General features: G+C 70.7%; 47 protein-coding genes and 3 pseudogenes (1 of these 50 running past the window's edge). 24 read left to right on the top strand and 26 right to left on the bottom strand.

Annotated features, from left to right (window positions below; translation table 11 throughout):
* From P1P70_RS02560 to P1P70_RS02550, 3 genes are all read right to left on the bottom strand, one after another.
* Positions 1-567, bottom strand: the 5' portion of a protein-coding gene (locus tag P1P70_RS02560) for an iron ABC transporter permease (RefSeq protein ID WP_319234168.1). Its footprint begins 468 nt before the window's first position; 567 of the gene's 1035 nt are visible here — the first part of the coding sequence; the start codon lies at positions 565-567; its stop codon lies off the left edge, out of view.
* The gene (locus P1P70_RS02555) at positions 564-1694 is read right to left on the bottom strand and encodes a FecCD family ABC transporter permease (RefSeq protein WP_413471407.1); all 1131 of its coding nucleotides are present in this window, start codon (positions 1692-1694) and stop codon (positions 564-566) included. The genes P1P70_RS02560 and P1P70_RS02555 overlap by 4 nt, the downstream gene beginning before the upstream one ends.
* Before the next feature lie 167 nt (positions 1695-1861).
* Complete coding sequence (locus tag P1P70_RS02550) at positions 1862-2851, bottom strand: ABC transporter substrate-binding protein (RefSeq protein ID WP_319234166.1); 990 nt, start codon at positions 2849-2851, stop codon at positions 1862-1864.
* 97 nt (positions 2852-2948) lie between these two features.
* On the opposite strand from P1P70_RS02550, the gene P1P70_RS02545 reads away from it, so the two are divergent.
* Positions 2949-4145 carry a hypothetical protein gene (locus P1P70_RS02545; protein WP_319234164.1) on the top strand — a complete coding sequence of 399 codons (1197 nt, stop codon included), beginning with the start codon at positions 2949-2951 and terminating at the stop codon, positions 4143-4145.
* 233 nt (positions 4146-4378) lie between these two features.
* On the opposite strand, the gene P1P70_RS02540 is transcribed toward P1P70_RS02545, so the two are convergent.
* A complete protein-coding gene (locus P1P70_RS02540; protein WP_319234162.1) occupies positions 4379-4558 on the bottom strand; it encodes a hypothetical protein in 180 nt (59 codons plus the stop codon).
* A gap of 212 nt (positions 4559-4770) precedes the next feature.
* Positions 4771-5679, bottom strand: a complete 909-nt coding sequence (locus P1P70_RS02535; protein ID WP_319234160.1) for a LysR family transcriptional regulator — start codon at positions 5677-5679, stop codon at positions 4771-4773.
* A gap of 72 nt (positions 5680-5751) precedes the next feature.
* Between P1P70_RS02535 and P1P70_RS02530 the strand changes: the two genes are divergently transcribed.
* The 6 genes and pseudogenes from P1P70_RS02530 to P1P70_RS02505 form a co-directional block, all read left to right on the top strand.
* Positions 5752-6141 carry a RidA family protein gene (locus P1P70_RS02530; RefSeq protein ID WP_319234159.1) on the top strand — a complete coding sequence of 130 codons (390 nt, stop codon included), beginning with the start codon at positions 5752-5754 and terminating at the stop codon, positions 6139-6141.
* Positions 6142-6163: 22 nt separating this feature from the next.
* Positions 6164-6492, top strand: a pseudogene (locus P1P70_RS02525) (antibiotic biosynthesis monooxygenase family protein).
* 62 nt (positions 6493-6554) lie between these two features.
* On the top strand, positions 6555-8564 hold the full coding sequence (locus P1P70_RS02520) for a S9 family peptidase (RefSeq protein WP_319234157.1): 2010 nt from the start codon (positions 6555-6557) through the stop codon (positions 8562-8564).
* A gap of 604 nt (positions 8565-9168) precedes the next feature.
* The gene (locus P1P70_RS02515; protein WP_319234155.1) at positions 9169-11787 is read left to right on the top strand and encodes a DUF6185 family protein; all 2619 of its coding nucleotides are present in this window, start codon (positions 9169-9171) and stop codon (positions 11785-11787) included.
* 99 nt (positions 11788-11886) lie between these two features.
* Entirely contained in the window at positions 11887-12369 is a 483-nt protein-coding gene (locus P1P70_RS02510) for a hypothetical protein (RefSeq protein WP_319234153.1), read from the top strand.
* Positions 12370-12454: 85 nt separating this feature from the next.
* Positions 12455-12766: pseudogene (locus P1P70_RS02505) on the top strand (NAD(P)/FAD-dependent oxidoreductase); the annotation flags it as partial.
* A gap of 221 nt (positions 12767-12987) precedes the next feature.
* Here P1P70_RS02505 and P1P70_RS02500 read toward each other — a convergent pair.
* The 3 genes from P1P70_RS02500 to P1P70_RS02490 all read right to left on the bottom strand — a co-directional run bounded on the left by P1P70_RS02500 (position 12988) and on the right by P1P70_RS02490 (position 16188).
* On the bottom strand, positions 12988-13851 hold the full coding sequence (locus tag P1P70_RS02500) for an LLM class flavin-dependent oxidoreductase (RefSeq protein WP_319234151.1): 864 nt from the start codon (positions 13849-13851) through the stop codon (positions 12988-12990).
* A 205-nt stretch (positions 13852-14056) separates the two neighbouring features.
* Positions 14057-14539, bottom strand: a complete 483-nt coding sequence (locus P1P70_RS02495) for a hypothetical protein (RefSeq protein WP_319234150.1) — start codon at positions 14537-14539, stop codon at positions 14057-14059.
* A 56-nt stretch (positions 14540-14595) separates the two neighbouring features.
* Positions 14596-16188, bottom strand: a complete 1593-nt coding sequence (locus P1P70_RS02490; RefSeq protein ID WP_319234148.1) for a DUF4157 domain-containing protein — start codon at positions 16186-16188, stop codon at positions 14596-14598.
* A 237-nt stretch (positions 16189-16425) separates the two neighbouring features.
* Here P1P70_RS02490 and P1P70_RS02485 point away from each other — a divergent pair, with 237 nt between their 5' ends.
* The 6 genes from P1P70_RS02485 to P1P70_RS02460 all read left to right on the top strand — a co-directional run bounded on the left by P1P70_RS02485 (position 16426) and on the right by P1P70_RS02460 (position 21687).
* Positions 16426-16815, top strand: a complete 390-nt coding sequence (locus P1P70_RS02485) for a hypothetical protein (RefSeq protein ID WP_319234144.1) — start codon at positions 16426-16428, stop codon at positions 16813-16815.
* A gap of 59 nt (positions 16816-16874) precedes the next feature.
* On the top strand, positions 16875-17000 hold the full coding sequence (locus tag P1P70_RS02480) for a hypothetical protein (protein WP_413471406.1): 126 nt from the start codon (positions 16875-16877) through the stop codon (positions 16998-17000).
* Between the two features lie 46 nt (positions 17001-17046).
* Positions 17047-18132 (top strand): MerR family transcriptional regulator, encoded by a 1086-nt coding sequence (locus P1P70_RS02475; protein ID WP_319234142.1) that lies wholly within the window; start codon positions 17047-17049, stop codon positions 18130-18132.
* 617 nt (positions 18133-18749) lie between these two features.
* A complete protein-coding gene (locus P1P70_RS02470) occupies positions 18750-19436 on the top strand; it encodes a DUF485 domain-containing protein (RefSeq protein ID WP_319234140.1) in 687 nt (228 codons plus the stop codon).
* Positions 19433-21091: a cation acetate symporter gene (locus P1P70_RS02465; protein WP_319234138.1), complete on the top strand. Its 1659-nt coding sequence runs from the start codon at positions 19433-19435 to the stop codon at positions 21089-21091. The genes P1P70_RS02470 and P1P70_RS02465 overlap by 4 nt, the downstream gene beginning before the upstream one ends.
* A 59-nt stretch (positions 21092-21150) precedes the next feature.
* Positions 21151-21687 (top strand): phosphoribosyltransferase family protein, encoded by a 537-nt coding sequence (locus P1P70_RS02460; protein WP_319234136.1) that lies wholly within the window; start codon positions 21151-21153, stop codon positions 21685-21687.
* 63 nt (positions 21688-21750) lie between these two features.
* On the opposite strand, the gene P1P70_RS02455 is transcribed toward P1P70_RS02460, so the two are convergent.
* The 4 genes from P1P70_RS02455 to P1P70_RS02440 form a co-directional block, all read right to left on the bottom strand.
* Complete coding sequence (locus P1P70_RS02455) at positions 21751-22005, bottom strand: hypothetical protein (RefSeq protein WP_319234134.1); 255 nt, start codon at positions 22003-22005, stop codon at positions 21751-21753.
* A 215-nt stretch (positions 22006-22220) separates the two neighbouring features.
* Positions 22221-25010 carry a hypothetical protein gene (locus P1P70_RS02450; protein WP_319234133.1) on the bottom strand — a complete coding sequence of 930 codons (2790 nt, stop codon included), beginning with the start codon at positions 25008-25010 and terminating at the stop codon, positions 22221-22223.
* Between the two features lie 482 nt (positions 25011-25492).
* Positions 25493-26032 carry a GNAT family N-acetyltransferase gene (locus tag P1P70_RS02445; protein WP_319234131.1) on the bottom strand — a complete coding sequence of 180 codons (540 nt, stop codon included), beginning with the start codon at positions 26030-26032 and terminating at the stop codon, positions 25493-25495.
* Positions 26033-26182: 150 nt separating this feature from the next.
* Positions 26183-26455, bottom strand: coding sequence for a hypothetical protein (locus P1P70_RS02440; RefSeq protein WP_319234129.1), 273 nt, complete (start codon positions 26453-26455; stop codon positions 26183-26185).
* A gap of 186 nt (positions 26456-26641) precedes the next feature.
* Here P1P70_RS02440 and P1P70_RS02435 point away from each other — a divergent pair, with 186 nt between their 5' ends.
* Together P1P70_RS02435 and P1P70_RS02430 are read left to right on the top strand one after the other, a co-directional pair.
* The gene (locus tag P1P70_RS02435) at positions 26642-28108 is read left to right on the top strand and encodes a VWA domain-containing protein (protein WP_319234128.1); all 1467 of its coding nucleotides are present in this window, start codon (positions 26642-26644) and stop codon (positions 28106-28108) included.
* A 53-nt stretch (positions 28109-28161) separates the two neighbouring features.
* Positions 28162-28695, top strand: a complete 534-nt coding sequence (locus tag P1P70_RS02430; RefSeq protein WP_319234127.1) for a DinB family protein — start codon at positions 28162-28164, stop codon at positions 28693-28695.
* Between the two features lie 288 nt (positions 28696-28983).
* Here P1P70_RS02430 and P1P70_RS02425 read toward each other — a convergent pair whose 3' ends face one another.
* The 5 genes from P1P70_RS02425 to kdpF all read right to left on the bottom strand — a co-directional run bounded on the left by P1P70_RS02425 (position 28984) and on the right by kdpF (position 34668).
* Positions 28984-29949: an ankyrin repeat domain-containing protein gene (locus P1P70_RS02425; RefSeq protein WP_319234126.1), complete on the bottom strand. Its 966-nt coding sequence runs from the start codon at positions 29947-29949 to the stop codon at positions 28984-28986.
* A gap of 114 nt (positions 29950-30063) precedes the next feature.
* Entirely contained in the window at positions 30064-30732 is a 669-nt protein-coding gene (locus P1P70_RS02420) for a potassium-transporting ATPase subunit C (protein ID WP_319234124.1), read from the bottom strand.
* A gap of 24 nt (positions 30733-30756) precedes the next feature.
* Entirely contained in the window at positions 30757-32910 is a 2154-nt protein-coding gene (gene kdpB, locus P1P70_RS02415; protein ID WP_319234122.1) for a potassium-transporting ATPase subunit KdpB, read from the bottom strand.
* Positions 32907-34571 (bottom strand): potassium-transporting ATPase subunit KdpA, encoded by a 1665-nt coding sequence (kdpA, locus tag P1P70_RS02410; protein WP_319234120.1) that lies wholly within the window; start codon positions 34569-34571, stop codon positions 32907-32909. The genes kdpB and kdpA overlap by 4 nt, the downstream gene beginning before the upstream one ends.
* 7 nt (positions 34572-34578) lie before the next feature.
* Positions 34579-34668, bottom strand: a complete 90-nt coding sequence (gene kdpF, locus P1P70_RS02405) for a K(+)-transporting ATPase subunit F (protein WP_033530374.1) — start codon at positions 34666-34668, stop codon at positions 34579-34581.
* A 462-nt stretch (positions 34669-35130) separates the two neighbouring features.
* On the opposite strand from kdpF, the gene P1P70_RS02400 reads away from it, so the two are divergent.
* Positions 35131-35895 carry a MerR family transcriptional regulator gene (locus P1P70_RS02400; RefSeq protein ID WP_319234118.1) on the top strand — a complete coding sequence of 255 codons (765 nt, stop codon included), beginning with the start codon at positions 35131-35133 and terminating at the stop codon, positions 35893-35895.
* Positions 35896-36312: 417 nt separating this feature from the next.
* On the opposite strand, the gene P1P70_RS02395 is transcribed toward P1P70_RS02400, so the two are convergent.
* Positions 36313-36582, bottom strand: coding sequence for a hypothetical protein (locus P1P70_RS02395; protein ID WP_413471405.1), 270 nt, complete (start codon positions 36580-36582; stop codon positions 36313-36315).
* 54 nt (positions 36583-36636) lie between these two features.
* On the opposite strand from P1P70_RS02395, the gene P1P70_RS02390 reads away from it, so the two are divergent.
* Positions 36637-36852 carry a hypothetical protein gene (locus tag P1P70_RS02390; protein WP_319234116.1) on the top strand — a complete coding sequence of 72 codons (216 nt, stop codon included), beginning with the start codon at positions 36637-36639 and terminating at the stop codon, positions 36850-36852.
* Between the two features lie 125 nt (positions 36853-36977).
* A complete protein-coding gene (locus P1P70_RS02385; RefSeq protein WP_319234114.1) occupies positions 36978-38033 on the top strand; it encodes a PP2C family protein-serine/threonine phosphatase in 1056 nt (351 codons plus the stop codon).
* A gap of 50 nt (positions 38034-38083) precedes the next feature.
* Here the strand turns inward: P1P70_RS02385 and P1P70_RS02380 are convergent, their stop codons facing one another.
* From P1P70_RS02380 to P1P70_RS02360, 5 genes and pseudogenes are all read right to left on the bottom strand, one after another.
* Positions 38084-38833: a class I SAM-dependent methyltransferase gene (locus P1P70_RS02380; RefSeq protein WP_319234112.1), complete on the bottom strand. Its 750-nt coding sequence runs from the start codon at positions 38831-38833 to the stop codon at positions 38084-38086.
* 164 nt (positions 38834-38997) lie between these two features.
* Positions 38998-39393 (bottom strand): GNAT family N-acetyltransferase, encoded by a 396-nt coding sequence (locus P1P70_RS02375; RefSeq protein ID WP_319234110.1) that lies wholly within the window; start codon positions 39391-39393, stop codon positions 38998-39000.
* Positions 39394-39514: 121 nt separating this feature from the next.
* Positions 39515-39954 (bottom strand): annotated as a pseudogene (locus tag P1P70_RS02370) (VOC family protein).
* Between the two features lie 153 nt (positions 39955-40107).
* Positions 40108-40794: a hypothetical protein gene (locus P1P70_RS02365; RefSeq protein WP_319234109.1), complete on the bottom strand. Its 687-nt coding sequence runs from the start codon at positions 40792-40794 to the stop codon at positions 40108-40110.
* A 91-nt stretch (positions 40795-40885) separates the two neighbouring features.
* Positions 40886-41737 (bottom strand): chromosome condensation regulator, encoded by an 852-nt coding sequence (locus P1P70_RS02360; RefSeq protein ID WP_319234108.1) that lies wholly within the window; start codon positions 41735-41737, stop codon positions 40886-40888.
* Between the two features lie 163 nt (positions 41738-41900).
* Here P1P70_RS02360 and P1P70_RS02355 point away from each other — a divergent pair, with 163 nt between their 5' ends.
* The 3 genes from P1P70_RS02355 to fxsT all read left to right on the top strand — a co-directional run bounded on the left by P1P70_RS02355 (position 41901) and on the right by fxsT (position 46180).
* Entirely contained in the window at positions 41901-42371 is a 471-nt protein-coding gene (locus P1P70_RS02355; RefSeq protein ID WP_319234106.1) for a hypothetical protein, read from the top strand.
* A 118-nt stretch (positions 42372-42489) separates the two neighbouring features.
* Complete coding sequence (locus P1P70_RS02350; protein ID WP_319234104.1) at positions 42490-42705, top strand: hypothetical protein; 216 nt, start codon at positions 42490-42492, stop codon at positions 42703-42705.
* Complete coding sequence (fxsT, locus tag P1P70_RS02345; RefSeq protein WP_319234102.1) at positions 42698-46180, top strand: FxSxx-COOH system tetratricopeptide repeat protein; 3483 nt, start codon at positions 42698-42700, stop codon at positions 46178-46180. The genes P1P70_RS02350 and fxsT overlap by 8 nt, the downstream gene beginning before the upstream one ends.
* A gap of 40 nt (positions 46181-46220) precedes the next feature.
* On the opposite strand, the gene P1P70_RS02340 is transcribed toward fxsT, so the two are convergent.
* Together P1P70_RS02340 and P1P70_RS02335 are read right to left on the bottom strand one after the other, a co-directional pair.
* Entirely contained in the window at positions 46221-49991 is a 3771-nt protein-coding gene (locus tag P1P70_RS02340) for a tetratricopeptide repeat protein (RefSeq protein ID WP_319234100.1), read from the bottom strand.
* Entirely contained in the window at positions 49988-53575 is a 3588-nt protein-coding gene (locus P1P70_RS02335; RefSeq protein WP_319234099.1) for a tetratricopeptide repeat protein, read from the bottom strand. Before P1P70_RS02335 ends, P1P70_RS02340 begins: the two co-directional genes overlap by 4 nt.
* Positions 53576-53768: 193 nt before the next feature.
* Here P1P70_RS02335 and P1P70_RS02330 point away from each other — a divergent pair, with 193 nt between their 5' ends.
* The 3 genes from P1P70_RS02330 (at position 53769) to P1P70_RS02320 (ending at position 56549) form a co-directional block, all read left to right on the top strand.
* On the top strand, positions 53769-55109 hold the full coding sequence (locus tag P1P70_RS02330) for a radical SAM protein (RefSeq protein ID WP_319234098.1): 1341 nt from the start codon (positions 53769-53771) through the stop codon (positions 55107-55109).
* Positions 55106-56128, top strand: a complete 1023-nt coding sequence (locus P1P70_RS02325) for an aminotransferase class I/II-fold pyridoxal phosphate-dependent enzyme (protein ID WP_319234096.1) — start codon at positions 55106-55108, stop codon at positions 56126-56128. The genes P1P70_RS02330 and P1P70_RS02325 overlap by 4 nt, the downstream gene beginning before the upstream one ends.
* Before the next feature lie 235 nt (positions 56129-56363).
* Positions 56364-56549: a hypothetical protein gene (locus tag P1P70_RS02320; protein ID WP_319234095.1), complete on the top strand. Its 186-nt coding sequence runs from the start codon at positions 56364-56366 to the stop codon at positions 56547-56549.
* 208 nt (positions 56550-56757) lie between these two features.
* On the opposite strand, the gene P1P70_RS02315 is transcribed toward P1P70_RS02320, so the two are convergent.
* Positions 56758-57150 carry a hypothetical protein gene (locus P1P70_RS02315; protein ID WP_319234093.1) on the bottom strand — a complete coding sequence of 131 codons (393 nt, stop codon included), beginning with the start codon at positions 57148-57150 and terminating at the stop codon, positions 56758-56760.
* Between the last annotated feature and the right edge of the window lie 521 nt (positions 57151-57671).

Raw genomic sequence — 57671 nt, 5'->3', positions numbered from 1 at the left:
CTCCGTCGTGCCGACGAGCCACTGGACGACACTGCCCAGCTCCCCCGGCGCGACCAGCAGCACCATGGCGGTGAGCCCGCCGAGCACCGCCGACACGAGCACCCCGTAGACGGCGGTCTGCGCGGGATCGCCCCCGCCACGCCCGGCGAGCAGCCACAGGAACGCGGCTCCGACGAAGCCACCCACACACGCGGCGACGACGACCGCGAGCGGCGACTCCCAGCCCGCCAGTCCGAGACCGGTCGCGGTGACCGCCCCGAGCACCGCGCCCGGAGTCACGCCGGTGACCTCGGGCCCGGCGAGCGGGTTGCGCAGAGCGGACTGCAGCACCAGGCCCGCCACACCGAGACACGCCCCCGCGCCGAGGGCCACCAGCAGCCGGGGCAGCCGGAGTTGGAGCAGGATGTGCCGCTCCGTGGCGTCACCGCCGCCGCCGAGGACGTCCCATACCGCGGCCGGGGACATGCCGCGCCCGGCCAGCAGCTCCGCGCAGGCGCATGCGAGGAGGAGCAGGGCGAGAGCCCAGAATCTGCGACGCACCTGGTCTCTCCAGACTCTCCGACTCATCTGGTCTCCTCCGATGCGGTCGCCCCACGGGTCGGGAGACGGGTGTCGGAGGGACCGTTGCCCTCGGACAGCTCCGCATGACCGCGTGTCCCTGGCTCAGGGGAGTTGAGTTCCGTCCCGGACGGCTCGACAAGTCCCGCTGCGGAACCCGTCCTCGGCTCCTCCGATCGCTCAGCCTCGGATGCCGACGCCGGCTGCGAGACCCTCGGCCTCCGCTTTCCCCACCGAAGCAGGGCGACGCCGACGGGCACCCCGAACAGGGAGGTCCAGGCGCCGACAGGTGTCTCCACGGGGGCCAGCGCCAGCCGGGCCGGCACATCGGCGACGACCACCACGACGGCCCCCCACGCGGCCGACCAGGGCAGCCAACGTACCGCGTCCGCACCGGGGTTGAGCCGCCGCGCCAGATGCGGGGCGAGAAAGCCGACCCACGCCACCGGCCCGCACACGGCCGTCACGGGCGCGATCAGCAGGACGGCGATGGCCAGTGCGGCGAACCGGGCACGGTGCACCCGGACGCCCAACGCCTCCGCGTCCTCGTCCCCCAGCCGCAGCACCGAGAGCACCGGCGCGCACAGCACGAGCGCGGGCACCGCGACGAGCAGCCAGGGCCACAACCCGGTGACGTCGTCCCAGGTACGGGCGGAGAGCGATCCGAGCAGGTACCGGTAGATCAGCTGGAGGTCCAACTGATCGGCCATGACCATGAGGACGAGCAGCGCGGCCTGCAGGGCGGCGGCGACCGCGGCACCGGTGAGCAGGACGGCGGACGGGCTGCGTCCCAGCCCGGCGGCGAGCAGCGTGAGCGCACCGCCGAGCGTCGCACCGCCGATGGCCAGCAGCGGCTGAACGGCGGCGGGGATGGAGACCGCCAACACCAGGGGCGCGGCGACCCCGAGCGCGGCCCCGGAGGACACCCCCAGCATCTCGGGGACGGCCAGCGGGTTGCGCAACGCCTCCTGCAGTACGAGCCCCGCGGCGCCCAGACAGGCCCCGGCGATCAGCCCCAGCACCAGCCGGGGCACGCGCAGTTCGTTGACGACGACGCCGGCGAGCGTGCTGTCCCCCTCCAGCAACGCGGCGGGCAGGAGGTGCGGGGGGACGTGGGGCGTGCCCAGGCTCAGCATGCAGACGGACGACGCGAACAACAGCGAGGCCACCGCCAGGAGTTGCCATCGACTGCCGGGGCGCGGGGACCGTACGGATCGTCGCCCACCGGGGCGCGGGAACCATACGGACCGCCGCCTGCCGGAGGTGGCGTCACCGGCCGCCGTCTCTGACGCGGTCGGTGCGGTCACCGCAGGGCGGCCGTGGCCTCGTCGAGGACGATGCCCAGTGAGCGGGTGCCCCGCCCCTTGGCCCACACCTCGGAGTTCACCTCGTGAACGTCCCCGTTCCGCACGGCCGGGATCTTCCCCCACAGCGGGTTCTTCGCCAGCTTCTCGGACAGCTTGCCGTCCGGCGCGCCGAAGCTGATCGTCTCGACGAACAGCACGTCCACATCACGCGCGAGGATCTCTTCGAGGCTGTAACTGCCCTCCACGCCACGGGACTTCCACGGGTAGTCCGCCAGCTTGGGGAACAGGCCGGCCGCCACGTCCGTCCCCGGGGTGGCGACGCCGAAGTTCTCGTCACTGCCGTAGATGATGAGCGCGGTCTTGTCGCTCTTGTTCCGCTCCGCGTCGGCGAGCTTGGTACGGAAGGTCTTCTCGGCCTTCTCGCCCTCGGCGGTGCGCCCGGTGAGGGCGGCGACGTCGCGCAGGTAACCGACGCTGTCCTGCCACTCCTCGGGCTGCATGGGCCAGAACGTGGTGGCGCCCTTCAAGGACGGGGCGAGCTTGCCGTGGGTGTCCTCGAGACCGATCACGAGGTCGGGCTTGTGGGAGAGGATCGCCTCCACCTCGGGCGCGATGAAGCCACCGGGGATGACGTCGACCTTCTTCGCCTTCTCCGCCCCGAGGAACCCCGGCTGCGCCAGGAGGGCGTTGTTCGAAGCCGTGGGCACGATGCCCAGCTCGGTCAGGATGTCGTCGCAGAGCGCGAACAGGCAGACGATGCGCTTCGGTTCCTGCTTCAGGGAGATCTCGACGCCGTTGGCGTCGGTCAACCGACGCGTGGCCTTGATGGGTTCCACAGTGACGTCGGTCTTCGCGTCCGTCTTCGCGTCGGCCACCGCGTCCCCGTCGTTCGCGGGTTCGGTGGACGTCCCGCACCCGACCAGGACGGAACCCACTATCGCCGCGGTGACCCAGGTGCGGACGAATCTCGACGGTGAGCCCAGCATCGATGCCCTCGCTTCTTCTCTTCTCATGGTCCCGGAACGCATCGAAGATACATGATGATAATCGTTTTCATCAGATGGTCTCTCAGGGAGGTTCCCGATGAACGCCGGCCCACTGCTGCTGGTCTCCGATCACATAGGCGGATCCGTCCACGTGCTGACCGTCCCGGACGGCGTGGAGACCCACCGCCTCACCGGTCGCCACCTCTCCGAACACGCCGGCTTCCTGGCGCTGCCGGGCGGCAGAGCGGCCTGCGTCGACGACCGCAGGGGCGAGCTGCTGGTGCTCGACCCGTTCGGCGCCGAGTTGGTGGAGGCCGCCGTACCGGTCGCGGTGCCGGGCGAGCACCTCGCGTGCGACCCGTCCGGCCGGTGGGTGGCCGTCACCACCGGCCTGGGGATGGACGACAGTCCATGGTCAGACCTGCTGACCGTCGTCGACCTGGCCACAGGCGACGCCACACGGGTGCGTACCCGCGTGGGCGAGCCGGGTGTGACGGTCATGGGCGACGGCGAACCGCTGGTCGTCCTGCGGCACCGGGAACCCGGCGCACTCGCCGTCCACCGGTTCGCCGACCTGCTCGGCGCAGAGCCCGGCTGCCCGCCGGTCACGCCCCATGCCCACCTCGCCCTGCCCGACGACGGGCACGGTGACGCCCAGGCCCCGCGCCTCGGTCACGTCTTCGCGGCCACGGGAGAGGGCGTGCACAGGGCACGCCGCGACGGCGACGCACTCGTGCCGGAGCCGACGCTCCCGTGGGGTTCGCCCGCTCGGGGCTGGTACCTGCGGCTCGACACCCGCCGACCGGCACTGTGGTCGACCTTGCGGGGCGGCCCCGCGGACCCGCTGCGCTGGCCGGAGTGGACGAACCAGGCATGGCACCATGACCTGGAGACGGATCGCACGACGGTGACCGACCTCGGCTCGGGGCTGGTCTTCCGGCTGGCCCTCGCCAAGGGTTACACCGCGTTCACCCGCATCCACCCGGACGGCGACGAACTGGTCCTGCTGGACGCCGACCACTCCGTACGCCGCGCCCCCCTCCCCGCCATGGACGGGGCTCCGCGCCGCGGTGGCACCCCCTGGGAGGGCGTCCAACGCCGTGCGGTGGCCGCGTCGCCGGGCGCCGACTGGGTCGCCGTCACCCGTGGCGGACATGGAGAAGTCCACGTCTTCGACGCCCGAACGGCCACCGAGGCGACCCGCTGCAAGCTGGACACACCACTGCACCACGGCGGCCACGCGATGCTGCGCACTCAGGACGACGGCGCCGAGGGGGACCCGGTGGGAAGGTGACGCCATTGCGCTGCGGGTGGACACGCCTTCGCCCTGCACGGGGCGTCGTCGATGAAGGCGACGTTGGCCGGCGGGTGTGCGGGGGGATCGCGGTACGCCTCGCGGAGTTGGACGATCTGGAAGAACAGCCGTTCAAGCAGTTGGCGGAGGTGCGGGCCGAGCGGGAGGACCTCGCCGCGGCCGAGCGGCTGCCGGGGAGAGAACACCTCCCCGGCACCGCTCTCGCATGCGACTCAGTAGTCGTAGCAGACGCTTCCGTCACGGTTGCACGCCCACGGCTGATCGGCCTGGTCGCTGGTGCTGCCGCCACCGGCGAACGCGAAGGCCGCGATCCCGAAGACCGTGGCTGCCGCCGCCAGCCCCGCGGCGATGCGCGCGGTCAGACGCCTCGGCGCCAATCGAGCATGTGTCATGGGATGCCCTCCTCTTTCCTTCGACGCCCCCCGAATTAGTTGAACTCTAATGTAAATGCGGGGTTGCTTGATGCGGGATCATGTCAAGATGCTTTGCAGGTAAGCGAGTTGTTCTGTGAAGCTTCGCTTCCGGTCCGGGCCGCCCCGTCAGACGATCAAGACCGCAGACTCCCGCCCACGACCAGCACGGGCACCCTGGAGACCCATCACGCCTACGACCTGTCCGGCGGATCTTGGTCGAGAGCGGCCAGGAAGCGTGGGACCAGGGGATTCGAGTCGTTCTTGCGCCAGGCCACGGCGACTCGTGTGCGAGTGGTGTCGGGCTCGATCCCGCGGAAGACAACGCCTTTGAGGCGGATGCGGCGGATGCTCTCGGGGGCCAGTGACACGCCAAGCCCAGTCTCGACCAGAGCACAGACGGTCTGCCATTCCACGGCGTGCTGTGCCACACGGGGCGTGAAGCCTGCCGCGATGCACAGGCTGGTGATCTGGTCGTACAGCGGCGGACCGACGGCGCGCGGCAGAAGCACAAAGGGGCTGTCCGCCAACTGCTCGACGCGGACGGTGCGTTGCGTTGCGAACGGGTGCGCGGACGGCAGGACAGCCACGAACGGCTCGGTCAGCACGGTCGCGAATCCGAGTTCCGCGTCGTCGGCGGGCGGTTCGCGCAGCAGGCCGATGTCGATCGTCCTCTCGCGCAGAGCGGCCAGTTGCGGCGTGGTGGTCATTTCCTGGATGTCCAGCTCCACGGAGGAAAACCGTTCCCGGAAGGTTCGCAGCAGGCCGGGCAGGACGGTCAGGGCGAGGGAGGCGGCGAACCCGATCCGCAGCCGGCCGACCCTGCCGCTGCCGACGTCTCGGGCTGCGGCCAAGCCGTCCGCGAGGCCGCGGAGGGCCTGCCGAGCGGCAGGAAGGAGTTCCCGGCCCGCCGGGGTGAGGGCGATCCGCCCTGGTTCGCGACTGAACAACGCGTGGCCGACCTTGTCCTCCAGGCGCCGGATCTGCTGGCTCAGTGGCGGCTGGGCGATACCCAGGCGGGCGGCAGCGCGGCCGAAGTGGAGTTCCTCGGCGAGCATGACGAAGGCGTGCAGCTGCCGAAGAGGAAGTTCAGGGCGTTCCATACTCTCAGGGATATCACCTCATACCCAAAGCTGTATTAGACGTATCAGTACTGCTCACATAGCGTTCGGCGCATGACGGAGCGACGTTCCATCCTCAGCGGCTCGACGTTCGAAGAGCGGATCGGCTATGCCCGCGCCGTCGTCGACGGCGACTGGGTTCATGTGTCCGGGACGACCGGGTTCGACTACGCCACCATGACGATCTCCGACGACGTGGTGGAGCAGGCCGAGCAGTGCCTGCGCAACATCGAGGCTGCGCTCGCCGAGGCGAAGTGCACCTTCGCCGACGTGGTGCGCGTGCGCTATCTGCTGCCCGACCGGGCCGACTTCGAGCCCTGCTGGCCAGTGCTGCGTCGTGCCTTCGGCCAGGTCCGACCGGCCGCCACGATGCTCATGTGCGGCCTCGCCGACCCCCGTATGAAGATCGAGATCGAGGTGTACGCACGGCAGCGCACCGTGTAACCACGTGGCTGTCTTCACCACGATGCGAACCCGGAACCAGAACGACTGCGGCGAGACCGACACACGTCTGGAGGACCTGGTGAAGGACCTCCCCGGGTACCTGGGAATGGACCACGCACAGACGCCCGGGGTCTGGGCATCGCCGTCAGCTACTTCCGCGACGCCGACGCCCTCACGGAGTGGCGGACCAACGCCGAGCACCGCGCAGCGCAGAAGCGCGGGCGGGCCGAGTGGTATCAGGCCTACACCCTGCATGTCGCGAAAGTGGAGCGGAGCCACGGGTTCACGCGAGCGAACGGCCAGTGCGGGGGGGGCGCTCGGGCTCGCGGGGGTCTCGGCCCCGGATCGTAGCCGTGCAGACCCTACGTGAGGCTCCCTGTCGTCCGCGTCGCGCGCGGGCGACAATCGCCCACATGACCGTGTCCTCCGGTGGCCCGTCCACCTTCCGTGACCTGTCCGCCCTCGTCGCCTGCCCCCGCGTCAACTCCCTTGCCCTGTCCGTCGATGGCACTCGCCTCGTCGCCGCCGTGCAGTCGCTGTCCGGGGACGGGACGCGGCTAGTGTCCGGTCTGTGGGAGATCGATCCGACCGGGGCGCGGGACCCGCGGCGGCTGACCCGGTCCGACCAGGGTGAGTCGGGGCCGGTTTTCGGTCCGGACGGGACGCTGTACTTCCTGTCCGGGCGCGCCGCCACGGACGGTGACGAGGACGAGGGAGCCGCACTGTGGGCGCTGCCGCCGCGCGGCGAGGCCGTCGTCGTGGCCCGGCACCCAGGTGGGATCGCCGCGGTCACCGTCGCCCGGGACTCCGGCGCGCTGTGCCACACCGCGGGGCTGCTGCCGGGTGCCGCCGACGCCGAGGCGCACGGCAAGCTGCGCGCGGCGCGAAAGGGCGCGAAGGTCACAGCGATCCTGTACCAGGCCGGGCCGACCCGCGCCTGGGACCACGATCTCGGCCCGGCGGAGCCGCACACCTTCGTCCGTGCCGGTGCCGACGCGGAGCCGGTCGTCGCCGGTGGGCAGGGGATCGGTCTGGAAGACCCGGGGGACGCGGCGTTGTCGCCGGACGGCACACGAGTCGCGTACCGCAGGTTCGTGCCCGGGCGCGTCCCGGACGAGCATCGCACCGCCGTGGTGGTGGCCGACGCGGTGAGCGGTGAGGAGATCCACGTCGTCGGTGATCTGGAGCACCTCTACGAGGCCCCGCGGTTCACCCACGACGGGTCGGCCGTCGTGTGCTGCCGGATGCGCTACCCGACGTACGACGACCCCTGGGAGGCGACTCTCGTCCGGATCGACCTGGCCGACGGCGCGGTGCGGGACCTGCTGCCCGGGTTCGACAACTGGCCTGGCGGCGTGGCCTGTTCGCCGGTGGACGACACGCTCTTCTTCACGTCCGACGAGCAGGGGCACGCGCCCGTCTTCCGGCGCGACCCGGACGGTGCCGTCACACGTCTCACCGCTTCGGGTGCGTACGGCTCGCTGACCGTGGCCCCCGACGGGCGGACGCTCTACGCCCTGCGCCACGCGGTCGACGCGCCGCCGACGCCCGTCCGGATCGACGCCTGCGTCGTCGACCAGACTCCGGCCCGGCTGCCCGCCCCGGGTGACGTCGGGCAGCTGCCCGGCACGCTCACGGAGGTACACGCGGAGGGGGACGACGGGTTCGTGCTGCGCGGCTGGCTCGTGCTGCCCGAGGGCGCGTCCGCCGAGCAGCCCGCTCCCCTGCTCGTCGCCGTCCACGGCGGACCTCAGTTCAGCTGGAACGGCTGGACCTGGCGATGGAACCCATGGCCGTTCGCCGCGCGCGGCTATGCGGTACTGCTGCCGGATCCGGCCCTGTCGACCGGCTACGGGCAGGTCAACCACCGGCGCGGCTGGGGGCAGTGGGGCGGGCGCCCCTACTCGGATGTGATCGCGCTGACCGACGCGACCGAGGCCCGGCACGACATCGATGCCTCACGTACCGCGCTCGCCGGTGGCTCGTACGGCGGGTACATGGCGAACCGGGTCGCCACCAGCACGGACCGGTTCAAGGCGATCATCAGCCATGCCGGTCTGTGGGACCTGCGGATGTTCCAGGGCGACACCGATGCGCCCTGGTACTTCCAGCGGATCTTCGGCGATCCGCTGACCCGCCCCGAGCGGTACGAGGCCGACTCGCCGCACCTGGACGTCGCGAAGATCCGTACCCCGATGCTGGTCATCCACGGCGCGAAGGACTACCGCGTGCCCGTCGGGCAGGGTGCCACGCTCTTCCAGGAGCTGCAGCGGCACGAAGTCCCCGCGAAATACCTCTACTTCCCGGACGAGAATCACTGGGTCCTGGGGCCGAACCACACGCGCCTGTGGTACGAGACGTTCCTCAACTTCCTCGATCATCACGTCCTCGGCGCGGCATGGCACCAGCCCGACCTGCTGTGACACCGGGCCGAGCCCGGCGGCCCTCGTATGCGTGTGAGCCTGTGAGCCTGTGAGCCTGTGAGCCTGTGAGCCTGTGAGCAGATGCTCGGCGACCGCCGCCGTCGCATGACGGCCCAGGCCCAGGCGGCGTCGAGGCCGCCGGAGTCGACCACGGCTCCCTCAACGCCCGCCGCCCGGCGTGGTGTTCATCTACGGGGCCGGATCGCCGTCGCCCTCAGGGCCGGGCGACGGCGAAGGGGGCCGTCCCTTCGTGCCATGCCCTCCGACGGCGCGCGATCCCTCACGACGGACGCGACACCCTCGGACTCGACGCTCCCCGCCGGTCCCCGGCGCACGGGGAGGCGCCGCCGTCACCCTGGACAAGCCGGAGACATCGACGAACGCGACGCGATGTTCCGACCGGCGTCCCGCGGGTCATGAATCGAGACACGGGTCTGTGGGAGAGCCCGGCGGGTCCGGAAACCAACCCGGGGCCGGACTTCCCGTTCCGGCGGCCGGAGTTCGGGGTTCCGGGCGCGGAGTTCGGGGTTCCGGGGCGAGGTTCGGAACCCCGTGGGCGAGGTTCGGGTTCCGGGGGCGGGTCGTTGGAAGGACGTGTCTGTTGATGAGCCGTACGGTCGCGTGGGTTCTGCTGGTGTTGGCCGGCCTGATATGCGTGCAGGTCGTCCCGGGACCCGCGCAAGCGGCGGCGGAGCCGGTGGCCGATGGGGGGTGCCGGAGCGCCAGGGCGGCGGGGGCCAAGGTTCGTACGTCGGTGCGGTTGGAGCACGACGACACGACCTACACCAAGGTCGTGACAGAGCTGACGGTCGACCTTCCCGGTACGTGGCCGCCGGCCCGGGATCTGCTGCTCGGCGAGGACAGCCGATCGTACGCGACGGCCATGGCCTGTCTCACCGGCGTCGACCGGTACGACCCGAACTGGCACGAGCAGCGGTCCGGGAACCCGGTCGTCACGTCCAAGGGCGGTCGGGTCCATGTCGTCCACGCGGCGCACGGCTGGATCGACGACCACCGGGGTCATGCAGCCGTGGGGCTGTGGCGCATCGCGCCCACCGCAGTGGACGAGTGGAAGGTGTCGTTGGCTCCGCCGGACGCGTTGCTGCGTGCTCGGTGGGACGAGATCACCGTGGATCCCGGGCGTCCCGGAGTCGAGCGGGCGGAGCCCGAGCCCAGCGCGGGCGACGGGGCCACTGCCCTGGTGTGGCGCCCCGGGAAGGTGGACCAGAAGCGCCTGACGGCGGACGGACGGCCCGAGCAACTGGCCGTGACCGCCGTGCTCCGGCCGCCCTGGCATCGTTCCTGGGCGGTATGGAACGGGCATCTGACCGCCGTAGGGCTGGACTTCCTCGGCACCGTGCTCTGGGCCTCCACCGTGGGGTTCCTGCTGCTGACGGCGGTCCGGCGCTACCGCCGACGTCCCGGCGTACCGAGCGCTCCCCACCGGCCCCTGGGCAATCTGAGGACATGGGCCATGGCCGCCATCGCCCTGCAGGGGCTCGTCGTCGCGGACGGCCTGACAGAAGCGATCGTGCACCAATTGCTGGGCCAGCCGGACTTCGGCCTGCAACTCGTCGCCGAGCACACGGTCGCGTTGGCGTCCGTCGTCGTGCTGTTCGCCGTAGCCCGTCCGTCACGCGGGGTGTGGCTGGCGGCTGGTGTCGTGGCGTTGTCACCGCTGGCCGCGATCGGCTTCTACGGCGTGGACACGGCGACAGGAGTGAGCAAGGCCGTCGCCACGGACGCCTACGTCGACCTGGAGTGGGCGATCGCGCGGCATGTCGCCGTTTCCTTCAGCCTCGTCGCTCTCCTCCTGCTGGCCTTCGCCGCGGCGGCCTGGCGGCTGGCCGTCGACGGGGGGTTGCTGCCGAAGAGCCGCCGCTTCCCCGGCCGGGACCGACGGTTCCGGCTTCGTGTCGCCGGGCCGACGGTCCTCGTGTTCGCGCTCGCGATGGCCGTGTGCTTCGCGCTCGTGGAGGAACGCAACTGGCAGCGGGCCGGCTGGCTGATGGACCGGGCGGACCACGAGTTCGGTGCGGAGCACCGGTGGGACTTCGTCTGGGAGGCGATGTGGTCCGTCTCCTACGTCGCGGACTGGTTGATGAACCACGGCTGGTGGCTGACGGGCCTGGCCGTGATCGCCGTGCTCCGTACCCGTCACGACTCCGCCGTCGTCTCCCCGTTGCACGACCCGGCGGACCGGATCGCGCTCCTCGTCTTCTTCCCGCTCGTCGTCGGCCTGGACCCCCAGAACCACATCGACAACGCACTGCTGGAGTTTCTCTGGACACCCCTCTACATGCTGGCCCTCTACGGGGTCACGGCGCTCCTCGCCCACCGTTCGGTCCTGGCCCAGCCCTTCGAGATCTCCGGACGGCCGCTGTGGACGGTGGCCGGGCCGGCCACCCGTGGGCGGCTGTTGGCCAAGGCCCGTTCCTACCGGGAGATCCACGCCGAGCTGCGCCGTCTTGACCAGGGTCTCTTCGGTGACGTACCACCCAGACGCGACGCCCTGGAACGACGGCTGAGCAAGCTCCACAACTGGCGGGTGAACAGCGCGCCCGATGCCGCCCCCGACCGGTTGCCCGCCAAGGTGTCCGTGGTGGACGCCGTGCTGGCGCTGGGACCGCGGGACGACTGGTGGGGCAACGGTGTTCGCGGTGCCCGCTTCGCGCTCGTGCCCGGGATCCCGGCCGCCGTCCTCAACACCTGGTCCCAGTGGGTACGGGGCGAGGGCTGGCAGAACACCCTCGCCGATCTGCTCGGCTTCGCCGATCTGCTGACCACGCTGGTCTCCTGGACGGCCACGTTCGCCGGGGCCGGTCTCGTCCTGGGCGCACTGTGGCGTGTGCTGCCCGGGCGTCGCGGCGCGGTCAAGGCCCTCCCTGTCGCCGTGGCCTTCGCGCTGCCGGTGGGCCTCGACGTACTCATGGCCCGGCTGCTGGATGAGAGCTCGGCCAACGTGGCACTGTACGTCTCGACCATGCTCTTCGTGCTCACCGTCACCGCGATCGCGCTCGACCTGGACACCTTCTCCGGTGAACGGCGTTACTGGCAGAGCCGGTTGGGACTGCTGCTGTCCATCTACCAGATGCGGTACTACTCCCTCCAGGTCGCCTATCTCATCGGCCAGGTCATCGCCATCATCACCATCTGGCAGTTCTTCGCGGAGCCGGACGCCGTGCCTTCGGGCGGGGAGGCGCCGCCGACGTCGAACGGCTGACGGCGAGGCGGAGCGGAGCGGAGCGGAGCGGGTGAACGATTCCGCCATGCAGAGACCGGGGCCCGAGCCCCGTGCTGCGTCCCGTGACATCCTGTGGCTGTGCTTCTCAGTGATCATGCGAGCAGTGTCGAGCTGCGCCTTCTGCGTTATCATTTCTCCGAGGTCCGGGGTGACTCGTTCGACGACAACTGGCTGGTCGTCGGCGGAACGGTGACAACTCCCGAGGGCAGCTGGTCCTTTGCCGATCCGTGTCTGCTGACCCACGAAGCGCAGCGGATATCCGCTTGGTTGCGCGAGGTGGCCGCAGGGACGGTGGCTGTGACGGGACCTGACGCCGAGGGCGGGCTCTCTCCGGACACGTGGTTCGTCGAGCCGGTCCTGGCCTTCAGCCTTGCCGATCGAACCGAGAGTGGGACGGTGATCCGTGTTCACCTGTCCTTGGAGGCGGCACCCCCATGGCAGCAAGGCGATGACCGGGCGGACATCTACCAGTACGTGGTGGAGGTGCGAGTGGATGCGCCTACGCTGCTCCACGCAGCCGACCAATGGGACCTTGCGCTGCTTTCCTTCCCCACTCGCTGATCAGTGGTGACCCTCTTCCGGTGTGCCGGTGGGGCTTCGCGGGGCTGGCGGAGGTCCTTCTAAGCCATGGCTGTGACGACCACTCGACCTGACCTACTTCGCCCACGGCACCGACCTGGACGAGGACAGCCGCACCCGCTTCGCCGCCCGCGGCATCCGCGTCATCGACTACCTGTACCTGGCGAACACCATGGCCGCGGTTTCGCCTCCGGCATGGCCGGCACCACCGAGGTGCCAGGTGTGTGGGTGGCCGGTAACGCCACCGCTCCGGCGGCCCAGGTCGGGGCCTCTGCAGCGGCCGACGCACTGGCCGGTGCCCCCCATCAACAGCAGGCCGGCCACCGTGGACACCGACGCGGCCCTCCGCGCGGCCCAGGGCAACACGCCCGCCCCCTGATATCCCGGCACGGCATCCACCGCGGCGCGCACCTCGGTCGTGATGTGCCGGACGGTCTCTGGGCTGTGCCCGCCGACCGGGACCTGCCCAGGCCGGTGCGCGAAGTGTGTCAGCGCGACGAACTCCACCAACTCGCCCCGGAGAACGTCCAGTTCCCCTAATCCACTCCCGGAAGCTGCCACGATCAGCCGAGATCACTCAACGTAACGAAGCCTTACCCATCAGACCACCGGCGGCCCTGCCTCGATGCGGTGCAGCACTGGAGGCAGGCGGTCCAGGTCGGGGCCGGCCTGGATCTGGCGCTCGTCCCACCAGGTGGCACCCGCGTCGGACAGTGGACCGATCACGTCTCGGGCCTTGGCCGCGTCCTGGGGTGTGGCACCGCCGAGCACGAACTCGAAGGGACGCTCGGCCTCAGCCGCACGGTGTTTGCGTACATAGCCGACCAGATCCCGCACGTCGGCCACATCCGGCACATGACCGTGCCGGGCCGTCTCGAAGAGCGGAACCGCGCCGTCCCACCGTGCTGCCCGCCGCATGGGCGGACGACGCGGCCAGAACCCGCCGACCCACACCGGCGGACCGGGCTGCTGCACGGTGGCTGGCAGCAGTGTCACGTCCCGGACCTCGTAGTGCCGGCCGCTGTGGTCCACCGGCTCGCCGGACCAGAAACGCCTCAACAGCTCCAGTCCCTCATCCAGCCGCTCGGCGAGGAGGCGTGGCTCGACGGCGTCGCCGAAGCTGCGGTATTCGTCCTCGATCGGCCCGCCCAGACCTGCTGCGAAGATCACCCGGCCCCCGCTGAGGTGGTCCAAGGTGGCCACCTGGCGCGCGAGTTGCTGCGGTCGGTAACGGGGGACCGGCGTGAGGAGGGTCCCCAGCCGGATCCGGGAGGTGGCCAGCGCGGCTGCGGTCAGCAGCATCCACGGGTCTGCGAAGGGACGCCGTGCGTGTTGTCGATGCAGTACGTGGTCCCAGACGAAGAGCCCGTCCCAGCCTGCCTGTTCGGCCGCAGCCGCCACGGCCGCCACGTTACGAGGGTCCGCGAAGTCACCGAAGTTGGGGATGTTGATGGAGAAGCGCATCCCAGCAGGATGCGCAGCCAGCAGCGAAGGAGCAATCGGATTCCTGGCCGGACGGCTTCCCGCAGGCGCCACCTGGGTAGGCGGTGCCGGGCCTCATCGTCCTTCGGGTCGGTCGGCATCATGCTTTCGCAGGGGAACAGCCCCACTTCCATGGTGGCTTCCCCCAGCCGGCCCCCGGGATCGCCCCCGAGGGCCGCGCTGCCGCTCAGCCGTACGCCGCCGTGTCCCACTCCTGCCCCGGGGCGGTGCCCGACAGCCAGGACGGCTCGGCCAACCGGATCTCCAGCACCGCGGACGGGACCCGGTCGGGGTCCTGCCACAGCGCGCGCCACGCGTCCAGGAAGGCGTCCTGCCAGGCGGTCGTGTCGGCCGGGTCGAGCCCGCCTGCGCGCAGTTCGGCCTCGATGTCCCGCCGGGCCGCGCCCTCGTCGAAGGGCAGACCGCGCCGGGCGGTCACGGAGACCGCCGCGACCACCCGGTCCGCGTACGCGGCCAGGGCGACCGGGTCCCAGTACGCTCCCGGTCCTGCCTCACGGTCCAGCCGTTCGGGTGCGGTGTCGGCCAGCAGCCGCATCGCGAAGGCGGCGGACGCGGACGGATCCCCGGCGTCGGGGTGGATCGCCGACAGGGTCAGCTCGATGGTGTCGTCGCTCACGCGCGTGACGCGCACCCGCCACAGACTCGCCAACGAAGGCTCCCTTCCTCATGGGTGGGCGCCGCCCGTCCTGTGCGGGCGGCCGCCCGTCAGGTGGTGATTCTGCCGGTGGCGATCAGGTTGGCCAGGGTGGCCAGCTGCGCGTCGTTGTTGATGCGCTCGGCGAACGTGACGGCACCTCGCTGCTGGCCACGGCCGCCCTGCCGGGGGGGCCGGAACGGCATCTGCGAGAACGTGTGGATCACGGACTCCGCGGGCCCCAGGGCACCCGCTTGGTCCACCAGGCCCTGGTACTCCGCGTTGCGGCTGCCGCCCGCGCCGATCGACTGGAGGAAGAGGAGGTCCTGCGCGTCCCATTGGCGGTTGGCGGTGACCTGGGTCAGATCCGCGAGGGTCATGGTGGCGGCGGCCAGCGGCTGACCGAAGTACGTCGGCTGCGGGTCCATGAAGACGAACGGGGCCGCGGCGGCCAGGACCTGCCAGCGGTTGGCCGTGGGGTCGTACCGCTTGAGGTTGACCGTGAGAGACCGGACGAAGTACGGGGCGTAGGACTGCTGGTACTGCGTGGTCTGGGGGTCGGCCGTCCCGTAGTCCACGTCGACGCCGAAGTAGACGTAGTGGCGTGAAGCGTTCGCGGCCAGAGCGGCGTTGGCGGCCGCCGCGGTGACCAGTTCCCTCTTCAGCACGCTCTCGACGCTCGCCTCGTACCGGCTGTTGTCACGCTTGGAGGCGGGTACCAGGTTGTTCTGCGCCCCGGGACCGCCCGCCTGCATGTTGATGAGATGGAAACGGATCCAGAAGTTCGTGAGATTGAGCTGCCGGATGTAGGTGTATCCGGTGGGATCGACGGCCGGGGGCGAGCCGATCAGCGAGCCGTCGCTGATCATCTCGATGGACGTCGTCCGGCCCGAGGCGTCCGTGACGGGGTGGATGAACGAACTCTGGGGAACGGTGTTCGTGTTGTAGGCGACGCGCTGGACCTCCCGCCGCCGGCCAGAACCCCCGCCCGTCCGCCCCTGTTCGGAAGCGTGCGCCGCTCCCTCCCCGGCGTCGGCGCTCCGTTGCACGGGGACGGGCCCCGACATCACCCGGGCGGCGTTGGCCTCGGCCGCCCGCTCGAAGGCGTCGCCGGGGTCGCTGACCCGCAGCCCGTCACCGGTGTCCGTGCCCGCGACCGGGCCGCTGCGCTGCTGGATCACATGGGTGAGTTCGTGGGCCAGGGTGTGCTTGTCGCCACCGCCCTCGCCGATGACCACATGGCTGCCGGAGGTGTAGGCGCGGGCCCCGAGCTGGGCGGCAGACCGGCGGGCGGCGCTGCCGTCGTGGAGACGTACGTCGCCGAAGTCGGCGCCGAGCCGGGCCTCCATCTCCTGCCGCAGCGGCGCGTCCAGCGGACGCCCCCCGCCGCGCAGCACCGCGTCGACCTCGGAGGCGCGCTGGACGGCCGTGCCGTGCGCATGACCGCAGCCCGGACCGTGCTCGTGCCGTTCATCGGCCACGAGCTGGGCCAATGCCCGGTTGCCCACGGTGCGCTGGAGAACGGCGAGAGCGGCGGGTGACAGCCCGTCGACACGGCCCAGGGCGGCGGCGGTGTGCGCGGCGGCAGACCTGGCCGCCGCCGGACGTCGCGCCCGTTCCTGCCGCGGGCCCTGCGCCTGCGTGTCCTGCTCCCGCGCCCGCATCGCTGCTCTCCCTCGCCCTCAGTCGTGCACAGACCCCGCCAGGCTTCCGTCCGCACGCCGCATACACCAGGGCCGTACGGGCAGACTTGGGGGCAGTTCTCGTCCGGCGGGGTGACGGGGCGCAGCACGGGAGGACTTGCGGACGGCCTCTTCCGTGGGACGCGACCCGGGCAGCGCGCGACGCCCTCGTTCTCGTCTCCGCAGGCACCCCTTGGTCCGCACCACCAGGAGAAATCAGTGTCAAACCCCCCGCTGCTCACCCCCGAGGAGAAGCTCGCCGACGTGAAGAGGCTGTTGAGCCTCCCGCGTATCGTCGTGATCTGCGGCTCCACCCGCTTCATGACCGATATGAACGAGGCGGATCTGCGGGAGACCAGAGCCGGAAAGATTGTCGTCAAACCGGGCTGTGACATGAAGTCGCCGCGCGAACTGTGGTCCGATCCTGTCGAGGCCGAGGCGCTGAAGGTTCGACTCGACGATCTGCACCGGGCGAAGATCCGCCTCGCTGATGAGGTACTCGTAGTCGGCGACTACATCGGAGACAGCACCCGAGCCGAAATCGTCTACGCCCGGTCGCTGGGCAAGCCCGTGCGGTTCACGCACCCCGACGTCGACCCTGACGCCTGACCGCCCGCTGCCACCTCGACAACCAGGGCCGGCAGCCCGCCGCATGACCCAGCTGATCCATGCGCGAGTCCACTGGCAGCAGCACGGCGCCGACCGCCGCCGTGGTCGACGCGCTGAGCGTGAAGACGTCGGAAAACGTGGCCGAGACCGGCCAGGGCATCGATGCCGGCAAGAAGATCAGTTGACCCTCGACATGGTCGAGGCACCAGAGTCCCGGGTGTGGAGAACGACATGCACAGCATTGGAGAGATGTCCCGGGACAGCGGGCTCGGGGTGAGTGCCCTGAGGTTCTACGACCGTGCCGGAGTGCTGGTCCCCGCGTGGGTGGATCCCGTGAGCGGTTACCGCTGGTACGAACCCGAGCAGCTCGAAGAGGCCCGGCTGTTGGCCCGGCTGCGTCGGGCGGGCATGCCGCTGGCCGACATCCGGCTCGTCCTGGCCGCCTGGGGCGGCGCGGACACGCAACTGGTGCACGGTCTTCTTCAGGCGCACCTGCGCCGTCTCGAGCTGGGGCTCTCCGATGCCCGCAGTGAGTTCTCCACTCTCCGAGCCCTACTCGACCACAGGGAGACAGCCCCCATGACCTCGCTTCACACCGCCACCGTCCCGTTCTCCGTGCCCACGCCGGAGTTGGCCGCCGCGTTGGACGCGGTCCGTTTCGCCACCGGGACCGACGCGGAGCTGCCGACGCTCGGCGGGATCCTGTTCGACATCGAGGGCGAACTGCTGCGTCTCGTGGCCACCGACCGCTACCGCATGGCGGTCGCGCAAGCCCGTACGACCGGGCACGGCGGGCCTCGGACGCAGGTGGTTGTGCCTCTTCCGCTCGCCGACGCGATGCGGGCCCTGCTGACCGGTGAGGAGCCCGCCCAGCTCATTGTGGACGGTGACCGTGTGACGCTCGAGACCGGGGACCGGCAGGCGGCAGGGCAGAGCCTCGGTGGCGAGTTCCCCGACTACCGTCGCCTCGTCCACCTCCCGGCCGGTCGCCGGGCCCGCGTCGACACGGCTGCCTTCCGCCAGGCCCTGGAGACCGGCCCGGTCCGCGAGGGCGAGACGCGTGAGCAGGACGGCGAGCCGTACGACCTGAGCGTTCTCCGGGTGACGGAGGACGGGTCCGTGATCGTCTGCGACGACGGTGACGACGACCAGAACAATGTGGCCGTCAACCGCGAGTTCCTGCTGGACGCGCTCACCGCCGGGGCGCGGGACGAGTTGGTCCTGGAGCTGGGCGCGCCCACGGCGCCGCTCGCGATCCGCCGGCCCGACGACGAGCACGCCTTCTCGCTTCTGATGCCGGTTCGCTTGGAGGAGTAGGAAGAGCAAGAGGAAGAGGAAGAGGACTGGCTTCTGGCTTCCGGCGTGTGACAGGTTCCCTTTCCAGCGGTCGACTGCTGTGGGCTCCGGCCGAGCGTCGCCGACTCCGGGCAGGGGGCGGGCAACAGCGGCACCTCGGAACTCACGGCTGTCGGCACGGACGCGTCAGCCACGCCCTGCCTGTTCGCGGCGAGAGGGGCGGCGACCACCACGCAGCCCACCGCCGCTCCTCTTGCCGCCGACCGTCCGCGAGTGGGTGGACGTAGGCGGACGTAGGCGGACGTGGGTGAACGTGAGTGGACGTAGGTGGACGTGGATGAACGCAATGCACGCAAGTACCTCACATCGTTGCCGTTCCCGACTTGTCGGCCCAATGATCACTGCGGCACGGTAGGGGCCGACGAAGCGAGGACGGCGGTGGGGCCCGGGACGGCTCGGCCGACGAACCGTGTGCACGGTTTCGGGGCATGCCCGATCCCTTTTCGGTGTCATTCCCTGCCGAGTGTCTTCGTCGTTGACGTCGGTTCCCCGGCTGCGAGTCGGGAGGAGCCGTATGGCCACAAGCCTTCGTCCTACGCGCTCTCCCCATCCGTACTACTTCCTGCCGAGGACGACTGATGGATTCCCGCGATCTCTTTTCCGATCAAGACCCTCCCGCGGCTGCCGCGCTGTATCTCAGTGCTCTCGACCACGAACAGCATTACTCCGCCGCCGAGTTGTGGCAGGCCGTATTCCGCGCCCAGGCGGCCGCCGGTCGGCCGGCCGAACTCTCGCAGCTGTACCGTCAGTCCACGCTCGGAGCCGACGCCTCCGAGTACGACGTCCGGGCCAGAAGAAGCTGGGCTCTGGACATGGCCCGGCACCTGACCCTGGACGGCGGCCGCCCCGCCGACGCCGAGCCTCATGCGTGGGCGGCAGCCTGGGAAGAACCGGCCGCGGCCCCCTCCGGGGCGCCCCACACACCGTCCCCGTCACCGTCCCATCACCCGGCCCCGCAGTCGTACGCCGGCTCCCGGCAGACGACCGCGCTGCGTGAACTGCGTACCGCACGCCGTCGCCCGGCGCGGGTCGCCGCCGCGGTCGTCGTCGCCCAGATGTCAGGCGTCGTACTGGCCAACGAGGCACCAGGTGTCATGGCGATCGCCTGGGCGGGGCCCCTCAACATCGGGCTCGGCCTGGTCCTGGCGCAAGTGGTGCTCACCGGCTGGGCGATCCTGTGGTACGCACGGTATGCGGGGAGGCGTCTCGAGCCCCTCGTCAAGCGTCACCACGCGTCCTTCCCGCACCTGGAGAGCCACCGGTGAACTCCGTCCTCGCACTCTCCGGCCCCGCGCTCTCCGACTTCGCGCTTTCCGACTCCGCAGTCTCCGACTCCGGTGGCGCCTTTCCGCTCATCGCCGTCTTCGGCCTCTGTGTCGTCTGCACGCTGCTCCTGTCGATCGGGTCGATCCTCCCCGAGAAGGACGAGCTGAGCGGCTTCTACCTCGGTCAGCGGCGGCTGCCCTCAGCCGTCAACGGGCTGGCCATCTTCGGCAGTTACATGTCCGCAGCAGGCATGCTGGGCAATCCCGGCCTGATCGCGCTCACCGGTTACGACGGGATCGCCTACGTCCTGGCACCCATGGTCGCCTGGTCCGTCCTGGTGCTGCTGGTCGCCGAGCCGTACCACAGCACCGCACGCTTCACCATCGGAGACTCCCTCGCCCTACGGCTGCACACCCGGCCGGCGCACCTGGCGGCCGGTGTCACGAGCGTGGTCGTATGCCTGCTGTACCTGACCGCCCAGCTCGTCGGCGCCGGAGCGCTCGCGGCCACGGTCCTGGGCATCGACGGAGACGGCGCCCAGCGGATCGTCGTGGCCGGCCTCGGACTTCTGATGGTTCTCTATGTCGTGATCGGCGGCATGCGCGCCGCGACCCTGGTGCAGGGCGTCAAAGCCGTGGTCCTGCTTGCCACAGGCCTGTTCGTCGTTCTGGCGGTCATGTCGGAGTTCGGCTGGAGCCCGGCACGCCTGCTGGACGCAGCCGTCCTTCACAGCGGCTTCGGTGACGCTTTCCTGGAACCCGGCATCCGCTTCCACGACCGCACCAGCAAGATGGACTCGCTCAGCCTGCAACTGGCGTTCGTGCTGGGAGCGGCGGCCCTGCCGCACGTGCTGATGCGTATCGGGACGGTTTCCAGCGGACGCAGGGCCCGCAGGTCAGCCGGGTGGGCAGCGTGCCTCGTCATCGTCTTCACCCTGTTCGAGGTGGTCACGGGCCTGGGCTCCGCGGCACTGATCGGGTCGCAGACCATCGCGCGTGACGCCGCCTCCGGCAATACCGCCGTGCTCCTGCTGGCCGAGCGCCTGGGCGGGCCGGTCCTGCTCACCGTGGTCGCCTGCGTCGCGTTCGTCACGATCGTGGCCGTCGTCGCCGCTCTCACCCTCACCGCGGCGGCGGCCCTGGCCCACGACGTCTACGGTGCGACGATCATGCGGGGCAGAGCGTCCGAGAAGAGCGAACTCGCCGTGGCACGTTGGGGCGTCGGACTGATCGGAGTGGCGGCGATCGCCCTGTCGATGCTCGCCCAGCATCTCAACATCGCCTTCCTTGTCAGCCTGGCCTTCGCCATCGCGGCATCCGCGATCCTGCCGGCACTGCTCTGCAACCTGTGGTGGAAGGGTTTCACGACGAAGGGAGCGGTCTGGAGCATGTACGGCGGCCTGCTCGTCGCCATAGTGCTGACGGCGCTGTCCCCGGCGGTCTCGGGCAATCCGACCGCTCTGCTGCCCGGTGCCGACTTCGCGGTGTTCCCGTTGCGAAACCCCGGTCTCCTCTCCATTCCCGTGGGTTTCCTGCTCGCCTGGGCGGGCTCGGTACTCGACCGACGAGGAGGACGCGGAGGAAAGGAGGCGGACTACTCGGAGATGGAGATCCGCGTGCTCACCGGAACAGGGCCCGCCCGCCGCGGCAGCTGAGCCCCGCAAGCAGAGTTAATGGTTTGCCGCGTTGGTCGGCGATCGGAAGACTTCCGCCCATGCCTTCGACTGCACGTGACCTGACGCTTGAACACTTCCGGTGGGTCGGTGCTCACGCGGATGTGTGGGCGATCTTCCGGGATGCCGAGGCACTGGCCTCAGTGGTCGCTGCTCTCGTTGAACCGTTCCGGGACGAGCAGATCACGGCAGTTTGTGGGATCGAGTCGCGAGGATTCCTTCTGGGCGGTGCCGCGGCCGTCGAACTCGGCGTCGGTTTCGTTCCCATCCGGAAGGGCGAGGGGCTCTTCCCGGGCGACAAAGTGGTGCGTCGGTCGTCTGCCGACTACCGACACCTTCGTCACACGCTGCGACTTCAGCGACCGTCGCTGGGGCCAGGAGACCGTGTGCTGCTGGTCGATGACTGGATGGAGACCGGAAGCCAGGCTGCGGCCGCCCAGGGCATGGTCGAGGAGTGCGGGGCGACCTGGGTGGGATGCAGCGTCATCGTTGATCAGCTCACCGGTGCACCGAGGAACGCCCTCGGCACCGTTCGGGCACTGTTGACTGCGCAAGAACTCCCACCGTGCGAGTCGTGAGCCGATCGGTGGGCGCGATCTGCGGCACGGAAGTCGGGCATGCCGAGGCCGGCGTGGCGTCACTCAGTCCGCGTCGCTGATGGCCGTCCGAGCGGCACTCGTCGTCACGATCTCGGTGGCGGTGCCCAGCGGTGTCTCTGCCCAACCGAGCAGTGCTCGGGTGATCGCGATCGACTGGATGATGCTCACGCCGCGCTCGGCCAGCAGATGTTGAACGGCCTCCATCCCGTCGTTCGCGAGCACGGGCCGGCATAGCTCGGCGAGCGCTGTCCATCGGGCGGCTTCCTCGGGCCGCAACCCGCCAATGTGGTCGAACATGAGTGGATCCTCCCTGATGTTGCAGGGCACGAGAAGGGCGTCCTGTGCGGACCCCCTGCGATATCCGGCTCGGGAGAACTCAGCAGTCTGTGGGAGGCGGGGCCAGGCCAGGCCAGGCCGGACCCCGCACACGAGAGTCCCTACGAGAGTCCTTACGGGGGGGGCGCCACGAGAGGTCCCCGCGAGGGGTCCCACAACCCCCGTACAGGTCGTGCCTACCCCTTGTCGAGCACCGTCCCCGTCAGCACCGGCCTGTCGGGCAGCGGCTCGGCGTGCCTGTCGGTCAGCGCGAGCCGCATCGACTCGGTCGGCTCGGCCACCTGGTCCTGGACGGTGGGCACGACGAAGTCCACGCCGGTGCTCCCGGACGGTATGTTCACCCACACCCACAGACGCGCGTCGGACAGCGGCCGCTCGGGGTCGGGCTCGTCACCGGACTGATCCTTGAGCCACTGCCGGTCCACGTCCTTGGTGGACAGCTCGGCGCCCTCGGTGGCCGGAAGCACCCGCACCGGCTGCCACATGTCCGACGCCGCGGGCACATCCATGGACAACCGCCAGGTCAGCGTCTCTCCTTCGGTCACCCGGTCCGCGACCGGCGACAGGGTGATCACCGGCTCGGGTTCGTCGTTCTGAACGGTGAGCCCACCCCGGTACTTGCCGACCACGGCGCCCCGGACGGCCTTGACGGCGATGTCGTGCTCCACGTCGTCGCCGTAGACCTTGTCGCCCTTCACATCGACCGGCACGTCGATGGCGTCGCTGCCGGGTCGTACGGTCACGAGGCGCGTCTCGGCCCGGCCGCCGTCAGGGTCGAGGACGTACACGCGAACCTGCCCACTGCCGCGCCCGGAGATCTGGACCGGGATCCGGTAGGTACGGGTGCCCGAGTCCCCCTCCTTGACCAGCGTGCGGCCCACATCGACACGCGGCGCTGCCGCCGCGTTCACCGCCGCGGTGCCGGGCGCCCAGCCCCAGGCGTCCATCAGCCAGGCCTGCCCGGACCGTGAACGGGGTGTCAGCTCAAGGGAGGTGACATGCCTGAGATCGAGCCCGGCCCGGGTCGCCGCCGACAGCGGGACGCGCAGTTCCTGCGCCCAGTGGGAGGCGGTGTGCACGGAGCCCGGGAGCCCGTCCACCCGGACCTGGCCCAGCGTCACCCGGCGGTCGGAGGAGTCGGTGACCGACACGTCGAGCTTCGTGCCGGTCGTGTTCGGCGGCACGAAGACCCGCAGCGCGAGCTTCTGAGAGCTGCGGAGGGAGATCGGCTTGGCGGGAGTGACACGCGCGGTGGAGCCCGGGACGGACCACTTCAGGTGGACCGCGCCGCGGCCGACCTCCCGCTCCGTCTCCCACGACGCGAAGTGCGGTGACGATCCGAGCGTCTCCGGGTGCAGACAGGCCACGGCCGGGTCGGGGTCGACCGCCGAACACAGCCGGGCGCCCTGCACCTTCGCCCCGTCGTCCGGCAGGAAACCGCCGCCACGGCGGGCGCCGACCGCGTGGGTCAGGACCCGGGCCGGGTCCGCGGACGGGGCTCGCTTGCCGGAACCGTCGAGCAGCGGACGCACCCGATCGTCCCCGGCGATGAAGAGCCGGGCCGCGGCGGCGATGTACGCGGCTCCTGCCCTGTGCTGCTGGGCGGCGCTCAGCCGGGTCGCGGCGCCCGGAGCGCACACCGGGTCCGGTTCCTCCTCCGGGTCGGTCGCGAAGTCGTCGTGGGCGGGTGCGACGGCCTCGCCCGGGGTCCACTCGCTGTTGAAGTAGTTGTGGTTGGCGCCGACCATGTAGACGGCGCTGTGCAGGGCGGTGCCCCGCCCGGTCCCGCGTGTCCCGTCGACGAAGTTCTCGCCCTGCAGGTCGGACACGTCGCCGTCACAGCCCGGCAGCAGCGTCATCGACGGCACGTCGGCGACCGGGTTCTGGCCGAAGATCGTCGGTGCGATGAGCACCGTTCCGCGCACCTTCCAGCGCACCGGGCCCCGGTAGCCGTCCTCGGCGGCCGGGGGCGGGTAGAGGCTGTCCATGGCTGCCCGGTTGACGCCCTCGCCACCGCGCGAGTGGCCGACGAGCAGGACCCGGGACAGGTCGGCCTCCGGCGCCCGGCGTACGACGGCCGGGGCGGAGGACCGCCGGGCGCTCCAGTCGGCCCAACGGGCGAGGTGCTGCCGTACCAGCGAGGAACGCGCCTGCGCGCCGGCGTCCTCGGACTCCCCGTCCTGGGCGTTGATGCCGTTGGCCGAGACCGACACCGTCACATAGCCCTGGGATGCCAGCAGTCGCTGGTCGCGCAGGTAGCCCAGGTGGCTCGGGATCGGCCGGTAGCCGTCCGCACAGGGCCAGTCGGCGTTCACGTCGTCCTCGGTGCCCGGCTTGTAGCAGGTCCCGTGGCGGCCGTGCAGGAACAGGGCCAGCGGACGGCTGCCGGTGGCGCCCTTCGGTGCGACGACCCGGGCGGTCATCTCCACCGGGGTGGCGTACCCGGGCAGACGCACCGGGTCGAGGTCGTAATTCCCGGTGACCGTGCGGTAGGCGCCGGGCTTGCCCGGATCGACGCCGTTCGCCGGCGCGGGCGAGGGCGCGGGCGCGGGCGCGGGCAGCCGTGTGGCGCCCGATCCGGACTCGTGCGTGTCGTCGGCCGCTGAGTCCAGTCGGCGCCCCGCGGCCGTCACTTGCAGGTCAGTCAGCTGCTTGGGCTGTGCCTGGCCGAGATCGAGCCGGAAGGTCCGCCCGTCCCTCGCCGGCTTCGGCACCCCGAGCAGCCGGTCCCCGGTACGGAACTCGACCCGCGCGTCCCCCATGGGCACGGCCTTCGGCGCACGCCAGACCAGCTCACGTTCCCCGCCCGTCTCGTCGATCCGCCACCCCGGCGGAAGCGGGCCGTCGTCCCTCACGCCTAACGACGGGGATGCGTGCGGCTGTTCGGCCTGTGCCGGACCGGGCGAGCCCGCCAGGGCCGCCAGCACCGCCACTGCGGTCACACATATGCGCCGGGCACGGATCAATGGTCCTCTCCTCAAACCCTGTGCGCAGACGTCCCGTCGGTCCCAGGCGTCTCACGCGTCACGTAGGACGGGAACAGGTGTCCGAGGGTTTACCGCGTCGGTGGTTTCCCACAACTCGGCGGCGGCCAGGGCGGGTTGAGCGGATGGCGCACCGGGGGTGCGCCGGGGGTGCGCCGGGGACTGGGACTGCCCGTCCGGTCCATCCGGCATATGGCCCTGCCCGGGCCTTGGACGCGTCCTGCACGACGACTCAGCCAGTCAGCCGCGCTGCCGTGCGCGGCTCACTCCGCGGTGTGGTGGAGAGCGAGGCGTCGCTGGATTCGACGGCCAGGACACGCACCCTGCACTCCCTGCCCGACCGACCACCCGACCGACCACCCGGGCGGGAGCCCTGCCGGGCAGGCGGCCTGACGGTGGGGCCATCGCCCTCCGCGAGTACAGGCGCGGGCACGGGAGGGCGCGGGCACGGGCATGGCGCGGGCTCAGGCGGACGGCGTGACCGGGGGCCGAAGGCCGAGCCACTGCTCGGCGTTCCAGGCATCGCACCGCTCCACCTCGGTGAACCCCAGCCTTGCCGCAAGGCGCATCGAGGCGACGTTGGCGGTCTGGGTGGTGAGCACCACCGGCTCACCGGGAAGGGCACCGTCGAACCAGCCGAGCGCCGCCGCGCACGCCTCGGCGGCGTACCCGAATCCCCACGCCCCCGGAAGGAACAGGTAGCCGAGATCGACCATCCCCGCGGCAGCCGGGCGCTGGTGCTCAGGTGCTCTCCTGAGCAGGATCTGGCCGATCATCACCCCGTCGAGATCAACGACGAAACTCCCCGCCCACCGCTCGGGAACCACGGGCATCTCGCGCTCGAGCTCGCCACGTCCGCGGGGGCCGCCGAGGTAGGTGTGCACCTCCGGCGAAGCCAGCAGATCGATGAACACGGCTCGGTCCCGGGCCTCGGGCTCCCTGAGGACCAGCCGCTCGGTCGTGACGGGGGCGGGTGGCCAGGCGACGGACCCCAACGCAGTCATGACGGGCAACCTATCGCGCGCCCGCTACGGCCGATTCGTTTGTTCCCGGAGCCGCGCCGACTCGTGTTCGCCGGCCGCCGACGCACCGCGCCGCGCGGCGGCACCGCACCGTACCCGTCGACCACCGACGCTCGACCCAGTGGCGGCCCGTCAGGGGCTGTCGCCGTTCCAGTCCCAGCGGGCCGGATCGCCGGGGCGCGGGTGGTACACGGCTCGCCCGCCAGGACCGAACTGCCCGAGCTCCGTGGCGAGCGAGGCACCGTCGTCGATCTCCTCCGGCCTCCAGCCGGTGATGTCGAGCAGCAGTCCGTCCAGCGGCCCGCCCACCAGCTCGGTGTAGCGACGTCCCGGCTTCGGGCCTGGGTGCTCGTGGTCGGCTCCGTAGATCCGGCCGCGCATCAGCTGTTCATCGTCACTGTCCATACGGTTCAGCCTCTCAGCCGCCACCGACAACGAGGCCGGCCCACCGGCGCCTGCAGCCTGCCCACCGGCACACGTGGCTTGCCCGCGTCATCGAAGAGACCGGCGCCCCGGAGTGGGGACGTAGTCATGCGGTGTAGTCGTGGAACGGACGGTCCCGGTGCCGGGTTCTTTGGGCAGACTGGGCGCATGACAGCGACATCAATGGCCAAAGGCGGCAACCTTCCCGTCGCCGCCACCGCGGTACAGGTCGAGCTCGGCTGGTCCGGGGGCCTCGGTGCGCCGGACGCCGATGCCTCGGCTCTGCTGCTCCGTGCCGACGGGCGGGTGCGGGACGACGGGGACTTCGTCTTCTACAACCAGCCCCAGCACGCCTCGGGTGCCGTGCGTCATCTGGGGAAGCAGCGGGCCGGTGGCGGTACGACGGACACCGTCGGGGTGGATCTGGGGGCCCTGGAGCCGGAGATCGAACGGGTCGTTCTCGGTGCTTCAGCGGACGGGGGCACCTTCGGCCAGTTGTCCGGTCTGCGGCTGCGGCTGCTCGACGCCGGAACGGGTGAGCAGCTGGCTCTGTTCGAGATGGAGGCTACGACGGAGACCGCGTTTATCGGCGGAGAGCTGTACCGGCGGGCCGGTCAGTGGAAGTTCCGCGCGGTGGGACAGGGGTACGCCTCCGGACTCGCGGGGCTGGCCACGGACTTCGGGATCAGCGTGGACGAAGAGGCGGGCGCCACCGCACCGACGGCTTCCTCCGCAGCCACGCCCGCGGCCACGCCTGCACCCACGTTCCCGCCCGCACCCGCCGCTCCCACGCCCACTCCCGCCGTCGCGAGCGTCCCGGCCCAGACCGGCCCTCCCACCCCTCTCCGCCCACCGGCGGCCGCCTCTCCGCGTCTGGTCAAGGGCGAGGAACACTTGCCGGTGGACATGCTCAAGCGGCTGTCCCTGCGCAAAGAGCAGATCGCCGTCAGCCTGCGCAAGCACGGGGCGGACGGAGTGACCGCACGCGTCATCCTGGTCCTGGACGCCTCCGGGTCGATGTCGTTCCTCTACTCGAAGGGCGTCGTGGCCGACGTCGTGGAGCGGATGGCCGCCGTGGCCGCCCAGCTCGACGACGACGGTGAGATGCAGGCGTGGACGTTCGCGTCGAACCCGGCCCGGCTCCCGGACCTCTCCCCGGGTGACCTGCCGGAGTGGCTGCGGCGTCACGTCCGGGTCGGTGAACTGACGTTGTTCCGGCGTAAGAAGCCACAGAAGGGTCTGCTGCCGGGCCAGGTGGACATGCGCGCGGTCGGGATCCAGAACGAGGAGCAGAAGGTGATCGCGGAAGTGCGGGCATACGTTCGCGAGCACCCGGCGGCCGCCCCCACGCTGGTCCTCTTCTTCTCCGACGGTGGTGTCTACCGGAACAAGGAGATCGAGACCGAACTCCGGGCAGCGGTCGACGAACCGGTCTTCTGGCAGTTCGTCGGCCTGGGACGCTCCAACTACGGCGTGCTGGAACGGTTCGACACCCTGCCCGGCCGACGCGTCGACAACGTGGGATTCTTCGCCGTCGACGACATCAGCCGCGTACCGGATGCCGAGCTCTACGACCGACTGCTGTCCGAGTTCCCGTCATGGATACGCGAGGCACGGCGGCTGAACATCATCTGAGCCGACGAAGAAATCCGGCGGCATCCGGCAACCGAGCGCCCTAACGTGCTGGCATGTCACCTTCACTTGAGCGTCCCCCTTTGCAGGCGGACGAACGCGCCGCGCTAATCGGCTGGCTGGATCTGCAACGGCAGATCCTGAGATGGAGATGCGAGGGCCTGAGCGAGGCGGACGCGCACCGTTCCGTCGTCCCGACCTCGCCGGCGATGACGATGGCCGGGATCATCGGCCATATGAGGTGGGTCGAACACGCCTGGCTGGAGGTGCTGTTCCTGGGCGGCGACAAGACACGGAACCCGTCCTTGGCCGCGGCGGGCGAGGACGCGGACTGGCGCACCGACGGCATCTCGCTGAAGCAGCTGCTCACGGAGTACGAAGCCCAGTGCGTCCGAAGCAACGAGATCGTGGCCGAGGCTTCCCTGGACGACGTCGGCCGCCACCCCGACTACCGCGACAGCAACGCCAACCTCCGCTGGATGCTCATCCATCTCGTCGAAGAGACCGGACGGCACGCGGGGCACGCGGACATCGTGAGAGAGCTGCTCGACGGGGCGAAGGGGTATTACCGGGTGCCGGGCAAGACGTAGCCGCGTTTGCCGAACCTCGTTGCCACGGCCGAATCGCTACGGCCGGATCGCCACGGCCGGGGAGCCTGAGGGCATGATCCTTTCGCTCGGCTTCATTTCCGCGCCCGGGAGCACGCGGCGGTACTGAGTTGGCCGGGCGCGATTCGGATCAGCTCAATCGTGGTGGGACTGAAGGTGCGTTGCGGTCCCGCCTCGAAGCGCCCGGCCCTACCTGCCCGCGCACTCGACCGACGTGCGGTCCGAGCGGTCCGGGCGGTCCGGGCGGTCCGGGCGGTCGAGTGCGCCATGTCAGCAGCTCCAGTAGTCGCGATGCGGCAGTTCGACCCACACATCGGGCGGCCCGACCACGGCGCGCCCGTCATTCAGCCGCAGGTCCGCGAAGGCACAGGCGTAGGCGACGGCGTTGTGGCGATAGAGGTACGAGGCCAGCACCTCCGCGGAGGTGTCGTCCTCGTCCGGTCCTCCGCCGGGGTGCAGGTCCGAGCCCTCGATGGTTCCGTTCCGGACGATGCTGCCCTGGTTGCCGCTCTTGGGGTTGGCGTACAGGCCGTAGCAGAGCGTGCCGGCGGACAACCGGGCCAGCACGCCCGGCATCTGCGGCGCGTACCCCCAGGGCTGGGTGACGACGCAGCCGCCCGGCACGGACGTGACGCCGATGAACCACAGGCTCTCGTCCATGTCGTAGGCGTAAGGATCTTCCAGCAGCTCACTCAGCTGATCGCGCAGTTCGCGGTCCACCGGCGTCGCCTGGAGACGGCGCACCGCCTCGGCCGCGTCGATACCGGTCACGCAGGCCAACCCTGTTCCCTCGTAGTAGAACTCGCCCAGTGCCATGGTGAGCCGAGCAGCCTCCTGCGCTGCCGCGCGCTCGGTGTCGGTCAGACATATCCCTTCCGGTACCGGGAACAGCTCGGGCGTCGGTCCGGCCAGGCTCAGCCGCCCCGGGGACCAGCCACCGAGCGACGGCCGCCAGGGATCGGCCCCTGCGGCGGCGAGCGCGCGTGCATGGTCCGCTTTCCTCGACAGGACTGCTTCCCACAGGGCCGTCACCCCGTTCTCCAGCGCGTCCACATCCGCGACCCGGCGGGCCAGTACCGCAACGGCCTCCGGAGAGCCGAACGCCGCTGCCCTGTGCAGGGGGCGGCCCCCGCTCCATCTCTCCGGATCGGCGCCTTCGTCGAGACGCCGACGAATGTCGTCGGCATCCGACCAGTCCCCACCCATGCCGGCCCAGCCGTCGCTGCCCACTGCCACCGCTCCCCCTCGAACACGTCACACACGTCCGCACTACTGTTCGGTGACCGGACCCTATCGTCGACGAAGGCGCGGAGCCCCCGCCGCCGACTCCTCTGCGTGTCGCGCGGACCCTCACTCGGTCGCCACGAGGTCCTTGAGCGCGATGTTGAGTTCGAGGACGTTCACGCGGGGCTCACCGATGAAGCCGAGGGTGCGGCCCTCGGTGTGGTTGGCGACGAGCTTCTGCACCTGGGCGGCGGTCAGGCCGTTCTTCTCCGCCACGCGGTGGACCTGGAGGTCGGCGTAGGCCGGAGAGATGTCCGGGTCCAGGCCGGAGCCGGAGGAGGTGACCGCGTCGGCGGGGACCTGAGACGGCCGGATGGTGTGGCCCGGCACGGAGTTGTCCTTGACGACGGCCGCCTTGGCGTCCTCGACCTGCCGGATCAGGTCCTTGTCGTCGGCGGACAGGTTGGTGGCACCGGAGAGCAGAAGCTTGTACTGCGTGTTGATGCTGTTGGAGCCGAGCCCGTTCGCCGGACGGCCCTGGAACCACCTCAGGTCCGGCTCCGGGGTCTCCTGGCCCTTCTTCAGCGGCAGGTTGTACGACTGCCCGATCAGGGACGAGCCGACCACCCTGCCGTCCGCCCTGACCGCCGAGCCGTTCGCCCTGTCGTTGAAGAGGGCCTGGGCCACGCCGGTGACCGCCAGGGGGTAGATGACGCCGGTCACCAGGGTCAGCACGAGCAGGGCGCGCAGGCCCGCCCACAGCAACCGGCCGGTGTTCGATACGGAGTTGTTCATGGCGGTCAGCACGCCTTTCGGAAACTACAGCCCGGGGATGAGGGAGATGAGCAGGTCGATGAGCTTGATGCCGACGAACGGCGCGACGAGCCCACCAAGGCCGTAGATGGTCAGGTTGCGGCGGAGCAGCTTGTCAGCGCTGACCGGCCGGTACCGCACGCCCCTCAGGGACAGCGGGACCAGCGCGATGATGATCAGCGCGTTGAAGACGACCGCGGAGAGGATGGCGGAGTCCGGGGAGGACAGGCCCATGATGTTGAGCTTGTCCAGCCCGGGGTAGACGGCCGCGAACAGGGCCGGGATGATCGCGAAGTACTTCGCGACGTCGTTGGCGACGGAGAACGTCGTGAGCGCGCCCCGGGTGATGAGGAGTTGCTTGCCGATCTCGACGATCTCGATGAGCTTGGTCGGGTTGGAGTCGATGTCCACCATGTTCCCGGCCTCCTTGGCGGCCGAGGTCCCGGTGTTCATCGCCACACCGACGTCCGCCTGGGCGAGGGCCGGCGCGTCGTTCGTTCCGTCACCCGTCATCGCTACGAGCTTTCCGCCGGCCTGCTCGCGCTTGATGAGGGCCATCTTGTCCTCGGGGGTCGCCTCGGCGAGGAAGTCGTCGACACCCGCCTCCTCGGCGATCGCCCGGGCGGTCAGCGGGTTGTCGCCCGTGATCATGACCGTCCTGATGCCCATGCGCCGCAGCTCCTCGAACCGCTCGCGCATGCCCTCCTTGACCGCGTCCTTGAGATGGATGACGCCCAAGACCCGTGCACCGTCACTGTCCTCGACGGCCACCAGCAGCGGCGTGCCACCGGCCCCGGAGATCCGGCCGGCCAGCGGGCCGGCGTCCTCCGAGACCGTGCCGCCCCGCTCCCGCACCCAGGCGGCGACCGAACCGGCCGCGCCCTTGCGGACCTTGCGCCCGTCGACATCCACGCCCGACATCCGGGTCTGTGCGGTGAAGGCGATCCACTCGGCGCCGGACAGCTCCCCCTGGCTCCGCTCGCGCAGGCCGTACTTCGTTTTCGCCAGCACGACGACGGAGCGGCCCTCGGGCGTCTCGTCGGCCAGCGAGGAGAGCTGGGCGGCGTCGGCGAGTGCGGCCTCGGTCGTGCCGGTGACGGGCACGAACTCCGCCGCCTGACGATTGCCGAGGGTGATGGTGCCGGTCTTGTCGAGCAGCAGGGTGGAGACGTCACCGGCGGCCTCGACCGCGCGGCCGGACATCGCGAGGACGTTGCGCTGGATCAGGCGGTCCATGCCCGCGATACCGATCGCGGACAGCAGCGCGCCGATGGTGGTCGGGATGAGGCACACCAGCAGGGCGACCAGCACGATCATCGTGAGGTGGGTCCCCGCGTAGTCCGCGAACGGAGGCAGGGTCGCCACCGCCAGCAGGAACACGATCGTGAGCGAGGCCAGCAGGATGTTGAGCGCGATCTCGTTGGGTGTCTTCTGCCGGGCCGCGCCCTCGACCAGGGCGATCATCCGGTCGATGAAGGTCTCGCCCGGCCTGGTGGTGATCCTGACGACGATCCGGTCGGAGAGGACCTTCGTCCCGCCGGTGACGGCGGACCGGTCACCGCCGGACTCCCGGATGACGGGCGCGGACTCGCCGGTGATCGCCGACTCGTCCACCGAGGCAACCCCCTCGACGACGTCGCCGTCCCCGGGGATGATGTCGCCCGCCTCGCACACGACCAGGTCACCGATCTGCAACTCGGTGCCGCGGACCCGCTTTTCGGCAGCGTCCTTGGTGAGCCGTCGGGCCACCGTGTCGGTCTTGGCCTTGCGCAGGGTGTCCGCCTGCGCCTTGCCCCGGCCCTCGGCGACCGCTTCCGCCAGGTTGGCGAAGACGACGGTCAGCCACAACCAGACGCTGATGGTCCAGCCGAACCAGTCAGTCGGGGCCTTGAAGGAGAAGAGCGTGGTCAGGACGGAGCCGATCCACACCACGAACATCACGGGCGACTTGACCATCACCCGGGGGTCGAGCTTGCGGAAGGCGTCCGGCAGCGACTTCAGCAGCTGCCGGGGATCGAAGAGTCCGGCGCCGACCCGGCCTTCCTTGTGACCGGTCAGGACGTCCTGGTGCGGCGCCCGGGTGGGAGTGGCGGTGGGCATCGCGTCCTCCGACTGCTGCGGGTTCTGCCTGTTGCGCGGGTTCTGTGTACGGGTGGTCATGACGCCAGCCCTTCGGCCAGGGGCCCGAGCGCGAGGGCCGGGAAGTAGGTCAGACCCGTGATGATCAGGATCGCGCCCACCAACAGGCCGGTGAACAGCGGCTTCTCGGTGCGCAGCGTGCCCGCCGTGACGGGGACCGGCTTCTGCTCGGCGAGGGAACCGGCCAGGGCGAGGACGAACACCATCGGCAGGAAACGGCCGAGCAGCATCGCGAGTCCGGTCATGGTGTTGTACCAGTCGGTGTCGGCGTTCAGGCCGACGAAGGCCGAGCCGTTGTTGTTGGCGGCGGACGTGAAGGCGTAGAGCACCTCGGAGAAGCCGTGCGCGCCGGAGTTCAGCATGGAGTTCGGCGGGGTCGGCAGGGCCATGGAGGCGGCGGTGAGGACCAGAACCAGGGCCGGGGTGATGAGGATGTAGCAGGCGGCGAGCTTGATCTCGCGGGTGCCGATCTTCTTGCCCAGGTACTCGGGGGTGCGGCCGACCATCAGCCCGGCGATGAAGACCGTGATGATCGCCATGACGAGCATGCCGTAGAGGCCCGAACCGGTACCGCCGGGCGCGATCTCGCCCAATTGCATGCCCAGCAGGGTGAGGCCGCCACCGAGGCCGGTGAAGGAGGAGTGGAAGGAGTTGACCGCGCCGGTCGAGGTGAGCGTCGTCGACACGGCGAAGACGGACGAGCCGGCGACACCGAAGCGCTGCTCCTTGCCCTCCATCGCACCGCCGGCGATCTCGAACGCCGGGCCGTGGTGGGCGAACTCGGTCCACATCATCAGCGCGACGAAACCGACCCAGATGGTCGCCATGGTGCCGAGGATCGCGTAGCCCTGCTTCACGCTGCCGACCATCACACCGAAGGTGCGGGTGAGCGAGAACGGGACGACCAGCAGCAGGAAGACCTCGAAGAGGTTGGTGAACGGGGTCGGGTTCTCGAACGGGTGCGCGGAGTTGGCGTTGAAGATGCCTCCGCCGTTCGTGCCGATCTCCTTGATGGCCTCCGTCGAGGCGACCGCACCGCCGTTCCACTGCTGGGAGCCGCCCATGAACTGGCCGACCTCGTGGATGCCGGAGAAGTTCTGGATGGCTCCGCAGGCCACCAGCACGACGGCGGCGACCACGGACAGCGGCACCAGGATGCGCAGGGTGCCGCGCACCAGATCGGCCCAGAAGTTGCCGAGTTCACCGGTGCGGGAGCGCGCGAATCCTCGTACGAGGCACACCGCTACGGCGATCCCGACGGCCGCGGAGACGAAGTTCTGCACGGCGAGCCCGGCGACCTGAACGACGTGGCCCATGGTCTGCTCGCCGTAGTAGGACTGCCAGTTGGTGTTGGTCACGAAGGACACGGCCGTGTTGAACGACTGGGCCGGGTCGACCGAGTGGAAGCCGAGCGAGCCGGGCAGGACGCCCTGGATCCGCTGGAGCAGGTAGAGGAAGAAGACGCCGACCGCGGAGAAGGCGAGGACGCCGCGCAGGTACGCGGGCCAGGTCATCTCCGTGTCGGGGTTGGCACCGATGCCCTTGTAGAGCCACTTCTCGACCCGCCAGTGCCGGTCGGAGGAGTAGACCCTGGCCATGTAGGTGCCGAGGGGGATGTGGGCGAGAGCCAGCGCGCCGATCAGAGCGAGCAGCTGGAGGACGCCTGCGAGTACGGGACCCATGACGCTCTCAGAACCTCTCCGGGAAGATCAGGGCGAGGACGAGATAGCCCAGCAGGGAGACGGCCACGACCAGGCCGACGACGTTCTCGACGGTCACAGCTTCGTCACCCCCTTGGCGACGAGAGCCACCAGCGCGAAAGCGGCGAGGGCGACGACGACGAAGGCCACATCGGCCATCGCGAACTCCTGGGAGGGGTCGGAGGAGGATCGGACGATTAGAGGAAACCGCCTGTTGGCCGGATCGGATCGCCCGTTGACGGGTCCCTTACGGTGACGCCCCCGGCATTGACGGAACCCATACGAAACCCTGCTCCGAGGCGGTGTCCGGGCCGGTGACCCGGCCCCGGCCATCCGCTTGAGAAAGGGTGGGGCGCGCGCCCTCCGGTCCGGGCACGGTGGGTGGGCGGCGGCCGTACGGCCGCATAGCCTGCACAGGCTGCATACGGGTCAGGCCCTGGTGCCTGTCCGACAGGGCTTCGGGCTTGCGCTTTCCGTTGCGGCAACTTCTACGGTCATGTGTGGGGCCGGAGAGAACGGCCCGGCGAGGGAGGCACCGGCAATGGCCTGGTCGATCGCGGAGGTGGCGCGGATGTCCAAGGTGACATCGCGGACGCTGCGGCATTACGACGAGATCGGCCTGCTGCCGCCCGCATGGATCGGGAGCAACGGGCACCGCTACTACGAGGAGGCCGATCTGCTGCGGTTGCAGCAGATCCTGCTGATGCGGGAGCTGGGCCTGGGGCTGCGCGAGATCCAGGCGGTTCTGGACAGCCAGCTCGACCAGGTGACCGTGCTCCGTGAGCACCACCGACGGCTGCTCGCGGAACGGGACCGGCTGGAGACTCTGGCCCAGACGGTCGGCCGCACCATCGCCGAACTGGAGGAAGGCAAGGGCAAGGGCCGTATGACGAAGATCAACAAGCCGGAGAACCTGTTCGAGGGGTTCCAGGCCCCCTCCGAGGCCGAGGCCGAGGTGCGGGAGCGGTGGCCGCAGGCGTGGAAGCAGTCGCGGCAGGCCGTCGAGGCGATGACTTCTGAGGACAGGGAGCGCTGGCAGCGTGAGGTGACGGCGCAGATGGTCCGTATGGCGGAGTTCATGGTGGCAGGCACGCCGGTGTCCGACCCTGCGGTACAGGCCGAGGTGCACGCCAACTACCAGGGCATCTGCCGGTTCTGGACCCCGACAGCGGCCGCGTACAAGGGGGTGGGCCAGACCTATGTCGACGACCCGCAGATGCGGGCCAACTTCGACAAGATCGCCGACGGTCTCGCCGTCTACCAGCGCGATGCGATGACCGTGTACGCCGATGCCCGGCTGAGCTGACCGCACGCACCCATGGGTGGTCGGGCGGTCATGAGCGCAGCCAGAGGAGAACGGCTGCGACGGTCACGGTGCCGAGGAAGGCGTAGACCGTTCGCTCGACTGTCGCTGAGGTGATCGCCCTGGCGTGCTCAGGCACCGCCAGGGCCGACAGCCGCCGTCTCGGGCGAGATGAGCCGGTTCCGGTTCGGTCGCGTCGGCGCTGGATCGGTCGCGTATCCCGGCCCCGCCGCGTTGCCGGTTGCGGTCGGCCCAGCATGCGTCGGTGGCGTCACTGGTTGAAGGCGTTCGGCGGACCGGCGCAGCGGGTCATCACGGCGGGACACGAGGGCCTCCTGCGGTCGGTCGTCGATGTCACGATCCGCAATCCACACCGAGCGCAGAACGCCCTCAAGGGTATGACTCCTGCTGCGGATCCGATCAGGGGGCGGCCGTCTGCCAGTTGGGGGCCGTGCCTCTGCCGTCGGGAGACGGCAGGCTTCTCGGGGACAGTGGCGCGGAGCCGAAGTAGGAGCCTTGCTGGCCCGCACTCTGCGGGCGGTCGGGAATGGCCGTACCGGAGAAGTGTGGTTCCAGCAGGCGGTGCAGGCGGTCGGCTTCGTCGCGCACCCGGGCGGGGATGTCGCCCCGCTCGGCGACGAGACGACTGTAAATCGGGGTTTCGAGGGTTATGGCTGACTCTGCTGTCATACCGAAACCCTACGGTGCGGCTCTGACATCGAGGTCCACGTCTCGTGCCTCGCGGTGTGGTCCAGCCCGGAACCTGTCACGCTCGACGTCACGTTCCTGCCGCACACCGCCGAGCTTCTCGGCGGTGTCCCGCAGGCCGTCGACTGCGGACCGCTCTACTCCGCGGTCCCCCAGATCAACGCGAGGGCGTTGGAGCACGACATCCACGGACCCAGGCAGCCGTTGCCGCGGGGCGCACCGTCGGGCGGTCGTGACATCAAGCCGACGTGAACATGCGTTTGCGCCTGCCCGAATGCCCGCATTGTTGTAGTTACGATTCATTCGTGCCTACTTTGAGGCGACAGCGACGCCGTCGCCCACGCGGTGACCGATGGGACGCTGTCCGGCTGTCACCGGTGATCCTCACCCTCCTCATCGGCGCGCTGGCGTTCGCGACACCGAGGGACATCGCCATCAGCCGCCTCCTGCCCGCCGCACCGGCTCTGGCCGCCTCGATGTGGACCGTGCTCCCCACGATCCTCCTGGGCGCGTTCTGCGTGCTGCTCATGCTCGGCCTGAACCTCTTCTACAGCGATCTGGGCACTCCCTACACGACGGCGGCAATCGCCGCCGTCACCCTGGCCGCCGCCTACGCGAGCCACGTCCGGCTCCGTCGGGAGCAGGCCCTCCTCCAGATCCGGCTCGTCGCCGACACCGCCCAGCAAGTCCTGTTGCGGCCGTTGCCGAGCCGTCTCGGAGACATCGAGATCGAATCGCTGTACGTCGCGGCGCAGGCCCAGGCCCAGATCGGCGGCGACTTCTACGAGGCGGCCGAGACACCTCACGGCGTCCGCCTCCTCCTGGGAGACGTCCGGGGCAAGGGCCTGTCCGCGGTGGGAGCGGCCTCCGCGCTGATCAGTTGCTTTCGAGAGGCCGCACACGACGAACCCGACCTGACGGGCGTCGTCCGGCGCCTGGAGACCAGCATCGGCCGTCACAGCGCCGCCTACCCCTCGCAGGACCTCCCGGAGCGGTTCGCCACCGCTCTGCTCGCCGAGATCCCGCACGGCGGAGGCCAGGTCAGGCTCCTCAACTGCGGGCACCCCCCGCCCCTGCTCGTCCATCAGGGCGAGATGCGCGTACTCGACCTCGGCGAACCCTCGCCGCCTCTCAACCTCGCGGCACTCGTCGAAGACACCTACCGCACCGACACCGTGCCCTTCGCCCCGGGCGACCAGCTCCTGCTCTACACCGACGGCGTGACGGAGACACGGGACGACGCCGGCGAGTTCTTCCCGCTGCAGCACTGGATGCGACAGCAGGGCCCGACGTCACCCCACAGACTGCTCGACCGACTCCACCAGGACCTGCTCCGCTTCAGCGGCGGCAGGCTCGACGACGACGTCGCGGCCCTCTCCGTGCGATACCCGAGGTCCCGGTCCCACCCCCTTGAGACGGACAGCAGCACCTGATCTGCGCCGCACGGTACCCGGGCCCCCGGGCCTGATGAAGAAAGAGGCGATCAGGCAGCGGGCTGGAGCCGGAAGTGCAGGTCGGTCTCGTCTGCGGGTGCGGGCTTTCCGTGCTGATCGGTGACGGCGGTCACGGCCAGGCCGGCAGCCGTCGCCAACCGCCCGAACACGTCGCGGGGGTACCAGTGCAACACCCACGGACGCTCCACGACGCTGCTCTCGGAGCCGTGGTGGCGTTCGTAGCGCAGAAGCGCCGTCTGTGTCCGGGCCTGCTCATCACGTTGCTCGGCGACGACGGACACCCGGAGTTCGGCGCCGTCGGGTGAGGTGGCCGTGCGCACATGGCCCATCTGCTCGATGGGGGTCGGTCCGGGGATGAAGAGGGGCACCAGGGCGGTGCCGTCGTCCGTGAGGTGGGCGCGGATACGGCGCAGCGCGGCCAGGGCGGTCGCGTCATCGGGCAGCAGCGTGAACGTCGGCCCGGCCAGGAAGACCGCCCGGTAACGGCGAGGCAGATCCAGAGCCTGCATACGCTGGTGGAACACGGTCACAGGGATGCGCTGCTCACCGGCCCGCCGCCGGAGGCGCTCCAGCATGTCCGCTGAGGAGTCGACGCCCTCGACCTCAAGACCACGTCGGCGCAGTTCGAGCAGGGGATCACCATCCCCGCACCCCAGTTCCAACGCCGGCACGCCGGCTTGCTCGACGAAGGCCGCATAACGCTCGGGATCCTGGGAGAAGGACTTCAAGGGTCCATAGATCTCCGCGACGATGCCGGTATAGAAGTCAGCTGGGTCCACGCCCGTCACCCTACGCACACGCGCCCCGTGCGTTCACTCGAATATGACCGAGCCCCCTTGCGCCCTGCCTGAACTCGCCCTCCCCTGACTCGACCTCCCTGAACTCACCACCGAGCGTCCACTGCCGCCCAGGTCATGGCGCAAATTGATTGATGTGGCCGGTGTTACAGAGCGATCAGACCTGCTGCGGTCTCTCTGAACCCGCAGGCATCGAAGTAGAACGGACGGAGGTGCTCCTCGAAGTCGACGTGCAGCCACTCGCACTTCGCGGCACGGGCTTCCTCGGCCGCAGCCGAGACCAGCGCTGCGCCGACGCCTTGGGTCCGGCAGTCCCGGGCTACCACCGTGTCCAGGATGAAGGCGTGAACTCCCCCGTCCCAGACGACGTTGACGAAGCCGATCAGGGAGCCGTCCTGCCACGCACAAACCCAGCCGAGGCTGTGGCGATCCAGTCTGGCTCGCCAGTCGGTCTGAGCAGCCGGCTGACCGAAGCCGTCAGCGTGCAGTGCGTCGAGGGCTGCATTGTCGAAGTCACCTCGCCATTCGTACCTGATCGTCACGCTGCGATCGTAGGGGTTCTCTCCTTCCAGGGCCGGCGTAGACGGGGCGTCGCGTTGCAGGGGCGGGGCGAGGTCCGGGCTGTGAACTGGTGAGCCGCCCGCCCAGCGGTACCCCTCCTGTTCAGCGCAGTTGCTCGGCGAGGCCGACGATGATGCCCTCCGGGCCACGGACGTAGCAGAGCAGAAAGCTGTCCTCGAACCGGGCGATCCCGCCGACGAGTTCGGCGCCGTGCGGACGGAGGCGGGCGACGGTGTCCTCGATGTCGTCGACGGCGAACATGACGCGGTGCGTGCCGAGAACGTTGTGCGGCTGGTTTCGCGGCTCGGGGCTGATGCATCGGGGCTGCGGTACTTCGCCAGCTCGAGCCGACTGTGACCGTCCGGGGTCCGGACCATGGCGATGTCACAGCGAACGCCGTCGAGTCCGGTGCACTGGTCGGCGACGGGACCCTCGATCTGCGCCCTGCCCTCCAGTTCCATACCGAGCTCCAGAAAGAACGCGAGGGCGGCATCCAAGTCCTCGACGACGATGCCGACGTTGTCCATCCGCTGAATCGCCATGTCTGTTTCTCCTTCGTCCTCGTGCGGCCGGTCGTGGCCGGTGATGTGCCTGGGACGGAGCCGGTGGCTCCTTCTCGACATGGTCGGACCGCCGTCTGCGAAAACTCCGCTGACACGCGCCCGGCCCACTTCTCCCCGCCGATGTCCACTCGGTCACACCTCCTCGTGCCACGGGAAGCCGTGCGGGTCCGCGGCGGCACGGGTCCACACACGCTCGTCGTCATGGCCGCGAATCCGGCGCAGGAAAGGGAAGTCCGCCGGCCGCACGGCCAGTTTGGCGACAGGGGTCACCGGTACGGGACTCGCCCATTGGGCCGGCTGCACCATGACATCACCCACCCGCATCCGCGGCTGCAGCTCGAACGTACCGGCGGGCAGGAGGTAGACCGTGCCGGGACGCCAGGGGCGCTGCTTCAGCGCCTGCGCGCTGATGGAGAAGTAGTAGTGCGGCTCGCCGAGCCGCTCACTGCCGTCAGCGACGCGAGCGCAGCCGTTGAGCAGCGACATCGGGTGCCGGTGCCGGTCCAGGATCGCGTAGTACATCGGCCAGAGCCCGTCGCCGGCAGCGAAGACCGCACGCCGGTTGCCGAACTCGCTGCTGTCGTCCGGCTGCCGGGGCTCGAAACGACTGATCTCCGGGTCGCCCGAGCCGTGCAACAGCAGTCCACCGCGGTCCGCCACATGGCAGAGGAACTGCCACTTCGGCGCCTCGATGGGGTAGTCGATGGGTTCGTCGGGACCGTTCGCGAGCGCTTGTTCCACCAGTCGGTCGAAGGATGCGGACGTCTTGTGGTCCGGGGTTGGAGCGGGACGCGTCATCCAGTACGGAGGCAGCTTCATCGGAGCAACCTATCCAGGGCACGGCCTGGGCCACGGCGTATCGGCCCGGTGTGATCGCCTACTCCCCAAGACCTCTTCTCTGCCCGCGCCCTTACGGAAGCCGGACTCCGGACCAGGCGTCGACCGCGCACTGTCTGTCGGCGTTGTTTCCTGTGGACACGACCGTGCCGTCGGCGCGCAGGCCGAGGGTGTGCGTCGAACCGGCCGCCACGGCGATGATGTCGCGCCAGTCGCCGACGTCGCACTGTCCGTGGCTGTTGTCTCCCGTGGCAAGGGCCCGCCCGGACGCGGTGACCCCGACGGTGTGGTGGCTGCCCGCGTCGAGCACGACCACCTCTTCCCACGCGTCGACCTCGCACGCCCCGGTCGTCCGGTCTCCGGTCGCCACCGCCCGCCCGTCGGCCCTGAGGCCGACCGTGTGGACATACCCGGCCGCGATGGCTGCGAGGTCACGCCACCCTTCGACGGCGCACTGCCGGCGCCGGTCGTTGCCCACGGCCAGTGCGGAACCGTCCGACCGGACGCCGACCGAGTGCCAGTCACCGCATGAGAGGGCGACCACCTCGCGCCAGGACTGTACGTCGCACTGCCCTTCCGAGTTCCGGCCGGCTGCCAGCACGCGGCCGTTCCCGAGCAGCCCGAGCGTGCGGCGCCAGCCCGCGGCCACGGCTGCGACTCCGCGCCAGCCGGCGACATCGCACTGCCCGTCGCCGTTCCACCCCGTTGCCAGCACCGTGCCGTCCGAACGGAGACCGACCGTATGGGACTTGCCCGTGTTCCGCGCGGAATGGACGTTGCCCGCCGCCACCGCGAGGACGTCCTCCCACTGCTCGACACGGCATTCGTCGGCCGCGGTGTGGCCCACGGCGAGAACGGTCCCGTCCCAGCGCCGTCCGACCGAATGACGTCTACCGGCCGCCAACACCGACGGATCGACGAGCATTCCGCCTCCTTGTCCTTGTTCTGGGCGAGTTCGTGACATCAGGTCTACCAGTGACTGAGCGGTCCTCAGGGGCTCCGGCGATCTCGTGCGCCCGTTCGCGGAGCGGAGCCCTTCGGGGTCGCGGTCTTGATCAACGTGGCGTCCGTTGGTTCACTTGCCGGTTGTGGAGAGCATGCTGGCGGCGCTGATAGCGGTGGCGGGAACACTGCTCGGTGTCGTCGTGACCAACCGACAGCAGGACAGGCGTGCCGACCGGAGCGAGCGGATCGTCGCCGCCGAGCGGCTGCGGCAGGAGAGGATCACGGCCTACGCCGAGTTCGCCCGTACGGTGATGGAGTTCAGGTCGTCCCAGTACCAGCGCTGGCGCCATCGCCAGGACGGACACGACAGTCCTTCCTACGACGAGGTCCGGTACGAGTCCCATCAGCGCAGGGCCCAGGCGTGGTACGCGCTCTACCGTGTCCGTCTGGTGGCGGCGGGCGAACACGACCTGGTGGAACTCGGCAAGACGGCCATGACCCTCGCGACGCGTATCGACGAGGCGAGTGACCTGGAGGAGCTCAGGGACATCGGCTCCAGGACCAGGGTCGCGGTGGAGGAGTTCATCGACGCGGCCTCACCGCACATCTCCTGATCCACAGGGGGGAATACCAGGGCTTCGGTCGTGCGAAGGAAACGGCGCCGATAGTTTGGAACGACCCCGGTTCGAGGGCAATTCGAGGGCGAGGGGTCACAGGGCGGAAGGGGTGTCGATGGGCGAGGGTACGGTGCACGAGGACGAGCCCGAACACGAGGACGAACCCGAACCGGAAACCGGTGAGGTCAGATTCGGGGACGAGGGCGAGGTCGAGGTCTTCGACGGGAGGGGATGGTCTCCCTACCGGGGTCTGCCCGGCGACGATGCCGGAAGCGCCATGCGGGAGGACCCGGAGGCCGATGGCATGACGCGCCCGCCCGGCAGTGGCTGAGGACCCCGACACTCCGCCCCCGTCGGAGCGGAGTGACGTGCTGCGGCGGGTACGGGACCCCGACGCCCGCCGCAAGCTGGAGGAGTTGGCCCAAGCCGGAACAGTGCTGTCCTACGCGGGCTGGGAGGACGCGGGGAACTCCGGCGCCCAGGTGTTCGCGGCCTACGCCCAGCGCCTCGTGGAGGGGCGGCTCACCGACGCCCGCAAGCTGATCGTCAAGGTGCTGCCACCGCGTGCCGCCACGATCCGCGAGCCCCAACTCCACGCGCGCGCTGAAGAGTTGTCGACGCCCTACTTCGTCCAGCGCCGTCTCGCACGGCAGTTGCCCGACTATCCGCCCCAACCCCTCGCGGGCAACGGCTGGATCATGTTCCAGGAGATCGCGGGCGGCAGTCTGACGGACTACCGGTCGCTGTCGGCGCTCATGGAGGACGAGACCGTGGGCGGCTCCACGATCGCGGCGCTCTGCGGGCGGGTCGTCGAGTCGGTCCTCAACGAGTGGAACACGCCCCAGACGCTGTGCTTCCGCCGGGGAACCGCCTCCGACATCCTCACCTCGCTGCTCGGGCCCCGTATCGAAGAGGGCGGAACCCTGCACACCTGGGCGCGTCACGACCCCGGGCTGCTGGAGCGCCCGCGCCCGTACCTTTGGCTGCCCGGTGAGACCCTGCCCTTCCCCAACCCCTTCGCCCTGGTCACCGGGCCCCGCATGGCCGGCGACGCGACGCTGGCGCTGCTGGCCGGCCTGGGACACGGCGATCTGCATCCGGGCAACGTGGTGTGCCGCCACCGCTCCGCGCAGGAGGCGGACGCCCACCGGTTCATCGATCTGTCGAGGTTCGGCAAGGACGCTCCCTTGGTGTGCGACCCCGCTCACTTCGTCCTCTCGATCGTGGCCTCGCGGTTGGCCTCGGAGCGGGCACCCGAGGTCCGCACCGACCTCGCCCGGTACCTCGTCGACCCCGACCGGCATCCGGGGCAGCACGTCCGCGTCGGCCTGCGCGAGGTGATCCGGTCGATCCACGAGGCGGAGAAGGGCTGGGCCGAGCACAACGGCCGCGGGCTGTACGCGGAGTGGAGGAGCCACCGGCTGCTGGCCCACCTGGCCTGCGCCCTGGTCTTCAGCGGGCGCGCCTGGCTCCGCCCGGAGGACAGGCAGTGGTTCTTCGAACTCGCCGCACGCGCGGCCGGGGCGTATCTCGCCCTCCAGGACGAGCGGACCGCCACTGCGGCGCCCCCGGCCGACTCCCGCGCCGCCGCTTCCCGGGACGACGCCCGGCACCGCGATACGACACCTGCCCCGCCCGCGGTGTTCTGGCGGACCGAACGCCCCACCGCGCCCCTCGCGTACCACGTGCCCCGCGAGCGGGAGCTGGACGCCGTCGACCGGCTCCTCGCCCGGCGGGAACAACCGGTGATCATCACCGGGCCGCCCGGTACCGGCAAGTCCCAGCTGGCCCTCGAGTACCTGGACCGGCACGGCGGCGCGTACGACTTCGTCGCCTGGCTGCCGGCCCAACGCGAGGAACTTCTCTCCCAGGTGGTGTCCGACCTGGCACGGCTCTGCGGCGTCGAGACCGACACCGCCGCCGGGACCGACGCCGTCATGGCGGCCCTGGGCCGCATGGGCAGCTGGCTCGTCGTCCTCGACGACGCCGACCGGCCCTCCGCCGTCCGCCGTCACCTCCCGCGCCCCGGCTCGCGCTTCACCGTACTGATCACCTCACGCAACCCCCTGTGGTCCCAGCTCGGACCCCAGCACCAGCTCGGCGACTTCGACCGGAGACAGTCCACGCGCCTGCTCACCCGCCGGGCCGGACAGCTCTCCGCGCACGACGCCGACCGGGTCGCCGCGGCGCTGGGCGATCTGCCGCTCGCCGTGGACCAGGCCGCGCAGCAGCTGGAGGGTTCACCGATGGGCGCGGAGCGGTTCCTCGCGCTCGTGGAGAAACACGCCAAGAAAACCCTGGCCCGTGGGCTCGACGAGGACGTCTACCCCGCGTCCCTTGCCGCCGTCGTGCGGATCGCCGTCGAGCGCCTCGAGGAACAGGAGCCCGACGCGGCTCGTCTGGTCCGGCTGACGGCGTGCTTCGCGACCGCCGCGCTGCCCTTCTCCCTCCTCGACGAGACGGCCGCGCTGCTTCCCCCCGCCCTGCGCGACGCCGTCGACCAGGCGCCCGGCCGGCTGTCCGACCTGGTGAAGGCCGCGTCCCGGGTCGGCCTGGTGCAGGTAGACCGTGGTGACCTGCACATGCATCAGCTGTTCCGCAGGCTCGTCCGTGAGGAATGGACGCCCGAGGTGGACATGGACCGTTCGTGGGCGCGGAGAATGCTGTCGGCCACCGATCCGGGTGATCCCCGCGACCCCGGCACCTGGCGGACGTACGGGGCGCTGCTGCCGCACGTCCTCGAACTCGACCTCCCCGCCGCCCCGGAGGCCGCGTGCCACCGGATGTTCCTGCGGATGGCCCACTTCCTCACCGTGAGCGGCGACGCCCGCACCGCACGCCAACTCCTGCAGGGCGCGATCGAACGCTGGAGCACCGAGTACGGGGCCGACGTCGACATCACGATGTCCGCGACGGAGCACCTGGCTCGCGCCCACGTACAACTCGGCGACCACCGTACGGCGGTGGAGCTGGACCGGCGCGTGCTGGAGCACCACACCCGCCGTTCGGGCGCCCGGGACGCCGAGACCCTCACCGCCGAGCACAACCTCGCGGCAGACCTGATCACTCTCGTCTCCCACACCACCGGGCTGTACAGCGACGACGGCCGACAGGTCCTGCGGCTGCAGCGCGAAGTGGTGGACCACCGCGCCGAGTTGCTCGGGGCGGACCATCGCGACACCCTGCTCTCGCTGTACAACCTGGCTCTGGTCCTGCGGGGTACCGGGCACTCCGTCGAGGCCCGGGACGCCCATCGCCGCGCGTACACGGCACTGGTGCGGATCCTCGGCAACGACCATCCCGAGACCCTCCGGGCGGCCCACGGTCTCGCCGTGGGCCTCAAGGACACGGGGGAACTCGAGGAGGCGGGGAACCTGCACGAGGACACCTACCGGCGGCGCCAGGCGGTCCTGGGCCCCCACCATCCCGATGTGGCCCAGTCCGCGTACAGCTACGCCCGTACGCTCGGCGCAGGCGGGGACGACACGGCGGCGGTGGCCCTGCTCAGGGAGGCTCACGGCCGGGCCCTGAACGTGCTGGGACCGGACCACCCCGACACCCTGCGCTACGCGCACTGGCTGGCGGTGGGTCTGCGCCGGACGGGCGAAGGGGAGGAGGCCGCCCCTCTCATCGAGGACACCTACCGGCGACGGCTGCGCCTGCTGGGCGAGGCGCACCTCGACACCCTGCGCTCGGCGTCCGTCCACGCGGCGGAGCTGCGGTACGCCGGTGACGTGGACGCGGCCCGCGAACTGGAACGGGCGACACGGCGCATGCTGGCGCGGCTGACCACCGGCACGGCCTGAAGGGGGACGCGGCAGGCCCTGTTACCGGCCGGGATCGGCCTCAGTCCTGGTCTTCGAACCCCTGGCCCTCGAACTCCTGTGCCGCGCGCACGGCTTCGACGAGGGCGTCCGCCGCAGAGGACTCCATCGACGCCGACAGCAGTTCCCGAAACCGACGGTCCCCCAAGTCCCCGGCCACGTCGGCGAGTTCGTACAGGGCGGTAGCCGCCACCGGTGTCTGCGGCCCGCATTCCAGTCCCGCGACGAAGCCGCGCAGGGCCAGACCGAAGGCGGTCTCCGGGCTCCCCGCGAGCCGCTCCCGCTCGCTGAGCGCGGACAGGGCCCTGGCCCGTCCGTCGTGGTCCTCGATCGCCTCGAAGATCTCCAGGGCCTGTCGGTGCCAGACCAGCGCACCGGCCGGGTCGCCCTCGGCGGTGGTCAGCAGTCCCAGCTGGTGGCGGGAGCGGCCCGCGCCGTACCGGTCGCCGCAGTCCTCGGCCACGGTCAGCGCCCGCAGGTACAGGTCCCTGGCGCGCTCGGTTTCGCCCGTGCCCTGCGCGAGCACGCCCAGTTGGTGCTGGACGGTGCCCACCGCCGCGCGGTCACCGGCGAGGGTCAGGAAGGCCAGGGCCCGTTCGTAGTGGGCACGTGCCTGCCCGGGTTCCCCGGCGTCGTCGGCGATCATGCCCAGCAGGTGTTCCCCGGCGGCGGTCGCGGCCACGTCGCCCACCTCGTCACCGATGCGCATGGCGCGCCGGCACAGGACGGTCGCCCGTGCGCGGTCGCCCTGTTCCTGTGCCAGCAGGGCGAGTTGGAGGTACCCGGAGGTCGTGGCCGTCCGGTCGCCGAGCTGTTCGTGCGCGGCCAGCGCGCGCCGGTAGTGGTCCTCCGCCACGTTCAGCCGGCCGCAGTTGTGTTCCACCACACCGAGTTGGTGCAGGGCTGCGGCCGTCCCGGCCGGGCTCTCCTCGTCGGGCTGGGCGGCCTCCAGGTCGACGAGCGCCTCGTAGTGGTCCCGGGCCGCGGCCGTGTCGCCGGTGGCGATGGCCACGCTGCCCAGGAAGTGCCGGGCGCGCTTCGCCTCCGCCAGGTCCTCGGGCCCGGTGAAGGTCACCAGCGCCCGCTGGTAGCGCTTCTTGGCTGCCGGGTACTCTCCCATCGCCTCCTCCAGGGTGCCGAGTTCGAGATCGGCGATCGCGGCGGCCTGTTCGAAGCCGATGCGGGTGAACAGCTCAAGTGCCCGCTCCCGATGGGTCCTGGCCTCGGTGAAGCGTCCGGTGTCCTGTGCGGCGCTGCCCAACGCGTCGTGCAGGACGGCGGCGGCGTGGTCCTCCAGCGGTGTCCACGCCAGTGACTCCCGTGCCAGGCGCTCCACCTCGGCGAAGGCGCCGGTGGGCCGCAGCCGGTCCACCAGCGCCACGGTCATCGTGAACGCTTCGTCGATCAGGCCCGCTTGCCGGAAGTGGTGTCTGCTCTCGGTCAGATCGAGCACGATCCTGGCGGTGTCGCCCTTCGACCGCTGGATGTCCAGCCAGTGGCGTGCGGCTCTCTCGTGGGCGGCGGCCATCCGCTCGGGCGGCTCGGACCCGGCCAGCAGCGAGGCCAGCCAACGGCACACGAAGTAGGTCGGTCGGGTGGCGGTGCCGGCGGCGTCGACGGCTGTCAGCAGGCCCCGGCTCTCCAGCAGGGCGATCGTCTCGCGTGCCGGAACGGAGCCGGTCTCCGGCCGGTCCGCGAGGTCGTCGGGACGGACGGGGTGCCGGTGGACCGACAGCGAGACGAGAACCGTGTGCTCAGCGGGCGTGAGGTCCCGCAGCAGCCGGTCCACTCCCGTGTCGCGGGCCAGCAACCGGTACGTCGAGCGGATCGCTGCCCCCAGTCCGGCCGAACGTACCGCCGTGCGGGAGAGGCCCTCGGCGGCCAGCCAGTCGGTCAGCCGGGCCTCCAGTCCGGGCAGGACCGGCGCGGCGCCGCGCACCAGCGCGTCCACCAGGCCCAGACCGGCGGGATGGCCGCCGATCTCGGCGAGAACCCGCCGCACGGCCTTGTCGGGGAACCGGCTCAGGCCGGGCAGCCGGCCGATGAGGAGCCTCGACTCGCCCGACGACAGGGGGCCGAGGTGGAAGGCCGCCGTCGCGCTGTCGGCAAGGGTCGGAAGACGCAGCCGGTGCCGACTGGTGATGATCAGCCGGTACCGGTCCGGACGGTCGGCCCAGGCGGCCAGTTGCCGGGCGAGCAGGGGGTCGGCACAACGGGCGTGCGGGTGGCCGGGGACCGGTTCGGTCTCCACGTCGTCGACGACCACGATCAGCGGCGGGCGGCCGGGCGGGTGGTCGGCCACCTTCCGGCACGCCGCGGTCAGGACGGACGGGGCCGCCGCGCCCCCGATCCGCACCACGTCCTCGGCCGGGGTGGCGAGGCGTTGGAGGAACTGGCCGACGAGCGTCGACTTGCCCACCCCGGCCGGCCCGTACAGGAGCAGCGCCGCGCACCCCTCGTCCCAGAGCCGCATCAGGTGCCGCAGTACGGCGCGGCGGGCCACCGGCCGTACGTCCCCATGCGGGCCGGGGGCCGGGGGCGCCGCCGGTGTGGTGCGGGGCCCGGCGCTACGGGGCATCGGCCGGGGCCGCGCGGGCAGCGGCGACGCACCGAGGAACAGAGCCGGAGTCGGCCATTCGCAGAGGTCGATCGGGCCGGCGTGCTCCTGTCGGCGGCGCTTCTCCAACCGCTGTCGGGCCTCGGCGACCGCGTCGAGCACGGCCGGCAGGTCCGCGACGCCGTCCTCGGGGTCGGGGGCGCGTAAGAGGGAGTAGAGCTCGGCGCAGAAGGCGGCGGCGTAGCTGTCGCTCACCGCCGCGGTCATGGCCAGTACGGACGGTACGCCGGACGCGACGAGTTCGGAGGCGAGGCCGGTGAGCTGTTCCTCGTCGTGCGCGGCCGGTGCCGGGCCGTCCGGGGAGCGGCCGGCGCCCGTGGAGCAGCCCGCCAGCACCACCAGCCGGGGCGCGCCGCCGGCCGGGATGGCGTCGGCGAGGTCCCGCGCGGTGGTCGGGTGGGTGCGGCCGCGGCCGTCCTCCAGCAGCAGCGCGTCCGCGCGCGCGTGGCAGGACAGGTGCAGGATGTCGCAGGGACGGCGTGTCATCGCCCGGCGGATCTCGGTGAGCGTGTCGGGCCCGTCGATCGTCTCGACGTCGATGTGCCGCTGTCGTAGCCCCGCCTCGACGGCGCCCACGATGCGTCGTGCGTCCGCCTCCAGGTCCAGCGCGGGCCCCTCCAGGTCGTCGAGGGGGTCCGCGAAGGCGGCCAGGATCCGCGGACCGCGCACCGGGGCGGGTGCGTGGACGGGCCCCTGCCGGGCCGTCGGCGCGCGGTGGAACCGGACCCGGGGCGACAGTGCGAGCGGGGCGGGAGCCCCGGGCAGCAGCACGGTCTCCCACGGCAGCCCGGCGAACTCCGGTACGGACACGGCGATGCCGATCCACACGGGCTGCTCGGGACCACTCGTGTCCAGCGCGCGGGCGACGGCGTCGCCGGCAGGCCCGCCGAGGAACGCCTCGCCGATCGCGAGGCCCAGGGCGTGAACGGCGTACCGGGACGCGGTGGACGCGGGGGTGGTCCTGCTCGTGGCCGGATCGAACCTGGTCAGCGAGGGGCGTCCGGCCCGGGCGAGCGTGAGCCGCCACAACCGCTCCAGCACGGCGCGGGTGAGTCCGCGGTGCTCATGGGTGACGACGGCAGTGCCGTCGACCGACACGGTCGTCTCCTTGCGGGTCACCGTCACCAGGACGGAGACCGGTCGCTCGGTGGTGTCGGAGCCGTTCGCGGACCTCACGCGGGTTCCTGCGCGCCGCGGGCGTGGTAGCGACTCGCCGCAGCGGGGCGGCCCAGGTCCTGGAAGCAGTCGCCGATGACGCGGTAGGTGGCGGGCCGCTCGCGTGTCTCGTCGGTCCGGCGGAACAGGGCCAGCGCGTCCCGGGCGTGGGCCAGTCCCACGAGGGGGAGGCCGCGTCTGCGGGCGAGGGCGGCGAGCCGGGTCAGACACTGGGCCTGGCCGACCACCCGCCGCAGTTGCGTGTTGAGGTCCAGCGCGGTCCGCACGTGCTCCTCCGCGATGTCGAGCGAGCCCTGACGCTCCGCGCAGATGCCCAGGTGCTGGTGGGATCGGGCGATCTCCTCGGTGGCGCCACGAGCGGTGGCGATGCGCAGCGCCGCGTCGAATTCGGCGTGGGCCGCGTCGAGTTCACCGGCGACGACGTGCAGGGTCCCGACCTGGTTGCGGATCTCCATTTCCTGCATCTCGTCGCCGGTGTCCCGACACAGGTCCGCCGCCGTGCGGCAGTGCGCCATGGCGGCGGTCATGTCGTGGGCGTCCTGGGCGATGTAGGCCAGGCTGCGCAGGCAGGCGACAACGGCGCCTGTGTCGCCGACCTGCTTGAAGGCGGCCAGGGCCTCTTCGTAGCCTGCCTGGGCGCGGACCGGGCTGCCCCGGTACTCGTCGAGCATGGCCAGTTGGTAGCGGGACGCGGCGGCGTCCCGGTCCAGGCCGAGCTGTCGGAACACGTCGAAGGCCCGGCGGTAGCGTCTCTCGGCGTCGGCGTAGTCGCCGAGTTCGTGGAGCACCGAGCCGAGTTGGTGCTCGGCGTAGGCGATCCCCAGGTGATCACCGGCCGCGTCGCTCACCGTCAGGGCGCGCTCCAGGTGTTCCCGGGCCTGATGCATCGCCCCTCGGTCGCGGGCGACCAGACCGAGCTGTCGATGGGCCTGGGCCGCCGGCCCGGAGCCGGGTTCCACCCAGTCCAGCACGCGCCGGCACAGCTGTTCCTCGTCGGTCCAGCGGCCCAGCGTGTGCAGTAGCCGGCACACGCGCTGGGCCACCTCGGCGGCTTCCGCGGGCCGGTCGACCGCCTCGTGGTGGTCGACCGCCTCGAAGCCGGCGTGGACACGTTGTCGCTGGGGCAGCGTCTGCCGGTCGAGGACGTCCGACCAGTGGACGGCGGCTCGTTCGTGGCCCCGTCGGGTCGACGGGGCGTCCAGCACGGCCAGTTCGGCCGCGGTCCAGCGATGCACCGACCACAACGGCTCGCCCTCCGCTCCGACTCCGTCCGGGGCCAGGAGCCCGGCGGACACCAGCTCGTCGAGTTCGTCCGTCACCTCTTCGGCGTCGGTGAACGCCCGCTGGGGCACGGGTGAGCGGTGGACCGCCGCATGGATGAGCAGGGTCCGGGAGGCAGGGTCGAGAGTGGCGACGAGGTCGTCGAGCAGTGTGTCGGCGGCGGTGATCCGTAAGGCCTGCCGCAGGGCGCTGCGCGCTCGTCCCGCGACGCGGCTGCGTGTGGTGCCGATGCCGTCGGTGAGTTCTTCGAGCCGGCGGGCAAGGTCGGTGTCGGTGACGGAGGTTCGGCCGAGCAGGGCGTCCAGATAGCCGTAGGCCCGAGGGTGGCCGCCCACGGCTTTCTTGAACCGGTCCCATTCGTCGGGCGGCAGCCGCCGGGTCTGCGGGAGTCTGAGGCGCAGCAGGTCCGTCTCGGCCGGCGTCAGCGGTGGTAGCGCCAGGTGCGGCAGCCGTGTCGCGTCGGGTCGGCCGGGTGGGAGCGGGTGGCGGGAGGTGACGAGGACGGGCGGTGCCGTGTCGAGGTCGGCCCAGGCTTGGAGGAACGCGCCGAGTTCCGGATCGGTGAAGGCGGTGGCCTGCCCCGAGTGACGAGCGAGATTGGCCTCGAACTCGTCCAGTACCAGGACGGGCGTTGCGGTCGCGTGGTCGGCTGCCGCGCGGGCGAGTTCACGCAGCCGGTCCGGCCAGGGTCGCCGGGCGTCGGTGAGGGGGCGTGGGGCGTCGGTGACGGTTCGTGGGGCGTCGGCGCGGAGGCGGGTCTCGTCCACCGGGCCGGGCAGGACGGCCGTGATCGCGTGCAGGATCTCCTCGACATCCGTCCTCCCCTGCACGAGCGCGACAGGACGGCCGGCGCCGTGGAAGCGCAGCAGTTCCCCCACGAAGGCCGACTTCCCGCCTCCGCCGACACCGTGGACGACCAGCCCCGTCCCTTCCGTCCCCAGGGCGCGCGCGGCGATGCGCAGCTGGTTCCTGCGCCCCACGAAGGTGCCCAGAGGCAAGGCGAGCGGCGGCCGCGCGGCAGGCGTCGCCGTCGGACGCCCACCGCTGTCCCGTCCGTCTCGGCCGCCCTGTTCGCCCTGTCCGCCCTGTCCGTCCTGTCCGCCCTGTCCGTCCCAGACGCTGCCGGTGTCCGCGGTCCGTGGAGCGGACGCGGGCCCGGGCGCCGTTCGGGCGGCTGTGTACAGGACCGGGATGTGCCACTCGGGAAGGGCGGCGTCACCGTCGCCCGTCTGCCGGGCCGCTTCCATCGCGACGCGTGCCGAGTGCAGGGCGTGCAGCGGGCCGCTCCCGGAGGCGAGGCCTGCGTGGAAAGCGGCCGTCAGCCCGCCCGCGTAGGCGTCCCGGACTGGTGCCGACATGGCGAGGACCGCGGGCACTCCGGAGGCGGCCAACTGCTCGGCCATGCCGGGCAGGAAGGCCGTGTCGCCTCCGTCCTGACCCGGCAGGCGCCGTGCGGAGGCGGTCGAGCAGCCTGCCAGGACCAGCACGGGCGGTGTACCGGTCGCGGACACCGCCCGGTACAGGTCTTCGGCCGTGACCGAGTGCGGGGCCCCGTCGACCGTCTCCAGGCGCAGGTGTCCCGGGCGGGCGTGACAGACGATGTGAACGATGTCCGCAGGCGCTTCCTCCAGGGCTGCGGTGAGGGCGTCGAGGCTGCCCGAACCGAGCAGCCGCAGGTCGACGGGGATGGGCGAACCGTTCACCGCCTCGGTCAGGCGGGCTGTCTCCGCCTCCAGGTCGAGCAGCCCCTCGTGCGGTGTGTACGCGGAGGAGGGGCCGGCCAGCAACGCCACCATCCGCAGGGGACGCGCCGTGCCCGGCGCGGCCACCTGCGTCGGGTCTCCGCCGCCGGACCCGGTGCGAAACGGACGGAAGACGGGGTGCAGCGCCAGGGGGTCGGCCTCACCGGGCAGAAGCAGCATCTCCCAGGGCAGTCCGGCAAGTGACCCAGCCTCGACCTCCAGTGCGAGCGGCAGCGTGTCTCCGTTCCGTAGGGCGTCCCGCGCCGCGTCGGTCAGGGCCTGGCACACGCGTCTCCCGGCCCATTGCCCGAGGAGCTGCCCCATCCGGTGAGTGAGCTGGATCGCCTGGCCGATCCGTTCGGGATCCAGTGACTCCCGCGAGCGCTCGTGCAGCCGGGCCACGGCGCGGGCGGTTTCCACGAGCGCGAAGTCCGGGGCGGTTCGCGGCGCGTGGGCGACCACCTCCCCGCCGACCGACAGGGTGACGTCCGCGCTCGTCACGGACAGACGGTGGTGGGCCGGGTCGTCCGCACCCGCCTCGCTCGTGCGCTCTCGGTTCACAGATCGACTCCTCGACTCGGCAGAGAGGAAGGCAAGCGTCGCCGGGTACGGGCGGCGGCGGACACACCCATTGTGGGGTGCGCGGGCCTGGCAGTACGGCGACTGCGCCCCGATTGCGGGAAGTTGATCGAGTGTGGCCGAACCCCCGAATCCCTCCCTTCAGACGAGGCAGGAAGTCAAGCATGATGACGGGATGAACCACAGTGACCAGCGCTTCCACGTCATCGTGCTGTCGAACTTCGCGAAGGGCTTCGACAAGTACGCGTTCGCTTATGACAAGGCGGGGATTCCGGAAAGTACCTATCCCGACCGGTTCCACCTGCTGACCCGTGCGGAGTTGGGAATCGGCGTGGGCAAGGCGAGACGCCTGCTGGACCGTCTGGCCATCCCGGGTGACGGGCTGCTGGTGCTGGAAACCACCGTGGACCCCGAACAGCTGGTGCCCAACGTGTCGACCGGCCTCGGTAGGGAACTGCGCGAGGCCCGCCTCCGACTGTCAGCAGTCCACGAACTCGACGGAGCGGGCGACGAGTTCACTCTGCGCCCGACAACCGTCGAGGATGCGATGGCGGCCTCCCTGCGCCTCCAGGGTTCGGCACTGCGTAGCTACGCCGACACGCGACCGCGCTCGGTGTCGATCCTGCCGGTCGCCTCCGCCTGCCAGGCCCGGTGTTCGTTCTGCTTCTCCTCTGCTTCGATCTCCAGCGACCAGGCGCCGGCGCGGGTCCCGTGGGACGCGGTCGCCCGCCGGCTGGAGCACGCCCGTGCGGCAGGTGCCGAGCGTGCGGTGATCACCGGCGGCGGGGAACCCACGCTCATACCGTTCGAACAGCAGGTGCGGCTGGTGTCCGAGTGCTCGGCGGCCTTCCCGAAGGTCGTCCTGATCACCAACGCGCACACCCTGGCGAAAGCCGGGCACGCCGACCGGGCCGACCGACTCACCGCCCTGAGCACCGCGGGGCTGAGCGTGCTCGCCGTCTCCCGTCACCATCACGACGACACCGTCAACGAGCGGCTGATGATGCTCCGCACGCCGGTGAGCTCCGTCATCGACACCTGGCGCCTGGAACGTGACCGCTGGCCGGGTCTGCGGATGAGGCTGATCTGCGTGCTCCAGCACGGCGGTGTCGCCGACGCGGCCGGGGTCGCCGCCTACCTTTCCTGGGCTGCGGCTCTCGGTGTCGAGGAAGTCTGCTTCAAGGAGCTCTACGTGTCCACCAGCACCGAGTCGCTGTACTTCGACCGCGCCGCCAACGTCTGGAGCCGCGAGCACCAGGTTTCGCTGTCCGTCGTCACCGGCTTCGCCGAGCGGCACGGTTTCGACCTGGCGAGCCGTCTGCCCTGGGGCGCGCCGGTCTACGAGGGCGGCTGGGACGGGCGGCCGATGCGGATCGCCGCCTACACCGAGCCCAGTCTGCTCTGGGAACGCACCAACGGGATCGCACGGAGCTGGAACGTCATGGCCGACGGACGCTGCTACGCCTCCCTGGAGGACCGGGCCAGCGAGATCGTGCCGGAAGGTGCGGCGGCGTGAGGTTCGAGGAGTTCCAGGAATTCCGGCAACGGCAACTCGGCGCCTCCTCGTCGCTTCTGGACGCCGCCGAGACCAACGTCTACCGGGCGCTTGCTCCGCTGCGACCGGAGCCGCCGACCGACACGACGACGGTGCACCGGTGCGATCTCGCGCGCGCCTGGTTGCGGCGCTTCGAGCTGCCGGAGGAGTGGTCCGGTCACGCCATGATCTGCCGAGGGGTCCGGCACGGGCTCGGTGTGGTGTTCCCCTGGCTGCGCGCCGGGCAGGCGCGGTTGTGGCTGCCCAGCGACGTGTACCCGGTCTACTTCGAGCTGGCCCGCGCTGCCGGCCTCGAGCCCCTGTCCTACCCGACGCTACCGGCGCCGGCCCTCCCGCCGTCGTCGGCGGACCACCGCGCCGAATACCTGCTGCTCGCCAACCCCAGCAAGCCGCTCGGCCGTTACCTGTCCGATGCGGAGTGCGCGGCGGTGATGTCGTGGTTGCGGGAGTCACCCACACGCCGCCTGCTGATCGACAGCGTCTACGACCTGGGAGCCCCGTTCGCCGCCGGCACACGGCGACTGCTGGACACCGGTCGTGCGGTCCTGCTGCATTCGGTCACCAAGGGATGGCTGTGGCCACGCACGTTCGGCGTGGTCCTGCTGGGCCCGGCGCACGCCGACCTGGCCGAGGCGTTCCGGGCGGATCCGCCGACACCGGCACAGCTGATGCTCGCCGACCGGCTGCTGACCGAGCACGCCGACGTGCCCCGGCAGGTCGGCGACGAGCTGACCGCACGGGCCGGTCGACTGTTCGAGCAGCTGCCCGCCGACGTGCTCGGGGCGATTCCCCCGGCGAGCCGGACCAGTCCCGGCAACTACTTCTTCCCCGTCGGGATTCCGGCGGAGACACTCCAACGCGAGTACGGCGTACTCGCCGTTCCGGTCAGCGTGTTCGGCCGGAGCGACTGGCCCGGCTCGATCCTGACCAGCCTCTCCGACGCCTTCACCCGCACGCCGACGGTCACCCGAACCCACTGAGGAGGATGCGCGCTGCCCAGGCCGGTGAACCTACGTATTCGATTACGCAGTTCTACTGGCGCCCCCGGAAGGCCGCGTTGGGAGACTCGCCCCATGAGCTTCCTGCGGGAGTCGTGGTGTCACGCCGGGAGCCTGCTGCCTCCTTACCGGGCGAGCGCCGCCAGCGGTGCGACGGAGTGGGGCTGCGCACGCTGTCCAGGCAACAGAGCCCAGCTGAACAGGGGAGAGTCCTCCGTTGGTTTCCAAGATCCGGGTCCTTGTGGGCATGCTCGTGCTCCTGGCGCTGGCCGGCGGCGCCATCGCCCTTCTCGCGGCCATGAAAGCCGGTGCCACCTGGTTCACGATCGTTCCGCTCGGCATCCTCGTCACTGGCGCGACCGTCATCCAGTCGCTCGGATGGTTCAACAAAAAGGGCCGGTGACTGATCTGACAGCCTGGCGGCCGGCAGGGCACACAGTTCTGCTGCGGTGCCCTGCTCACGGGTCAACGGCAGGTGAGAACAGCCTGCCCGGCGGCCGCCGCCCCACAACGGCGACGGCGGCCGGGCTCGTCCTTCGGGAACGAGAGCCGAGATCCAGCGGCAGGCGTCGCGAGCGTGGGGTTCCCACCGTGGCCGGAACCCCACACGGTCATACGTGTGGTCGCGGCTCCTCCTGAGACGTCGCCCGAGGCTCCCGCCCCTCGGACGCGGACGTGAGCGGCTCCGCCGCGCGGCCCTCCGGTTCCCGCTCCCTGGCAGCCAGGGCCCTCGCCAGCATCTTCGCGCGGTACGGGTTCGACGTATCGAGGGCCTTCGCCACCTCCACGGCCTCGTCCAGCAGGGCCAGACGTCGCTCAGGCAGCTCTCGCAGCAGGGGCGACGCGCTCGCCTCCACCAGGACGTACGCCAGCTTCGACCCGTACGTCTCCGGCTCGACCCGCGTCAGAAGGCGGTAGATCCACAGTCCTTCGGCACCCCGCACCACCCGCCGATTGGCGCTCAGCAGCTTGACCCTCGCGAGCACGACCATGTCCTGATCCATCGATCCCCCTTCGTCACGCCACCCCCGGCCCATGCCCGTCACACGGTGAGACAGCACGGCGACCGCACCGACAACCGCGAACGGTTGTCGGCACGTTGGCCGGAGGGTGGATGACGACGAGTCTGACGCGCGGCACCAACTGCCACAAGAACAAACGGACGTGCGCTGCGTCCTACCGAAAACCACCTCCGAACAGGCAAGATGGACCTGACACTCACTCATGGCCCGGCTGCTGCGGGCGAAGCACGGCAGATTCCTCCACCTCGGCGCGGGCTCCGCTCGCAGGCGCCATGCGCGTGGGCTCGGGCTCGGAAGCGTGTGGGTGTCGAAATGGCCAGCCGTGGGCGCACGACTCCTACCGGGCCACCGCCCTTAGGTGACTGCCCCGACGGGTGTTTCCGGGTCCGGTGGTCCTCACGTACGACGCCGGTCAGGCGCTCGTCGCGTGTGCTGGAGGTATGGACTTCGGCAGGCGCGCGGTGATGGCGGCGGGACTCGGGGCGGCGGGGGCGACGGTGGCG

The organism is Streptomyces sp. MB09-02B, assembly GCF_033794485.1.
Lineage (GTDB): Bacteria > Actinomycetota > Actinomycetes > Streptomycetales > Streptomycetaceae > Streptomyces.
This window is presented reverse-complemented; position numbering and strand designations above follow the sequence as displayed.

Coding starts and splice junctions, on each gene's coding strand:
- P1P70_RS02500 (WP_319234151.1), bottom strand. CDS start 13,851: ATGCGCTTCTCCATCAACATCCCCAACTTCGGTGACTTCGCGGACCCT.
- P1P70_RS02545 (WP_319234164.1), top strand. CDS start 2,949: ATGAACGCCGGCCCACTGCTGCTGGTCTCCGATCACATAGGCGGATCC.
- P1P70_RS02445 (WP_319234131.1), bottom strand. CDS start 26,032: ATGACTGCGTTGGGGTCCGTCGCCTGGCCACCCGCCCCCGTCACGACC.
- P1P70_RS02535 (WP_319234160.1), bottom strand. CDS start 5,679: ATGGAACGCCCTGAACTTCCTCTTCGGCAGCTGCACGCCTTCGTCATG.
- P1P70_RS02520 (WP_319234157.1), top strand. CDS start 6,555: ATGACCGTGTCCTCCGGTGGCCCGTCCACCTTCCGTGACCTGTCCGCC.
- P1P70_RS02530 (WP_319234159.1), top strand. CDS start 5,752: ATGACGGAGCGACGTTCCATCCTCAGCGGCTCGACGTTCGAAGAGCGG.
- P1P70_RS02420 (WP_319234124.1), bottom strand. CDS start 30,732: ATGAACAACTCCGTATCGAACACCGGCCGGTTGCTGTGGGCGGGCCTG.
- P1P70_RS02490 (WP_319234148.1), bottom strand. CDS start 16,188: ATGCGGGCGCGGGAGCAGGACACGCAGGCGCAGGGCCCGCGGCAGGAA.
- P1P70_RS02360 (WP_319234108.1), bottom strand. CDS start 41,737: ATGCTCGTCGATCCGTCGGTGTTGGCGGCCGGTAGACGTCATTCGGTC.
- P1P70_RS02550 (WP_319234166.1), bottom strand. CDS start 2,851: ATGCTGGGCTCACCGTCGAGATTCGTCCGCACCTGGGTCACCGCGGCG.
- P1P70_RS02330 (WP_319234098.1), top strand. CDS start 53,769: ATGAACCACAGTGACCAGCGCTTCCACGTCATCGTGCTGTCGAACTTC.
- P1P70_RS02460 (WP_319234136.1), top strand. CDS start 21,151: ATGCCTTCGACTGCACGTGACCTGACGCTTGAACACTTCCGGTGGGTC.
- P1P70_RS02395 (WP_413471405.1), bottom strand. CDS start 36,582: ATGACAGCAGAGTCAGCCATAACCCTCGAAACCCCGATTTACAGTCGT.
- P1P70_RS02350 (WP_319234104.1), top strand. CDS start 42,490: ATGGGCGAGGGTACGGTGCACGAGGACGAGCCCGAACACGAGGACGAA.
- P1P70_RS02315 (WP_319234093.1), bottom strand. CDS start 57,150: ATGGATCAGGACATGGTCGTGCTCGCGAGGGTCAAGCTGCTGAGCGCC.
- P1P70_RS02555 (WP_413471407.1), bottom strand. CDS start 1,694: ATGCTGAGCCTGGGCACGCCCCACGTCCCCCCGCACCTCCTGCCCGCC.
- P1P70_RS02430 (WP_319234127.1), top strand. CDS start 28,162: ATGTCACCTTCACTTGAGCGTCCCCCTTTGCAGGCGGACGAACGCGCC.
- P1P70_RS02455 (WP_319234134.1), bottom strand. CDS start 22,005: ATGTTCGACCACATTGGCGGGTTGCGGCCCGAGGAAGCCGCCCGATGG.
- P1P70_RS02400 (WP_319234118.1), top strand. CDS start 35,131: ATGGCCTGGTCGATCGCGGAGGTGGCGCGGATGTCCAAGGTGACATCG.
- P1P70_RS02470 (WP_319234140.1), top strand. CDS start 18,750: ATGGATTCCCGCGATCTCTTTTCCGATCAAGACCCTCCCGCGGCTGCC.
- kdpA (WP_319234120.1), bottom strand. CDS start 34,571: ATGGGTCCCGTACTCGCAGGCGTCCTCCAGCTGCTCGCTCTGATCGGC.
- P1P70_RS02435 (WP_319234128.1), top strand. CDS start 26,642: ATGACAGCGACATCAATGGCCAAAGGCGGCAACCTTCCCGTCGCCGCC.
- P1P70_RS02475 (WP_319234142.1), top strand. CDS start 17,047: ATGCACAGCATTGGAGAGATGTCCCGGGACAGCGGGCTCGGGGTGAGT.
- kdpB (WP_319234122.1), bottom strand. CDS start 32,910: ATGACCACCCGTACACAGAACCCGCGCAACAGGCAGAACCCGCAGCAG.
- P1P70_RS02480 (WP_413471406.1), top strand. CDS start 16,875: ATGCGCGAGTCCACTGGCAGCAGCACGGCGCCGACCGCCGCCGTGGTC.
- P1P70_RS02365 (WP_319234109.1), bottom strand. CDS start 40,794: ATGAAGCTGCCTCCGTACTGGATGACGCGTCCCGCTCCAACCCCGGAC.
- P1P70_RS02540 (WP_319234162.1), bottom strand. CDS start 4,558: ATGACACATGCTCGATTGGCGCCGAGGCGTCTGACCGCGCGCATCGCC.
- P1P70_RS02440 (WP_319234129.1), bottom strand. CDS start 26,455: ATGGACAGTGACGATGAACAGCTGATGCGCGGCCGGATCTACGGAGCC.
- P1P70_RS02515 (WP_319234155.1), top strand. CDS start 9,169: ATGAGCCGTACGGTCGCGTGGGTTCTGCTGGTGTTGGCCGGCCTGATA.